The 54194-nt window shown below is 62.9% G+C and carries 42 protein-coding genes; 29 read left to right on the plus strand and 13 right to left on the minus strand.

Translation table 11 applies throughout. The annotated features are described in order from the left end of the window. The coding region (gene glnD, locus ACLBXN_RS05270; RefSeq protein WP_447611387.1) for a [protein-PII] uridylyltransferase at positions 1-1745 on the minus strand (1745 nt) is incomplete at its 3' end. A 189-nt stretch (positions 1746-1934) separates the two neighbouring features. Then, a complete protein-coding gene (gene map, locus ACLBXN_RS05275) occupies positions 1935-2747 on the minus strand; it encodes a type I methionyl aminopeptidase (protein WP_343677831.1) in 813 nt (270 codons plus the stop codon). A gap of 179 nt (positions 2748-2926) precedes the next feature. On the opposite strand from map, the gene purL reads away from it, so the two are divergent. The 9 genes from purL (at position 2927) to ACLBXN_RS05320 (ending at position 20138) form a co-directional block, all read left to right on the plus strand. Continuing rightward, positions 2927-6937: a phosphoribosylformylglycinamidine synthase gene (purL, locus tag ACLBXN_RS05280; protein ID WP_447611388.1), complete on the plus strand. Its 4011-nt coding sequence runs from the start codon at positions 2927-2929 to the stop codon at positions 6935-6937. 201 nt (positions 6938-7138) lie between these two features. After that, positions 7139-7648, plus strand: coding sequence for a sigma-70 family RNA polymerase sigma factor (locus tag ACLBXN_RS05285; protein WP_003056515.1), 510 nt, complete (start codon positions 7139-7141; stop codon positions 7646-7648). After that, complete coding sequence (locus ACLBXN_RS05290; RefSeq protein ID WP_447611389.1) at positions 7645-8697, plus strand: FecR family protein; 1053 nt, start codon at positions 7645-7647, stop codon at positions 8695-8697. The genes ACLBXN_RS05285 and ACLBXN_RS05290 overlap by 4 nt, the downstream gene beginning before the upstream one ends. Before the next feature lie 486 nt (positions 8698-9183). Then, the gene (locus ACLBXN_RS05295; protein ID WP_447611390.1) at positions 9184-11496 is read left to right on the plus strand and encodes a TonB-dependent siderophore receptor; all 2313 of its coding nucleotides are present in this window, start codon (positions 9184-9186) and stop codon (positions 11494-11496) included. 410 nt (positions 11497-11906) lie between these two features. After that, positions 11907-13286 (plus strand): SWIM zinc finger family protein, encoded by a 1380-nt coding sequence (locus ACLBXN_RS05300; protein WP_447611612.1) that lies wholly within the window; start codon positions 11907-11909, stop codon positions 13284-13286. Further along, positions 13283-15037: a DUF5691 domain-containing protein gene (locus tag ACLBXN_RS05305; RefSeq protein ID WP_447611391.1), complete on the plus strand. Its 1755-nt coding sequence runs from the start codon at positions 13283-13285 to the stop codon at positions 15035-15037. Before ACLBXN_RS05300 ends, ACLBXN_RS05305 begins: the two co-directional genes overlap by 4 nt. A gap of 37 nt (positions 15038-15074) precedes the next feature. Continuing rightward, the gene (locus tag ACLBXN_RS05310) at positions 15075-16157 is read left to right on the plus strand and encodes an ATP-binding protein (RefSeq protein WP_003069729.1); all 1083 of its coding nucleotides are present in this window, start codon (positions 15075-15077) and stop codon (positions 16155-16157) included. Positions 16158-16329: 172 nt separating this feature from the next. Next, entirely contained in the window at positions 16330-18930 is a 2601-nt protein-coding gene (locus tag ACLBXN_RS05315; RefSeq protein WP_447611392.1) for a DUF5682 family protein, read from the plus strand. Positions 18931-18932: 2 nt separating this feature from the next. Beyond that, positions 18933-20138 carry a VWA domain-containing protein gene (locus tag ACLBXN_RS05320; RefSeq protein ID WP_003056497.1) on the plus strand — a complete coding sequence of 402 codons (1206 nt, stop codon included), beginning with the start codon at positions 18933-18935 and terminating at the stop codon, positions 20136-20138. A gap of 33 nt (positions 20139-20171) precedes the next feature. Here ACLBXN_RS05320 and ACLBXN_RS05325 read toward each other — a convergent pair whose 3' ends face one another. Continuing rightward, positions 20172-20381: a hypothetical protein gene (locus ACLBXN_RS05325; RefSeq protein ID WP_087084317.1), complete on the minus strand. Its 210-nt coding sequence runs from the start codon at positions 20379-20381 to the stop codon at positions 20172-20174. A gap of 142 nt (positions 20382-20523) precedes the next feature. Here ACLBXN_RS05325 and ACLBXN_RS05330 point away from each other — a divergent pair, with 142 nt between their 5' ends. The 4 genes from ACLBXN_RS05330 to egtB all read left to right on the plus strand — a co-directional run bounded on the left by ACLBXN_RS05330 (position 20524) and on the right by egtB (position 25057). Beyond that, entirely contained in the window at positions 20524-21537 is a 1014-nt protein-coding gene (locus ACLBXN_RS05330) for a DUF808 domain-containing protein (protein WP_447611393.1), read from the plus strand. Positions 21538-21751: 214 nt separating this feature from the next. Further along, a complete protein-coding gene (locus tag ACLBXN_RS05335; protein WP_043004406.1) occupies positions 21752-22366 on the plus strand; it encodes an OmpW/AlkL family protein in 615 nt (204 codons plus the stop codon). Positions 22367-22722: 356 nt separating this feature from the next. Beyond that, positions 22723-23766: an L-histidine N(alpha)-methyltransferase gene (egtD, locus tag ACLBXN_RS05340; RefSeq protein WP_447611394.1), complete on the plus strand. Its 1044-nt coding sequence runs from the start codon at positions 22723-22725 to the stop codon at positions 23764-23766. Then, positions 23753-25057 carry an ergothioneine biosynthesis protein EgtB gene (gene egtB, locus ACLBXN_RS05345; RefSeq protein WP_447611395.1) on the plus strand — a complete coding sequence of 435 codons (1305 nt, stop codon included), beginning with the start codon at positions 23753-23755 and terminating at the stop codon, positions 25055-25057. The genes egtD and egtB overlap by 14 nt, the downstream gene beginning before the upstream one ends. A gap of 27 nt (positions 25058-25084) precedes the next feature. Here the strand turns inward: egtB and ACLBXN_RS05350 are convergent, their stop codons facing one another. Further along, the gene (locus ACLBXN_RS05350) at positions 25085-26362 is read right to left on the minus strand and encodes an O-acetylhomoserine aminocarboxypropyltransferase/cysteine synthase family protein (RefSeq protein ID WP_447611396.1); all 1278 of its coding nucleotides are present in this window, start codon (positions 26360-26362) and stop codon (positions 25085-25087) included. 189 nt (positions 26363-26551) lie between these two features. Here ACLBXN_RS05350 and ACLBXN_RS05355 point away from each other — a divergent pair, with 189 nt between their 5' ends. Next, positions 26552-27748 (plus strand): diguanylate cyclase, encoded by a 1197-nt coding sequence (locus ACLBXN_RS05355; protein WP_447611397.1) that lies wholly within the window; start codon positions 26552-26554, stop codon positions 27746-27748. 38 nt (positions 27749-27786) lie between these two features. Here the strand turns inward: ACLBXN_RS05355 and ACLBXN_RS05360 are convergent, their stop codons facing one another. The 8 genes from ACLBXN_RS05360 to ACLBXN_RS05395 form a co-directional block, all read right to left on the minus strand. Continuing rightward, positions 27787-28431: a 3'-5' exonuclease gene (locus ACLBXN_RS05360; RefSeq protein ID WP_447611398.1), complete on the minus strand. Its 645-nt coding sequence runs from the start codon at positions 28429-28431 to the stop codon at positions 27787-27789. 134 nt (positions 28432-28565) lie between these two features. Next, positions 28566-29348, minus strand: coding sequence for an enoyl-CoA hydratase/isomerase family protein (locus ACLBXN_RS05365; RefSeq protein WP_407715817.1), 783 nt, complete (start codon positions 29346-29348; stop codon positions 28566-28568). Continuing rightward, positions 29348-30904 carry an acyl-CoA synthetase gene (locus ACLBXN_RS05370; protein ID WP_447611399.1) on the minus strand — a complete coding sequence of 519 codons (1557 nt, stop codon included), beginning with the start codon at positions 30902-30904 and terminating at the stop codon, positions 29348-29350. The genes ACLBXN_RS05365 and ACLBXN_RS05370 overlap by 1 nt, the downstream gene beginning before the upstream one ends. Positions 30905-30945: 41 nt before the next feature. Beyond that, positions 30946-32103, minus strand: a complete 1158-nt coding sequence (locus ACLBXN_RS05375; protein ID WP_447611400.1) for an acyl-CoA dehydrogenase family protein — start codon at positions 32101-32103, stop codon at positions 30946-30948. A 2-nt stretch (positions 32104-32105) separates the two neighbouring features. Next, on the minus strand, positions 32106-32936 hold the full coding sequence (locus ACLBXN_RS05380; protein ID WP_447611401.1) for an SDR family NAD(P)-dependent oxidoreductase: 831 nt from the start codon (positions 32934-32936) through the stop codon (positions 32106-32108). A gap of 30 nt (positions 32937-32966) precedes the next feature. Continuing rightward, complete coding sequence (locus ACLBXN_RS05385) at positions 32967-33380, minus strand: MaoC family dehydratase (RefSeq protein WP_087084305.1); 414 nt, start codon at positions 33378-33380, stop codon at positions 32967-32969. A 12-nt stretch (positions 33381-33392) separates the two neighbouring features. Beyond that, positions 33393-33833, minus strand: a complete 441-nt coding sequence (locus ACLBXN_RS05390) for a MaoC family dehydratase N-terminal domain-containing protein (protein ID WP_447611402.1) — start codon at positions 33831-33833, stop codon at positions 33393-33395. Between the two features lie 11 nt (positions 33834-33844). After that, entirely contained in the window at positions 33845-35029 is a 1185-nt protein-coding gene (locus ACLBXN_RS05395) for a lipid-transfer protein (RefSeq protein ID WP_447611403.1), read from the minus strand. Between the two features lie 125 nt (positions 35030-35154). On the opposite strand from ACLBXN_RS05395, the gene ACLBXN_RS05400 reads away from it, so the two are divergent. The 12 genes from ACLBXN_RS05400 to ACLBXN_RS05455 all read left to right on the plus strand — a co-directional run bounded on the left by ACLBXN_RS05400 (position 35155) and on the right by ACLBXN_RS05455 (position 49598). Further along, positions 35155-36174 (plus strand): AraC family transcriptional regulator, encoded by a 1020-nt coding sequence (locus ACLBXN_RS05400; protein WP_447611404.1) that lies wholly within the window; start codon positions 35155-35157, stop codon positions 36172-36174. An 88-nt stretch (positions 36175-36262) separates the two neighbouring features. Beyond that, positions 36263-36910 (plus strand): TetR/AcrR family transcriptional regulator, encoded by a 648-nt coding sequence (locus tag ACLBXN_RS05405; protein ID WP_447611405.1) that lies wholly within the window; start codon positions 36263-36265, stop codon positions 36908-36910. After that, on the plus strand, positions 36910-37800 hold the full coding sequence (locus ACLBXN_RS05410; RefSeq protein ID WP_447611406.1) for an SDR family oxidoreductase: 891 nt from the start codon (positions 36910-36912) through the stop codon (positions 37798-37800). Before ACLBXN_RS05405 ends, ACLBXN_RS05410 begins: the two co-directional genes overlap by 1 nt. After that, positions 37797-39440 (plus strand): acyl-CoA carboxylase subunit beta, encoded by a 1644-nt coding sequence (locus ACLBXN_RS05415; RefSeq protein WP_447611407.1) that lies wholly within the window; start codon positions 37797-37799, stop codon positions 39438-39440. Before ACLBXN_RS05410 ends, ACLBXN_RS05415 begins: the two co-directional genes overlap by 4 nt. Before the next feature lie 53 nt (positions 39441-39493). Next, entirely contained in the window at positions 39494-40672 is a 1179-nt protein-coding gene (locus ACLBXN_RS05420) for an acyl-CoA dehydrogenase family protein (protein ID WP_043004419.1), read from the plus strand. Positions 40673-40682: 10 nt separating this feature from the next. After that, complete coding sequence (locus ACLBXN_RS05425; protein WP_447611408.1) at positions 40683-41516, plus strand: enoyl-CoA hydratase/isomerase family protein; 834 nt, start codon at positions 40683-40685, stop codon at positions 41514-41516. Then, complete coding sequence (locus ACLBXN_RS05430; protein ID WP_447611409.1) at positions 41513-43486, plus strand: acetyl/propionyl/methylcrotonyl-CoA carboxylase subunit alpha; 1974 nt, start codon at positions 41513-41515, stop codon at positions 43484-43486. The genes ACLBXN_RS05425 and ACLBXN_RS05430 overlap by 4 nt, the downstream gene beginning before the upstream one ends. Continuing rightward, positions 43483-44625 (plus strand): acyl-CoA dehydrogenase family protein, encoded by a 1143-nt coding sequence (locus tag ACLBXN_RS05435; protein WP_447611410.1) that lies wholly within the window; start codon positions 43483-43485, stop codon positions 44623-44625. The genes ACLBXN_RS05430 and ACLBXN_RS05435 overlap by 4 nt, the downstream gene beginning before the upstream one ends. A gap of 102 nt (positions 44626-44727) precedes the next feature. Beyond that, positions 44728-45594: a BKACE family enzyme gene (locus ACLBXN_RS05440; protein ID WP_407715826.1), complete on the plus strand. Its 867-nt coding sequence runs from the start codon at positions 44728-44730 to the stop codon at positions 45592-45594. An 18-nt stretch (positions 45595-45612) separates the two neighbouring features. Continuing rightward, positions 45613-47154: a class I adenylate-forming enzyme family protein gene (locus ACLBXN_RS05445; RefSeq protein ID WP_447611411.1), complete on the plus strand. Its 1542-nt coding sequence runs from the start codon at positions 45613-45615 to the stop codon at positions 47152-47154. Continuing rightward, positions 47151-47954, plus strand: a complete 804-nt coding sequence (locus tag ACLBXN_RS05450) for an SDR family oxidoreductase (protein ID WP_447611412.1) — start codon at positions 47151-47153, stop codon at positions 47952-47954. The genes ACLBXN_RS05445 and ACLBXN_RS05450 overlap by 4 nt, the downstream gene beginning before the upstream one ends. 63 nt (positions 47955-48017) lie before the next feature. Continuing rightward, on the plus strand, positions 48018-49598 hold the full coding sequence (locus ACLBXN_RS05455; RefSeq protein WP_447611413.1) for a class I adenylate-forming enzyme family protein: 1581 nt from the start codon (positions 48018-48020) through the stop codon (positions 49596-49598). Between the two features lie 53 nt (positions 49599-49651). Here ACLBXN_RS05455 and ACLBXN_RS05460 read toward each other — a convergent pair whose 3' ends face one another. Next, positions 49652-50440 (minus strand): SDR family oxidoreductase, encoded by a 789-nt coding sequence (locus ACLBXN_RS05460; protein ID WP_447611414.1) that lies wholly within the window; start codon positions 50438-50440, stop codon positions 49652-49654. Positions 50441-50749: 309 nt separating this feature from the next. Here ACLBXN_RS05460 and ACLBXN_RS05465 point away from each other — a divergent pair, with 309 nt between their 5' ends. From ACLBXN_RS05465 to ACLBXN_RS05475, 3 genes are read left to right on the plus strand one after another with little or no spacing between them, the layout of a single operon-like run. Continuing rightward, positions 50750-51499, plus strand: a complete 750-nt coding sequence (locus ACLBXN_RS05465) for an SDR family NAD(P)-dependent oxidoreductase (protein WP_447611415.1) — start codon at positions 50750-50752, stop codon at positions 51497-51499. 9 nt (positions 51500-51508) lie between these two features. Continuing rightward, complete coding sequence (locus tag ACLBXN_RS05470) at positions 51509-52972, plus strand: flavin-containing monooxygenase (protein ID WP_447611416.1); 1464 nt, start codon at positions 51509-51511, stop codon at positions 52970-52972. Positions 52973-53031: 59 nt separating this feature from the next. Next, positions 53032-53973 carry an alpha/beta hydrolase gene (locus ACLBXN_RS05475; protein WP_447611417.1) on the plus strand — a complete coding sequence of 314 codons (942 nt, stop codon included), beginning with the start codon at positions 53032-53034 and terminating at the stop codon, positions 53971-53973. Positions 53974-54194 lie beyond the last annotated feature (221 nt).

Below are 54194 nucleotides of genomic sequence, written 5' to 3' on the forward strand. Positions count from 1 at the left end.
AGCTTGCGCTCGTTGCCGACGCGTTCGGCAAAGGCACGAATCACGTCGGGGTCGGACAGGTCCTGCTTCTGTGCCACCTGGCTCATGGTCAGATGCTCGCGCACCAGAAACTCGACGAGCTCCGCATCGGCCTTGTCGATCTGGTGGGCGCGGCAAAAACGTTTGACTTCGACGGCACCGATCACGGAGTGATCGCCGCCTCGGCCCTTGCCGATATCGTGGAAGAGGGCGGCCAGATACAGAATCCAGGGCTTGTCCCAGCCTGCGGCGAGCTGGGAGCAGAACGGGTACTCATGGGCATGCTCGGCCATGAAGAAGCGCCGCACATTGCGCAGCACCATCAGGATATGCTGGTCCACGGTGTAGACGTGGAACAGATCGTGCTGCATCTGCCCCACGATGCGGCGGAAGGGCCAGAGATAGCGGCCCAGCACCGAGGTCTGATTCATCAGCCGGATGGCATGGGTGATGCCGCGCGGCTGCTGCAGGATCTTCATGAAGGTGGCGCGATTGACCGGGTCGCGACGGAAGGCGCTGTCCATCACATCGCGGCTGGCATACAGCGCTCTCAGGGTTCGCGTCGACAGACCCGTCAAACCCTCATGCTGCTCATACATGAGAAAGGTTTCGAGAATGGCATGCGGATCGCGCTCGTACAGATCGTCGCTGACCACCTCGATGGTGCCGGCCTTCTCGCAAAAGCGATCATTGAGCTGAATCAGCTCGTGCGAGCCGGGGTTCAGGCGCTCCTCGATGCTCATGCGCACGATCTGGCACAACTGGGTCACCGCCTTGGCCGCCCAGTAATAGTGGCGCATCAGGGTCTCGCCGGCCCGCATGGCCAGCTTGCGGCCCTCCGGCGTGGTGGACCTGTAGCCGAAGGCTTCGGCCACGGCGGTCTGCAGGTCAAAGACCAGCCGGTCCTCGTGGCGGCCGGCAGCGGCATGCAGGCGGGCACGGATCAGGCTGAGCAGGGATTCGTTGGATTCGAGCTGCTGGACCTCGAAATGGGTGATCAGGTCTTGCTCGGCCAGCTCATGCCAGCTGTTGCCGAAGCCTGCGGCCTTGGCCAGCCAGAGCATGGTGTGCAGATCGCGCAGCCCGCCGGGCGATTCCTTGCAGTTGGGCTCCAGCGAGTAGGGCGTGAAGTCGTATTTGGCGTGGCGCTGGCGCATTTCCAGCAGCTTGCCTTCGACAAAAGCCTTGGGATCGAGTTGCGCGCGGAACTGCTGCTCGAAGTCGGCAAACAAGGCCTTGCTGCCGGTGATGCGGCGTGACTCCAGCATGGCGGTCTGTACCGTCAGGTCCTGCGCAGCCTCCTGCAGGCATTCGGCAATGCTGCGCACGCTGGAGCCGATTTCCAGGCCGACATCCCAGCAACTGCTGATGAACTGCTCGATGCTGGCCGCCAGTTCCGCAGCCGGCGGTGCACTGTTTTGGGGCAGCAGCACCAGCACATCGATGTCCGAGTAGGGAAAGAGCTGGGCGCGCCCATAACCCCCCACGGCCAGCAGGGCCGCGCCTTGCGGCATCTGCGCGCGTTGCCAGAGGGTACGCAGAAGACCGTCGGCCAGTTCACTGAAATGGTGCAGCACTCCGCGCACGCTGCGTCTGCCCAGCGTGGGGTTGCGCAGCAAGTCCATCTGCCGGGCCTTGGCCTCGCGGTATTGCTCGCGCAGGCCCTGTAGCGAGGGGAGGTCGGAGACGTCGGCAGAGTTGGCGTAGGAGTGGGCAGAGGAGGTCATGCGCAGTAGAAAAAAGCGTTTCAACAGGGCAAGTGCTTGAGCGTCACCTTAACCCAACTGACTTGGGCTTGAGGCCTGTGATGGCAAAAAGATGAGCGCATGGCGCTTGCAGCACAAGGTCTACAAGCAAAAAATATGCCGCATCCGGCTTTGGCCGGTGCGGCATGCAGGTCAGCGGCAGCAGTGCGCTCAGGTGCGGATGGACGTGATGAAGTCAGGGGGAGTGGGCGAGCCCTCGGACCAGGTCAGCACGTCATAGCCGGTCTTGGTGACGGCCAGCATCAGCTCCCACTGGGCAGTCAGGCTGCGGTCCTTGGTGACGACGGTCCAGCCGTCGGGCATGGCCTTGATGTCGCGCTTGCCCAGATTCAGCATGGGCTCGATGGTGAAGACCATGCCTTCTTCCAGAACGACGCCTTCGCCGGGGCGGCCGTAGTGCAGCACCTGGGGCTCGTCGTGGAACACCTTGCCGATGCCGTGGCCGCAGTATTCACGCACCACGGACAGGTTGTTGCTCTCCGCATAGGTCTGGATGGCGTGGCCGATATCGCCCAGCGTGGCACCGGGCTTGACCTGGGCAATGCCCTTCCACATGGCCTCGAAGGTCAGCTTGGAGAGCCGCTTGGCCGCAATCGTGCCTTCGCCAATGATGAACATGCGGCTGTTGTCGCCGAACCAGCCGTCTTCGGTGATGATGGTCACGTCGACATTGACGATATCGCCCTTCTTCAAAGGCTTGTCGTTGGGGATGCCGTGGCACACGACATGGTTGACCGAGGTGCAGACATAGGCCGGGTAGGGCGTCATGCCCGGAGGCTGATAGCCCAGGCAGGCCGTCTTGGTGCCTTGCTCGGCCATGCGCTTGGCGCACAGATCGTCGATCTGCTGGGTGGTGATACCGGGCTTGATGTGGGGGGTGATGTAGTCCAGCACATCCGAAGCAAAGCGGCCTGCAATGCGCATGCGCTCGATGTCTTCGGGGGTCTTCAGTGTGATGCTCATGGCCGCAATTATCCCATTGCGCGCTTGAACATGCAGGGCTTGTGGGTGTGAGCATTCGGACTAACCCCGAGGCACGGTAAAATCCGAGGCTCACCGAATTCAGCGCTTTGGCCCGGTCCTCTCAGGCAGGGGATTGGCCAGGACGCTTTTCAACAGCCTTCACATAAACAGGCCGCCACGTGACATTGCATCTGACACAGTTTGAGGGTGGAAACGCCCTGAGCTCGTTCCGCGCCCAACAGCTTCTGACCGATCTGGTCGCCATCCACCCCAAGATCACCGGCGTATCTGCACGCTTTGTGCACCTGGTTGCCACCGAGGGCGCAGTTGCGCCCGCATTGCAAGAGCGCCTTTCGGCGCTCTTGACTTATGGAGACCCTTACACGGGCAGCGCTGAAGGCCTGGCCTTCATCGTCACCCCCCGTCTGGGCACCATCTCGCCCTGGGCTTCCAAGGCCACCGATATCGCCCGTAACTGCGGCCTGAATGTGTTCCGTGTGGAACGCATGACCGAGTATCGCGTGGACATGAAGTCCGGCCTGCTGGGCGGCAAGCCCGAGCTGTCGACAGAGCAGACCGCTCAGATCGCCGCTTTGCTGCACGACCGCATGACCGAGTCCGTGTTTGCGACACGCGCAGAGGCCGAGCAACTGTTCACCACCCTGGCGGCACAACCCATGGAGTTTGTGGATGTGCTGGGCGGTGGCCGCGCAGCGCTGGAAACCGCGAACAAGCAATGGGGTCTGGCCCTGGCCGAAGACGAGATCGAGTACCTGGTCAACGCCTTCAACGACCTCAAGCGCAATCCCACGGACGTGGAGCTGATGATGTTCGCGCAGGCCAACTCCGAACACTGCCGCCACAAGATCTTCAACGCCAAGTTCACCATCGATGGCGTGGAGCAGGAAAAGTCGCTGTTCGGCATGATCCGCAACACCGAAGCCTGCTCGCCCCAGCACACCGTGGTGGCCTATGCCGACAACGCTTCCATCATGGAAGGCCATGAAGTCGAGCGATTTGTCGCCAAGTTCGATGCCAAGGCAGACGCAATCAGCGCCCCCAGCTATCACAAGCAGGCGGCTACCAACCATGTGCTGATGAAGGTGGAAACACATAACCACCCCACGGCGATTTCGCCCTTCCCCGGCGCATCGACCGGCAACGGCGGCGAAATTCGTGACGAAGGTGCAACCGGCCGCGGCTCCAAGCCCAAGGCCGGCCTGACCGGCTTCACCGTCTCCAAGCTCTGGGGCAGCGAAGTGGGCAAGCCCGAGCACATCGCCAGCCCGCTGCAGATCATGATCGAAGGCCCTCTGGGTGGCGCGGCGTTCAACAACGAGTTCGGTCGTCCCAATCTGACAGGCTATTTCCGCGAGTACGAGCTGCAGGTCGGCGACATCACCCGCGGCTACCACAAGCCCATCATGATCGCCGGCGGCCTGGGCGTGATCGATTCCGAGCTGACCAAGAAGATCGAGTTCCCGGCGGGCACGCTGCTGATCCAGCTGGGCGGCCCCGGCATGCGCATCGGCATGGGCGGCGGTGCGGCAAGCTCCATGGCTTCGGGCACCAATGCTGCGGAACTGGACTTTGACTCGGTGCAGCGCGGCAATCCCGAGATCGAGCGCCGTGCGCAGGAAGTCATCAACCATTGCTGGCAGCAGGGTGCCGAGAATCCCATCCTGGCCATCCACGACGTGGGTGCCGGTGGTATCTCCAATGCCTTCCCCGAGCTGACCAACGATGCCGGGCGCGGTGCACGCTTTGACCTGCGAGCCGTCAAGCTCGAAGAGTCCGGCCTGTCGCCCAAGGAAATCTGGTCCAACGAATCGCAGGAGCGTTACGTACTGGCCATTGCTCCCGAATCGCTGGAGCAGTTCACGGCCTTCTGCGAGCGCGAGCGCTGCCCGTTTGCCGTCATCGGCACGGCCACCGAAGAGCGCCAGCTGGTGCTGGAGGACACGGCGGTCGAGTCCGGCGACCAGAAGTTCCCCGTGGACATGCCCATGAACGTGCTGCTGGGCAAGCCGCCCAAGGTGCACAAGGATGTGACCAGCGTGGAGCGCGAGCTGCCCGCCATGGACCTGACCGGCGTGCCGCTGGAAAAGGCCGTGATCGAAGTGCTGGCCCACCCCACGGTGGCTTCCAAGCGCTTCCTGATCACCATTGGCGACCGCGCCGTCGGTGGCCTGACCCATCGCGACCAGATGGTCGGTCCCTGGCAGGTGCCGGTGGCCGACGTGGCCGTGACCCTGGCCGACTACAAGGGCTTCAAGGGTGAAGCCATGGCCATGGGCGAGCGCACGCCGCTGGCCGCCATCGACGCGCCCGCTTCGGGCCGCATGGCCGTGGCCGAAGCCATCACCAATATGCTGGCCGCCCCCATCGAGCTGTCCAAGGTGAAGATGTCGGCCAACTGGATGGCCGCCTGCGGCGAAGCCGGTGAAGACGCTGCGCTGTACGCCACCGTCAAGGCCGTGGGCATGGAGTTGTGCCCCGCGCTGAACATCTCGATTCCCGTGGGCAAGGACTCCCTGTCCATGCGCACCCAGTGGAGCGAGAACGGCCAGACTAAGAAGGTCACCTCGCCCGTGAGCCTGATCATCACCGGCTTTGCCGCCATCGACGATGTGCGCACCACGCTCACGCCCCAGCTCGACGCCGAGGTGGAGGACAGCACCCTGGTGCTGATCGACCTGGGCCGCGGCAAGATGCGCATGGGCGGCTCCATCATCGGTCAGGTGCTTAATCAGTCGGGCAACGAAGTGCCGGATCTGGACGACCCCAAGGATCTGATCGCCATGGTGGATGCAGTGAATGCACTGCGCGCCAAGGGACTGATCCTGGCCTACCACGACAGGGGCGACGGCGGCCTGCTGGCCACGGCCGCCGAAATGGCCTTTGCCGGCCATGTGGGCGTGGCCTTGAATGTGGACATGCTGATCACCGAAGGTGATGGCATCTCCGACAGCCGCATGGACAGCGGCGAAGGCAAGAACTGGGGCAAGCAGGTCTCCGGCCGTCGCGAAGACCTGACCTTGCGCGCGCTGTTCAACGAAGAGCTGGGCGCCGTGCTGCAGATCAGGACCGAGGACCGTGCCGAAGTGCTGCAGGTGCTGCGCGAACATGGCCTGATCCAGTGCAGCCATGTCATCGGCAAGACCCGTCCTGCTTCGTCCCCTGTGGACGCCGGCAAGGGCGAGCTGCAGGTGTGGCGCGATGCGAACAAGGTGTTCGGTGCAACCCTGTCCGATCTGCACCAGGTCTGGGATGCCGTGAGCTGGAAGATCACCCAGCAACGCGACAACCCCGTGTGCGCCGACAGCGAGCATGCTGCGGCGGGCGAACCCACCGACCCCGGCATGCATGTGCATCTGACGTTCGACCCTCAGGAGAACGTGGCAGCGCCCTTTATCAACGTGGCTGCCAAGCCTCGCGTGGCGGTGCTGCGCGAGCAGGGCGTGAACTCCCATGTGGAAATGGCCTACGCCTTCACCGAAGCCGGCTTTGATGCGGTGGACGTGCACATGAGCGACCTGCAATCAGGCCGTGCGCAGCTCAAGGACTTCGCCGGTGTGGTGGCCTGTGGCGGCTTCAGCTATGGCGACACCCTGGGTGCGGGCATTGGCTGGGCACGCTCCATCACCTTCAACGACCGTCTGTCCGAGCAGTTCCAGGCCTTCTTCGGTCGCAGCGACACCTTCGGCCTGGGCGTTTGCAACGGCTGCCAGATGTTCGCCGAACTGGCCGACATCATCCCCGGTGCGCAGGATTGGCCGCGCTTCACGCAAAACCAGAGCAACCGCTTCGAGGCGCGTCTGAGCATGGTGGAAGTGCTGGAGTCGCCCAGCCTGTTCCTGCAAGGCATGGCCGGCTCCCGTCTGCCCATTGCCGTGGCGCATGGCGAGGGCTTTGCCAACTTCCAGTTCCGTGGCAATGCCCAGCAGGTGGTCAAGTCCATGCGCTATGTGGACAACCACGGCCAGCCGACCGAGCAGTATCCGTTCAACCCCAACGGCTCGGCTGGTGGCTTGACCGCAGTGACGACCGCCGATGGGCGTTTCACCGCGATGATGCCTCACCCCGAGCGCGTGTTCCGCAATGTGCAGATGAGCTGGACCTCGGGCGACAAGTCCGAATTCAGCCCCTGGATGCGCGTCTGGCGCAACGCCCGCAAGTGGCTGGGTTGATTCCCTGGCACTTCTAGTGCAATCAAAAGGCTCTGCATTCTGCAGAGCCTTTTTTCATGGAAGTTCGGTGGGGCTCCTGCGCGGCGCCGAGGCGCTGCCGGGTATGAGTGCTGGCAGGGCCTGCATCTGGATACAATCTAAATGATAATCACTATTGATTGAGTCCTTCCAAGGAATCTCGAAAGAGAGCTGAAACCCGCCATGCCAACTAGCACCAGTCCCCTGCACCAGGAGGTTGCCCGTCTCTATACCGAGCACCACGGCTGGTTGCACGGCTGGTTGCGAAGAAGACTTGGCGACGTGCATCAGGCGGGCGATCTGGCGCATGACACGTTCCTGCGCTTGCTGGCGCGTCAGGAGCCGGTATCGGCTCGCGAGCCCAAGGCCTTCCTGACCACGGTGGCGCAGCGCGTGCTCGCCAATCATTACCGTCGCCAGCAACTGGAGCGCGCCTACCTCGAGGCATTGGCTCAGTTGCCGCCGGTTCTGGCACCATCCCCCGAGGAGCGGGCTTTGCTGCTCGAGGCGCTGGACGAAATCGACCGCATGCTCGATGGCCTTGCTGTGCCGGTACGCCAGGCTTTTCTGCTGTCCCAGCTCGACGGCATGAAGCAGGCCGAGATTGCCCAGGAACTGGGGATCTCGATCACCACGGTCAAGCGCTACCTGATGCAGGCCGGCATGCGCTGCTTTGCGGCGGTAGCCGCATGAATGAGCCGCGGCTTGCCTCTGCCGAAACGGAGATCTCTGCGCAAGGCTTGCCGGCAACGGCGCCAGACGTCCCTGCAGACCTGGCCAGGCAGGCCGTCGAGTGGTGGCTTCAGTTGCAGGAGGAGCCGGACAGCGCCCTGCTGCAGTCGCAGTGGCATGCCTGGCGTGCTCAGAACCCCTTGCACGAGCAGGCCTGGCAGCGCATCCAGGCCGTACAGCAGCGCCTGCAAGGTCTGGGCGACACGCCGCTTGCGGCGCTGGCGAGGTCCGCACTGGTATCCAGGCGCGGCGGGGATCGACGTCGTGCAGTGCAGGCCCTGCTGCTGCTGGTGCTTGGCGGTGGCGCGGCCTGGCAGATGGAGGCACACCTGCCTTGGCGCAACTGGGTCGCCGATGTGCGTACGGCGCGTGGTGAGCGCCGCCGTTTGACCCTGCCAGACGGCACGCAACTGGTGCTGAACGGCGGCAGCGCGCTGGATATTGCCTATGGCGCCACCGAGCGGCTGTTATTGTTGCGGGCAGGTGATATCCATGTGGTGACTGCAGCAGATTCGCAGCAGCCAGCAAGGCCTCTGGTCGTGCAGACCGAGGCGGGCGAGATGTGGCCTTTGGGTACCCGCTTTACCGTGAATGTCGCCGAAGGACAGCGCAGTCTGGTCGCTGTCTATGAAGGGGCGGTGCGGCTGCGGCCACGGCTGCAGCCGCAGCAAGAGCGCGTGCTGCCGGCCGGGCAGCAGGCCTGGGTCGATATGCAAGGAGTGGCTGCTGCCGTGCCGGCATACGAGGAGCAGTCGGCCTGGATTGACGGCATGCTGGTGGCGCGCAATATGCGCCTGGATGCCGTGCTGCAGGCGCTGCAGCCCGCCACCACTGTTTCCCTGGTTTGTCATCCTGCGGTAGCGGGCCTCAAAGTCTCCGGTACTTACCCCCTGGATGATGTGCCGCGCATCATGGCCACGCTGGGCACCTTGCTGCAGCTGCAAGTGCGCTCCATGCGCCGCTGGTGGGGAGGGCAGGAGCTGGCCATCGGCCCCATGGGGGCACTTTAGGCTGGTTGTTGAAGCTGGCTTGCACGGATTCCTGCCTTTTCAAAATAAATAGCGACTTCCGATTGATATGCCTGTATTTCAGATTGAAAAAGCATTGAAATCTATACAGAGAAGGCGGTAGGCGCTATTTATTTTGTTCTTTCACTGCCTGGAGCATTCAATGATGGTCGGAGCCTGAGCCCCGGTCTTTCAAAATTTTTGGTTCCAAGGTGGTCTGTTTTCCCGCTTCGCGGGACATGCAGGAAGAGGGCGGTTTCGCATCGCCCGGGCTGATCTGTTTCGTTGCCGGAACGGGTTGTGTATTCCTGTTTCTTGGGGCTGCGGCCCTTGATCTCCATGGCCTTTACTACGCCAACTTCCCCGGTATCTTTTGCTTCCTTGTCCTGTGTTTCAGACGCCTCAGAGGGCGCAGGACTGGCTCCCACGGCCTCGGCTCATGCCGTCCGCCTGTTGGCATGCACTCTGGCTGCTGCAGCATGGACGGGCATGCCGTCCCTGGCCATCGCCCAGAGCGGCGTGTCTGCAGGAGTTGCAGCCGAGGCCGGTAACGATGAGGTTCGTGACTATCGCATTCCCTCAGGCTCACTGGATGAAGTGCTGAATCGCTTTGGTCGTGAATCAGGCCTGTTGCTGTCGTTCACGCAGGACCAGGTCCAGGGCTTGAGCAGCCCCGGCGTGCACGAGCGTGCCACGGCGCAGCAGGCCCTCAATCGCCTGCTCGCCGGCACCGGCCTGGTGGCTCAGCGTTCGCCGCAAGGTGCCTTACTGCTGCGCAAGATGGGGCAGCCTGTATCGGACGGTGCAACGGCGTTGTCCGAAGTGACCGTGACCTCGAAATACGATGCGGCCATGAGCGGCTATGCGGCCAACGACCGCCCGACGGCCACCAAGCTGGGCAGCACGCTGATGGAAACACCGCGCTCCGTCTCCATCGTGAGCCAGGAACAGATCAAGAACCAGGCGCCCAAGAGCATCGAGCAGGCACTGTCGTATACGGCCGGCGTCACCACGGAGGTGACGGGAGCCGACCTGCGCATGACGGGTGCCATCATTCGGGGATTCAGCGACGGCAGCTCCTACTACAAGGACGGGCTGCGCCAGTTTTCGGCCGGCACCTATGGGTCGTGGAATGATGAGATCGACGAACTCGAGAGCATCGAGGTCATCAAGGGACCGGCCTCGGTGCTCTTTGGGCAGGGGCGGCCCGGCGGCGTGATCAATGTGGTGTCCAAGAAGCCCGAAGCCGATCATGTCAACAGCGTTGGTATCTCCTACGGCCGATACCAGCGTGCCCAGCTGACGGCCGACCTGGGCGGCGCCCTGAGTGAAAGCGGTGATGTGCTTTATCGGCTCAACCTCAAGGGGCGCGACAGCAATAGTCGTACCGTGGGTTCGCGTGACGACCGCATCTCCATCGCTCCTTCGCTGCGCTGGAACCTGTCCGCCCAGACGCATCTGACTCTGCTCGGAAGCTACTCTCGCGAGCGCGGCACGCCAAAGTCCTGGTGGCCCAGCCTGTTCACCTACCCCCAGATCAAGAACCTGTCATCCAGGCTGACCGCTGGTGATCCGGCATTTGACCGTTTCGACCGCAACACCAGGTCGATAGGTTATGAGTTCGGACACCTGATGGACAGCGGCTGGCAGCTCTCCCAGAACCTGCGCTATTCCACCATCGATATCGACTACCGTCACATCTATGCCATGGACGTGCTGGCCGATGGCCACAGCATCTCGCGCGCCAATCTGGCCCAGCGCACCAAGGGCAAGACTCTGGCCATGGACAGCCGCGTGCAGAAAGACTTGCGCTGGGGTGAGTTGCAGCACCGCCTGGCTTTTGGTCTGGACCATACGCGGTACAGGGAACGTGGCGGCCTGGGTTTTGGCTGGGACGTACCCGATCTGGATCTGAATGCCCCGCTATACGGCCAGTCCATCGCCATGTCCGAGCTGGAGGACAGCCACTCCAACCTGCGCCAGACCGGCATCTACACGCTCAACCAGCTGCAGTACGGGCGCTGGATTGCCAATCTGAGTCTGCGCCACGATACGGCCCGCACCATGCAGAACAGCATCACGCAGCCGCGGATCAGCGATAGCGACACAACGGGCAGTGCCGGCCTGCTCTACCAGTTCGAAAGCGGCTGGGCACCTTATGCGAGCTATGCCACCTCGTTCGATCCGACCACCGGCCTGGCTTATGACGGTAGCGCGTTTGTCCCGCGTCGCGGCAAGCAGTACGAGGTGGGCGTGAAGTATCAGCCCGCAGGCAGCAGCACGCTGATCACCGCTTCGGTCTTCGATCTGCGTCAGAGCAATGTGATCACGCAGGACCCGGCCCATCCGCGCTTCAGCATCCAGACCGGCGAAGTGCGCTCCACCGGCCTGGAGCTGGAAGCGCGCATCGGCCTGACGCGAGAACTCAGCAGCCTGTTGAGCTACACCTGGCTGGACCCTCGGACCACGCAAAGCACCCGCGCCGCCGAAGTGGGGCGCCAGACCCTGCAGACCACGCGCCATGCGGCCAGCATCTGGCTGGACTACCGCCCGCGCGCTTTCCCCGGTCTGATGCTGGCCGGCGGTGTGCGCTACAAAGGCCGTTCGCCCTACAACGTGGCATCGGATGGCCGTCTGAACTTCAACGACGCGGTCACCGTTGCCGACCTGGCCGTGGCCTACGACACGCCCAGGTACCGCATTGCGCTGAACATCAACAACCTGTTCAACAAGACCTATTTCGCGGGCATCTTCCGTGGCGTCGACCGCGAGGCCAATCTGAGCGTCAAATACTATTGGTAAGCAAAAGTAGCAATCATGCCGTGGCCTGACTGCTGCGGAGTCGGTACTTGCATCTGCAGCAGCGTCGGCGGACTGAATGATTGCCAGTAACAGCAGCGCCGCAGCTTGGCGAAGAAGCCGGTTGATGCATGTCACCCGGCTTCTTGATGTTCTGATTTTTTGCACGTTTTCATCGGCACGGTGCCATGGCGATGATAGGCTGACGCCTTGCGCGCAACGGTTTGCGCGGTCTGTCAAACCACAGTTTTTGCCGCGCTGAAAGCACTGTTTCAGCAAAGTGCGGACGAGGTTTTCCGAGGGTAGTCTCGCACTCGTCCTTGGTGCGTAAGCGCCTCGAACTATCAAGATATTGCGTCGATTCGGGACGGGAGACATTGGTGTCGCGTGTATTAGCAACGGAAGCGGAAGTTTTGGCGCTGTCGCCGGATGCTGCGTCATCCAAGGCGGCCAAGGGACTGCAGTCCCTGAGCAAATGGCCGAACACAGGCAGCAATGATGCTGCGGTCTGGGGGGAATGCCAGGGCAGCGGCAGCAAGCCGTACCAGACTCAGGTCGATCTGAGCGGGCCGGCCTTCAAGTGCTCCTGCCCCAGCCGCAAGTTCCCCTGCAAGCACGGGCTGGCTCTGATGCTGCTGCGCGCAGGCGGCCAGGTGCCGGAGGGCGGCGAGCCCCCGGAATGGGTCAGCAACTGGCTGGGTGGTCGTCTGCAAAAAGCCGAGCAGAAAGAGGCCAAGGCGGCTGCCATTGCCGCTGCGCCAGTGGCGGATCAGGAGGCTCTGGCCAGACAGCAGGCCAAGCGCGAGGACAAGCGCTGGGACAAGGTTGCTGGCGGCATGCAGGAGCTGTCGCTATGGATGCAGGACATGGTGCGCACCGGCCTGGCCAATCAGGCCGGCGACAGTCAGACGCGCCAGCACTGGAACACCATGGCGGCACGCATGGTGGATGCCCAGGCCACCGGCATGGCCGCGCGTATCAGGGAAGCCTGGGAGCTGGTGGACAGCCACCCGAGCTGGCCGCGTGACCTGCTGGTGCAGTTGGGCCATTGGCAGCTGCTGGTGGATGCGGTGCAGCGGCGTGACTCGCTGAGCCCCGAGGTGAAGGCCGACGTCATGGCTGCCCTGGGCTGGCCCATGGACAAGGCCGAAGTACAGGCCCGTGGCGAGACCATCAGCGACGATTGGCGGGTGCTGGGTCAGCGCCTGATCGAGCGCGAGGGGCGCCTGCTGGAGCGCCGTGTCTGGTTGCAGGGCCTCAATACCGGGCGCGCGGCACTGCTGTTGGACTATGCCCAGGGCGGGCGCGGGTTCGAGACGGCCTGGGTGAGCGGTGGCGCTTACCGCACAGCCTTGAGCTTCTACCCTGGCAGGGCGAGCCTGCGGGCAGTCGCGGTCAATGGGGTTGAAGCACTCGACAGCTGCGATGCCGCAGCCCTGACGGTCAAGGCTCTGGGCGAACCGTTGCAGCAGCTGGGCGAGCGCATTGCCGCCAATGCGCTGCAGCCGGTGCAGCCGCTGTGGTGTGCGAATGCCCAGCTGCTGTATGTAGAGGGGCAATGGCTGGTGGGCTGGCCCACAGGACAGAGCCAGGCAGCGCCCGTGCCTGCGGTGATTGCCGATGACGAAGCCTGGCGGCTGCTGGCGCTGAGCGGCGGCACGCCTCTGGCCCTGTTTGGCGAGTGGGAGTCCGGGCCGCAACTGGGGCGCTGGCGCTTGCTCAGTGCCTGGCAGCAGGATGCTCACAGCCAGGCCTTGTCCCCCATCTGGCAGAACCAAGGAGAGATGCGATGAGCAGCGCCAATTTATGGGCTGCGCTGCAGCAGTCAAGTCTGGTCGGCGCGGACAGGCTGGCCGTGCCTGCGGTGTTGACCGCGCAGGTCGATGCCGCAGCCAGCCCCGGTTTGCAAGCCATGCAAACAGCCTGGCTGCAGCCGGCTGCATCAACGGCTGCACAGCTGCTCAGAGCCAGCGCCGTCGCTGCCGTCTTGGAGCGGGCGGGCTGGCAACCCGGTGCGCAGGTCAGGCTCGGTGCGCCTTTGAGCTCTCCGGCGTTGCCTGCCGACGAGTCTCGCCGCGCGCCCGAGGATGAGCGCTTGCATGGCCTGATGCGTGATGTGCTGCAGCATGGGCCCGAGAACATGCTGGCTCCCATGTTCCATGCCCTCGATCAGGCTGGACAGCGCTTGCCTTATGCGCTCCTGGTCGATGCTTTGAACGAAGGCCGCCGTTCGGTGGAGCTGCGTACCTGGCTGACGCCGGTGCTGGGCGAGCGAGGACGCTGGCTGGCCGGGCTCAACCCGCAGTGGAGCTATGCCAGCGGCGTGCAGGAGACGGCCAATGCCGAGCTGATCTGGCAGGAGGGCTCCATCGAGCAGCGCGTGGCGCTGCTGCACAGCGAACGTGAGACCGACGCCGACCAGGCGCGTGCCAGACTGGAAGCCAGCTTGAAGGAGCTCAATGCCAAGGAGCGTGCGCCCATGGTGCTGGCCCTGGGTGTGGGCTTGTCCATGGCGGACGAGCCGCTGCTGGAAAAGCTGCTGACCGATCGCAGCAAGGAGGTGCGCGAGAACGCTGCCCGTCTGCTGTCGCGTCTACCGCAAAGCGCGCACAGCCTGCGCATCCTGGGCTGGCTGCAGTCCATGCTGAGCCGCAATGCCAAGGGGGAATGGCAGATCGAGCCGCCCGAGGAGGGCAGCAAGGACTGGGAGCGCGACGGCATTGCGCTGCAGCCGCCGGCCTATATCAAGGGCGTGAAAGCCTGGTGGCTGCAGCAGATGGTGGAGCTTGCGCCCATCGATTTCTGGCTGCAGACCCTGGAGATGACGCCCGAGCAGCTCTGGGAATGGAGCCGCCGCAGCGACTGGAAGACCGCTTTGCGCCAGGGCTGGCTGGCGGCACTGCGCGATCAGCCCGATGTGCGCTGGATTGCGCTGCTGCAGACCATGGAGCGCGATTCACGAGCCCAGGCATTGCTGTCGGCCCTGCTGGACCGGCTGAGCCAGCAGGAGCGCGAGGCGCTGTGGCAGACGCAGTTGCAGCAGGCCAAGGGCAGCCTGGTAGACCGCATCAACACCATCGAGAGCAGCATGCCGGTGGTTGGCGTGTTTTCTCAATCCATGTCTGAGCCCTTGATGGACGCACTGGACAAGGCGCTGGGCGGCAAGCAGGCCACGGGCAGCTGGCATAGCTGGCAGGCCGATCAGGCCGTGCTGGCCTGCGCGCGCCGCCTGCATCCGGCCGTTCTGCCGCGCTTTGTGCGGCTCTGGCGTCAGCCTCCACAGGCTGAGGAGCTTGCCGTGCCGCAGCAGCCCGAGGCAGCAGCCCCGTCAGGACTGGCCGGGCTCTGGAAAAAGCTGGTATCCAAGGTGGCCGATGCGACGGAAGAGGTCGCCGCAGTGGCTGAGGAAAGCACTCTGACGCCCGAGAAGCAGGCGCGGCTGGAGCGCGCCCGTCTGCGCCCCTGGGATGACGAGCGCGTGCTCGAGCAACTCAACCGTATCGCCGATCTGCGCCTGGCCCTGCATGCCGCACTGGGCGCCTAAGCCTTCGAATTTTTCTGCATTCAACCCGAAAGTCATCATGAGCCAAGTACTACGTCAGCACGCCGAGGCGCAATTTGCCGAAGAACTCGATGCCCTGCAGAAGGTGGACGACCGTCCGCGCCCGCCCAACTGGAAGCTCTCGCCCTGGGCCGTGCTCCAGTATCTGATGGGTGGCAAGCTCAGCAACGGGTTTGAGCTCAGCCCCAAGTACATCGGCAATCCGCGCCTGATGGAGATTGCCGTGTCCACGCTGGCCACCGACCGTGCCTTGCTGCTGTACGGCGTGCCCGGCACGGCCAAGTCATGGGTGTCCGAGCATCTGTCTGCGGCCGTGAGCGGCGATTCGACCATGCTGATCCAGGGCACGGCCGGTACCAGCGAGGAGCAGCTGCGCTATGGCTGGAACTATGCACAGTTGCTGGCCCATGGCCCGTCCGAGAAAGCACTGATTCCCAGCCCGCTGGTCAACGCCATGAAGCTGGGCAAGATCGCGCGCATCGAGGAGCTCACACGTATTCCCGCCGATGTGCAGGACACGCTGATCACCGTGCTGTCCGAAAAGACGCTGCCCGTACCGGAGTTGTCCATGGAGTTCCAGGCCGTGCAGGGCTTTTCGGTCATTGCCACGGCCAACAACCGCGACAAAGGCGTCAACGAGTTGTCGAGCGCACTGAAGCGCCGCTTCAACACCGTGGTGCTGCCTGTGCCTGCATCGCAGGACGAGGAGGTGCAAATCGTCACCAAGCGCGTGGCCGAGCAGGGGCGGGCGCTGCAATTGCCAACCGAGCCGCCTGCGCTGCAGGAGGTGCGCCGTGTGGTGCAGATCTTCCGCGAGCTGCGCCACGGCCAGACCGAGGACGGCAAGACCGTGCGCGTGAAGTCGCCCAGCTCCACGCTGTCCACGGCGGAGGCCATCTCGGTCATCAACAGCGGCATGGCGCTGGCCGGCCATTTCGGCGATGGCGTGCTGCGCGCGGCCGATGTAGCCTCGGGCCTGCTGGGAGCCGTGATCAAGGACCCGGTGCAGGACACGGTGGTGTGGAAGGAATACCTGGAAACCGTGGTCAAGGAGCGTAGCGACTGGAAGGATCTGTACCGCGCCTGCCGCGAGCAACTGTAATTCGGCGAGCGGCTGCCACAGCCCTTGATACTTCGTTGCTTTGTCTCGCCGTAGCGCTGCTACTGTCTTCGACAAAGACGCCTCGTCTCAAGCGCGAATCTTCGATTCGCCGGGCTGTGCCAACCGCATTGAAATGCAGTCGCTCCTCAAGAATTTCTGATTGACCCAGCCCATGGCCACTTCCGCTGATTCTGTTCATTTCTTTGGCATACGCCATCACGGCCCGGGCTGCGCTCGCAGTCTGCTGCAGGCGCTTGAGGCCCTGCAGCCCGATTGCCTGCTGGTGGAAGGCCCGCCCGAGGGGGAGGCGCTGCTGCCCATGCTGCAAAGCGCCGAGCTGCGCCCGCCCGTGGCCATGCTGGTCTATATGCAGGACGAGCCCAGCCAGGCAGCGTTTTATCCGTTTGCCGAGTTTTCACCCGAATGGCAGGCATTGCAGTGGGCCAGTCGCCAGGGTGTTGCCACGCGTTTTATCGACCTGCCGCAGACCCATGGCATGGCCATCGAGTTTGCACGACGCGAAGCGCTGAAGAAGGCGGCACAGGAGGCTGAGGAGGCCGATGAAGCCGATGGGGCAGCGCAGCCAGCGGATGCCGAGGACGGAGCAAACGATGCGGGGCAGGAGCCGGATGCAGCACCGGCCGAGGCGCTTGCCGATATGCAGGATGGCGACGGGCATGAGCAGCCTCAAGAGGTCCCGGTAAGCGCTGCCCGGCATCTGCACCGCGATCCGCTGGACTGGCTGGCCCATGCCGCAGGCTTTGACGATGGCGAGAGCTGGTGGAACCGTCTGGTCGAGGAGCGCGGCGACAGCGAAGCACTGTTTGAAAGCATTGGCGAGGTGATGACGGCAGCTCGCGAAGAACTGTCCAAGGATGGCGAACATTGGCGCGGCGAGGAATACATGAAGCGCGAAGCACTGCGCGAAGCCCATATGCGCCAGTGCATTCGCGAGGCGAGCAAGGCCGGCCACCAGCGCATTGCCGTGGTCTGCGGTGCCTGGCATGTGCCGGCGCTCAGGGCCAGCGTGACGGCCAAGGCCGATAGCGCCCTGCTCAAGGGCCTGCCCAAGGCCAAGGTAATGGCGACCTGGGCCCCCTGGACTTATCGAAACCTGGCCAGCAGCAGCGGCTATGGCGCGGGTGTGACTTCTCCGGGCTGGTACCAGCATCTGTGGCAGTGCTATCAGTCGTCCTCGAATTTGGAGTCAAATCAGCCTCAAACGCTTGATGGTAGAGCGCAAGCAGCTATCAAAAATGTGGTTTCTCCGGCCACGCTGCGTACAGCTGGCTGGCTGACGCGCGTGGCCCATCTGCTGCGCGACAAGGATCTGGACTGCTCCAGCGCTCACATCATCGAGGCCACGCGGCTGTCCGAGAGTCTGGCGGCGCTGCGCGGCCAGCCCGTGCCCGGCCTGGACGAAATCAACGAGGCCATCGTCACCGTGATCTGCATGGGCGAGGACGCACCGCTCAGGTTGATCGACGAGGAACTGACCGTCGGCCATGTGCTGGGCCAGGTGCCTGCCGATGTTCCTCAGGTGCCGCTGCAGCGTGATATCGAGCAGCAGCAGAAATCGCTGCGTCTCAAGCCCGAGGCGGCAAGCAAGCTGCTGGCGCTGGATTTGCGCAAGGACACGGATCTGGCACGCAGCCATTTTCTGCACCGTCTGCGCCTGCTCGGCATTGACTGGGGCGTGCGCGCCACCGATGCCCAGCGCAACCGGGGCACCTTCCGCGAAAGCTGGCAGCTGCAGTGGGAGCCCGAGCTGGCGGTGCGCATCATCGAGGCCAGCGTGCATGGCGCGACCGTGGCCCAGGCCGCCACGGCCAGGCTGCGCTCCAGCCTGACGCCCGAGACCTCGCTGCCCGAAATCGCGCAGGCCGTCGACGATGCACTGCTGGCCGATTTGCCGCAGCTGGTCGAGGCCCTGATCGCCACTCTGGCACAGCGTGCAGCCACCACGGGCGATGTGGCCCAGCTGCTGCAGGCCTTGCCGCCGCTGGCCAATGTCTATCGCTACGGCAGCGTGCGCCAGACCGATACCGCCTTGCTGGCCGGCGTGATCGATTCGCTGGTGCTGCGCGCCGCCATCGGCCTGCCTGTGGCCTGCATGGCCATGGATGAGGAGGCTGCGGCCGCCATGAAGACCAAGGTGCTGGCGGCGCATGAGGCACTGCGGCTGCGCACCAGCAACGGCGAGGCGCAGCAGGCGGTGGATGCCTGGCGCCTGGCACTGCGCAGCCTGGCCATGGGGGATGCCGCAGCGGCACTGCTGCGCGGCATGGCCTGTCGTTTGCTGCTGGACGAGCAGTTGCTGGAAAGCGCTGAAATCGTGCGTCAGTTCAACCGCAATCTTTCGCTGGGCGCGGCGCCCATGGATGTGGCCGCCTGGCTGGACGGCTTCCTGAACCAGCAGGCGCTGGTGCTGCTGCATGACGAGTCCATCTGGGGTGCTGTCGATGCCTGGCTCAGCGGTCTGGGTGAGGTGCAGTTTGCCCAGATTCTGCCGTTGGTGCGACGCAGCTTCTCGACCTTCAGCAATCACGAGCGGCAAAGCCTAGGCGACAAGGTCAAGCGAACGCCTGTGGGGGGCGCAGCGGCACCCGATCCTGCCGTGGGCGCTGCGGACGATGCCGCGCCCTGGGATGAGGCGCGTGCCTTGCTGGCCTTGCCCGTGCTCAATGAGTTGCTGGGGTTGAATCTGCCACAGGCGCTGATGGGCCAAGCCCAGGAAGCTACCGATTTTGATGCGGCTGCGGCCAAGGTGTGACGATGAAGCAAACAGCAAATTTGGCGACCGAGCCGCAACAGGAGTCCGAAGAGCTGCAGCCCACCACGCGGCTGCAGCGCTGGCGCATGGTGCTGGGCAGCCCTGCTGACGCCAGTTGCGGCGGTGTGACGGGCCGCTTGCAGGAGATGGACCAGGCGCTGGCCGCCTTGTATGAGGAAGACAGCAAGCTGGCATCGCGCAAGGGCGGACGCGGCAACTCCTCGCCCTCGGTATCGCGCTGGCTGGGGGATATCCGCAAATACTTTCCGAGCCAGGTCGTGCAGGTCATGCAGCGCGATGCCATGGAGCGCCTGAATCTGCGCGAGCTGCTGCTGCAGCCCGAGATGCTGGAGAACGTGCAGCCCGATGTGCATCTGGTGGCGGACCTTATTTCGCTGGGCTCGGTGATTCCGCAGAACACCAAGGCCACGGCGCGGCTGGTGGTGCGAAAGGTGGTGGACGAGCTGATGAAAAAGCTCGAGGAGCCCATGCGCAGTGCCGTGGCCGGGGCGCTGGATCGCAGCCAGCGCAACCGACGCCCGCGCCATGCCGAGATCGACTGGAATCGCACCATACGCGCCAACCTGCGCCATTGGCAGCCCGAATACAAGACCATTGTTCCGGAAACACTGATTGGCTATGGGCGCAAGGCGCGCCGCCCGCAGCGCGAGGTGATCCTGTGCATTGACCAGAGCGGCTCCATGGCCAACTCGGTGGTCTATTCCAGCATCTTTGGTGCGGTGATGGCCAGTCTGCCGGCCGTGGCCACCAAGCTGGTGGTGTTTGATACGGCCGTGGTCGATCTGACGGAAAAGCTCGACGATCCCGTCGATGTGCTGTTTGGCGTGCAACTGGGCGGTGGCACAGATATCAATGGTGCAGTCGGCTATTGCCAGGGGCTGATCAGCGAGCCGCGCAACAGCATTCTGGTGCTGATCTCCGACCTCTACGAAGGCGGTGTGGAGTCGGGCCTGCTACGCCGCGCCAACGAGCTGGTGGAAGCAGGCGTGCAGTTCATCACGCTGCTGGCGCTCAGCGACGAGGGAGCTCCGGCCTATGACGCGGAACTGGCGGCCAAGCTGGCGGCACTGGGAGTGCCCTCGTTTGCCTGCACCCCCGATGCCTTTCCGCAGCTTATGGCAGCGGCCATCCGCCGCGACGATGTGGCCGCCTGGGCGGCGACGCAGGGCTTCAAGACCAGCAAATAGGAAGACTGCCGGAAGAAGACTGCTTTTTGGGGCTCAGTCCGGCAGAGCGACGCCGAGCTTGGCCAGCCTGGCGGCCATCACATCACGGCGGCGCGCGGCCTTGGCAGCGGTTTCGCTGACCGTTGCAATGGTCTTGGGGCCTTTGCCTGCAGCGGCCTTGACCAGTTCCGCCTTCTTGGCGGCCTCTGCGGCAAGTTTGCGGTAGCTGGCAATCAGTTCGGCATGGGCGATGGCTTGAGTCACAGGGTTTCCGTTCGATAAGGGCGCTCATTGTCGCTGCAAAGCCAGGGCCGTGGCGAACGCGCAGCTGATTGGCAATTTCCTGTCGCAATCGTGGCACGGTTTGCAGGCATGATGGCGATTTTGCAAACCACCGGGAGAAGCGATGGCAGGTGCCGGCCTTTTGATGTTGCTAGACGATATTGCTAGCTTGCTCGACGACGTGGCCTTGATGACCAAGACCGCGGCAGGCAAGAGCACGGCAATTCTTGACGATGTGGCTACCCAGACCAAGGTGGCGGTGCAGAAGACGGCCGGCGTGCTGGGTGACGATCTGGCACTCAATGCCGAGCAGGTCACGGGAGTGAAGGCCAACCGGGAGCTGCCCGTGGTCTGGGCGGTGGCCAAGGGCTCGCTGCTGAACAAGGCCATCCTGGTGCCTGCGGCGTTGTTGATCAGCGCCTTTGTGCCCTGGTTGATCACGCCCTTGCTGATGGTGGGGGGCGCTTTTCTGTGCTTTGAAGGCGTGGAGAAGATCCTGGAGCTGTTTCACAAGCATCAGAAGCATGATGTGCATGATGCCGTCGTCGATGCCGAGGAGGCCGTTCACAAGGGTGTGGCGCCCTCATCGGTGCGTGCCGCACGTGAAAAGCAGATGGACCCGATGGAGTATGAAAAACAGAAGGTCAAGGGCGCCGTGCGCACGGACTTCATTCTGTCGGCCGAAATCATGGCGATTGCGCTGGGCACCGTGGCGACCAAGCCCATCTGGGAGCAGGCGGCGGTGCTGATCGCCGTGGCTCTGGGCATCACCGTGTTCGTCTACGGACTGGTGGCCGGCATTGTGCGCATGGACGATGTGGGCGGCTGGCTGATGGACAGGAGTGGCAGCGTCGCCAAGGCAGCAGGCCGTGGTCTGATCGCCTTCACCCCCTGGCTGATGCGTGGGCTGTCGATTGTCGGCACTGCGGCCATGTTCCTCGTGGGTGGCAGCCTGCTGGTGCATGGCATCACGCCCGTCGAGCACTGGATACAGCAGGTGATTGCACCCATGGGCGGCGTGGCTGCAGCGCTGGGGCCTTTGCTGGTACATGTGGTGGTGGGCGCCGCGATTGGCAGTGCCGTGGTCATCTGCGTGACGCTCTGGCACAAGCTGCGTCCGGCCAGGGCCGCACATTGACAACTCCAGACTGCGGCTAGCACTGCGGGTGGCGCGGGGCTTTGCGCTGAATCAGGACATGGGGCTGGCGTGGCCGAAGGGCAACGCCGGCCTTTTTCTTTGGCATCTTGGTGTGCGGGTTGATGTGGGACAAAGCCGCAAATGAGTGGCTTTGTTTCAATCACTACCAAGGAAGGCAAACAAGCTTTCTGCCATCTCTTCAAGGAAAAAGCCCATGAAAAAGACTCTGATCGCAATCGCCGCCGTTGCCAGCGCCCTGACTGCCGGTACTGCTTTTGCACAATCCTCGTTTGACGGCACAAGCCCCTGGATGGTGCGTGCGCGTGCCGTGCATCTGGACAGCGACAACGGCGGCGCTGCCGGTGACGCAGGCGTCAGTATCAACAACAAATGGATGCCCGAGCTGGACGTGTCTTACTTCTTCACGCCCAATATCGCTGCCGAGCTGATTCTGACCTTTCCCCAAAAGCATGATGTGCGCCTGAACGGCGACAAGATCGGCACGCTCAAGCATCTGCCTCCCACCTTGCTGGCGCAGTACCACTTCACCAACTTCGGCGCCTTCAAGCCTTATGTGGGTGCAGGCGTGAACTACACACGCTTCTCGAACGTGAGCATTCTCGACGGTGCCGTGACCGTGAAGAAGAACAGCTTCGGCGGTGCGCTGCAGATCGGCTTCGACTATGCGCTGGACAAGAACTGGTCGCTGAACTTCGACGTCAAGAAGGTCTATCTGGGCACCAAGGTGACTGGTGCAGGCGTGTTCCAGGACACCAAGTTCAAGGTTGACCCATGGCTGGTGGGCGTGGGCGTGGGCTATCGTTTCTGATAGCTTACGGCAAAGAGTGTTCTCGTCGGCGGCCTTCTTCCCGCAGGCGAGGCACGCACCGCAGCTCTGTGGTGCAACGGGGTCAATGGGCCGGCATGGCCCGGGGACTCCGGAGGCTAGGGTGTATGTTTGATCGGTATTCCGCCAGCGCGGGATACCGATTTTTTTTGCCCGCACGCCTGTGCCAGTATTGGCTTTGTCAGCATTGCCGCCTGCGCATGCAGTAAAAGTAGCGCTGGCTGCAGTCCTACTTGCGCTGCTTGTCGACAGCGCTAGGCTGAGGGCTTTGAGCAGGCTTGGCAAGGATGGCGCGGGCAATGGCTGTGTCGCGCGATCAGCTCATCAGGAGAATCAGCATGCGCGCGATACCGGACAGGCAGACAGCATCCATAGAGTCTTTGTCTCGCGCAGGGCGCATTCCCCTGCCTCTGGCCCCCTTGCCGAGGCTGTCAGGGTCGGGTGCTTCGAGGCCGGCGCAATCCCCACGGGCCCAGTCCTGCGAGGAGCTGGCCCAGGGGCTGATGCAGCAGCAGGCGCAGATTTCCCCCAAGTTCCTCTATGACGCGCAGGGCTGCGCCCTGTTCGAGCAGATTACCCGGCTGCCCGAGTACTACCCGACAAGAACCGAGGCCGCCATCATGACCCGGTTCGAACCTGAAATAGCCGAGGCCATGGCGGGCTGCCAGGTGCTGATTGAGCTGGGGGCGGGCAATTGCGAAAAGGTCAGGCGTCTGTGCCGCAGCGTGGGGCCGCAGCAGTTTCTGGGAGTGGATATTGCTGTGGAGTTTCTGCAGGCCGCTGTGGCCAGGCTAGAGCAGGACTTCCCGCAACTCAGCGCGCGCGCAGTGGCGGCCGATTTCACGGGCGACTGGCATTTGCCGCCCGGCGTGCCGCAGGCACGGCGCGAGCTGTTCTATCCGGGCTCCTCGATCGGCAACTTCGATACCCAGCAGGCGCTGCATATGCTGCGCCACATGCATTCGCTGGTGGTGGGCGACGGTGGACTGCTGATCGGTATCGACCTGCCCAAGCCCGAGTCGGTGCTGGTCGCTGCTTACGACGACGAGCAGGGCGTCACGGCCGAATTCAATCTCAATGTGCTCCAGCATGTGAACCGCCTGCTGGGCAGCGATTTCGATCTTCAGGACTGGGCGCATGAGGCACGCTTCGACCGCCGGACATCGCGCATAGAGATGCATTTGCGCGCGCGCCGTCCCGTCATGGTGTGCTGGCCCCAGGGCCTGCGCCATTTCGCGCGGGGCGAGACCATCCATACCGAGAACAGCTACAAATACCCGCTGTCCGATTTCCTCGATCTGCTCGCTTGCGCGGGGTTTGTCCGGCCCAGGGTCTGGACCGATGAGCAGCAATGGTTTGCCGTGATTCATGCCCATGGCTGAGTCCTTTTCTGCGCCGCCCGTCGCCTGGGACTGGCCGGCGCTGGCGCAGCAGTTCGAACGGGTGAGAGCCTGTACGCAAAAGCTGGCAGAACCCCTGTCGGCGGAAGACGCCTGCGTGCAATCCATGCCCGATGCGAGTCCTGCCAAATGGCATCTGGCCCATACCAGCTGGTTCTTCGAGACCTTTGTACTGGCCGCGCACCAGCCCGGGCACAGGGCTTTCGACGAGAGTTTCCGCATGCTGTTCAACTCCTACTACCAGCAGGTGGGAGAACGTCATCCCAGAGCCCAGCGGGGCTTGCTGACCAGGCCGGCGCTGTCCCAGGTCATGGACTATCGCGCGGCGGTGGACGAGCAGATGCTGGCATTGCTGGCGGCCATGACAGCGCAAAGCCCGGGGACGCAGCAAGCCGTGGCCCAGCTCCTCACACTGGGCTTGCAGCACGAGCAGCAGCACCAGGAGCTGCTGCTCACCGACATCAAGCATTTGCTTTCCTGCCACCCGCTTTGGCCGGCCTATGCGTCGGATGGCCTGGCAGAGGCTGGTTCCGTGCCGGTGGCCGACGATCTGCTGTGGCAGCCGCTCGAGGCCGGCATCTACCGCATAGGCCATGAGGGCGGCGGCTTTGCGTTCGACAATGAAATGCCAAGCCACAAGGTCTATCTGCAAGCTGCGCAGCTGGCGTCCAGGCCCGTGAACAATGGCGAGTTTCTGCGCTTTGTGCTGGACGGCGGCTACCGCCAGGCTCAATGGTGGCTGGCCGAAGGCTGGGACTGGTGCCAGGCCCAGCAGCTGAGCCATCCCTGGTACTGGAGATGCATGGATGGGGCGGGCTGGCAGGAGTTCAGCCTGTATGGCGTGACGGCTCTGCATGCGCTGAGGCCTGTCTGCCATCTCTCCTACTTCGAGGCCGATGCCTATGCGCGCTGGGCCGGTGCGCGCCTGCCCACGGAGATGGAGTGGGAGGCGGCCATGGGCAGGCAGAAATGGCCTGCGTCCCGCTTCGGCGAGCCTGGCAGGCTGCACCCCGAGGTCGCAGGTACCCGCGGAGGAGCTGCAATCGGCCAAGTCTGGGAGTGGACGCAGTCGTCCTATGCGGCCTACCCGGGCTTTCGTGTGGCCGAGGGGGCTGTGGGTGAGTACAACGGCAAGTTCATGGTCAACCAGTACGTGCTGCGCGGAGGCTCCTGCCTCACGCCTGCCGGCCATGCGCGGCTGACCTATCGCAATTTCTTTCCTTCAACGGCTCGCTGGCAGATGACGGGACTGCGCCTGGCGCGCGATGTGTGAGGTCGCGCGCCAGAGTGGAAAGCCGCTTCAGACTTGTTCGAGTGCCTGGTTCAGGTCGGCCAGCAGATCGTCGATATGCTCGATACCCACGGACAGGCGCACCATGCCTTCGGTCACGCCGGCCTTGGCCAGCTCATCGGGATCCAGCTGGCGGTGGGTGGTTGAGGCGGGGTGGGTCGCCAGCGACTTGGCATCGCCGATATTGACCAGGCGCGTGAACAGCTGCAGCGCATCCAGGAAATGTGCACCGGCCACACGGCCTTCGCTGCCCTTGAGGCTGAACGACAGAATGCCGGATGCGCGGCCGCCCGACTGCTTTTGCACGATGGCGTGGTCGGGGTGATCTTTGAGTCCGGCATAACGCACCCATTCCACTTTGGGGTGTTGCTGCAGGGTTTCGGCAATCTTCTGCGTGTTTTCGCAGATGCGGTCCATGCGCAGGGCCAGGGTTTCAATGCCTTGCAGGATCTGGAAGGCGTTCTGCGGCGAGATGGCGGCGCCCATATTGCGCAGCGGCACGACGCGAGCGCGGCCGATGAAGGCGGCGGGGCCCAGCGCTTCGGTGTAGACCACGCCGTGATAGCTGACGTCGGGCTCGTTCAGGCGCTTGAAGCGCGCCTTGTGCTCGGCCCAGGGGAACTTGCCGCTGTCCACGATAGCCCCGCCCACGCTGGTGCCGTGGCCGCCCAGGTATTTGGTCAGCGAGTGCACCACGATGTCTGCGCCATGTTCGAACGGGCGCAGCAGATAGGGAGAGGGCACGGTGTTGTCTACGATAAGCGGCACGCCATGTTGGTGTGCCACATCGGCCAGAGCACGGATGTCGGTCACATTGCCAAGCGGGTTGCCGATGGATTCGATGAATACCGCCTTGGTCCTGGCGTCGATCAGCTTGCCGAAGCTGGCCGGATCGCGTGGATCGGCAAAGCGCACCTCGATGCCTTGCTGCGGAAAGGTGTGGGCAAACAGGTTGTAGGTGCCGCCATAGAGCGTGCTGGCCGACACGATGTTGTCACCCGCTTCGGCCAGAGTCTGGATCGCGGCGGTGATGGCGGCCATGCCCGATGCCAGGGCCAGTGCGGCAATGCCGCCTTCCAGGGCCGCGACGCGCTTTTCCAGCACGTCGGTGGTGGGGTTCATGATGCGCGTGTAGATATTGCCCGGGACCTTCAGATCAAACAGGTCGGCACCATGCTGGGCACTGTCAAATGCGTAGGCTACCGTCTGGTAGATGGGAACGGCCACAGCCTTGGTGGTGGGATCGGGGGAATAGCCGGCATGTACGGCCAGTGTCTCTAAGCGCATATATGTGTCTCTTTGGCAAGTTATTCGAAGGCCGCAGCCAGGGCTTTGGCATCATTGATTATGGGCAGGTCGAGGACTCAGGAGAACGACCTAATGGCTATGTGCTTATGCCGCAGTGAAAGCCGGAGATACTTCTCGCCGGAGAATGAATGACGTTGAATTCACAGTTTCCTGCGCGGAGAACCTAAATTGGGCCAGCCTGCAGATTTGTACTTTGCCTTGATCGCGCCGGCTTGCGTGATGCTGTTCGGGTTTGCCTTGCTGGCTTGCTGGTATGTGCAGCGCCGGCAGCCGCGTGCCTTGTTTCTGCTCTGGCTGGTGGGCGGCTATGTGTTGCTCGCGACGGCTCTGGCTGCGCAAAGTCTGATGAGCAATGCGCAACTGAGCCAGTTTGCCATGGCCACGGCATGTCTGTATCTGCTCGGTACTTGGTCGCTGGCGCAAGGGGTTTCCCTCAGGCTGGGGTCTGCAGGGGCGAGTGTGCCCGGCGGCATTCTGATCGCTGTCGTCGCCCTGTCCGTGCTGTTCTACTTTTCCCGGATCGAGAATAACCTGTGGGTCCGCGTGCAATGTCTGGCTCTGGCGATGGCGCTGCAGCTGACCCTGGCCATACCGGCCTTTCTCAGGGCCGATTCCTCAAAGGACTGGCTGGAGCGCGGAGTGCGCTGGGCCTATGGGCTCAATGTCTGCAATGCCTTGTTTCGGCCGGCGGCGGTCAGTCTGTTGCCTGTGCATGAAGTGCAGGAACTGACCCGGTCCGGATACTGGCTGCTCACCCAGGCCATAGCGCTTCTGTTTGCAATGTGGTTTGCCGTAGGACTGCTGGCCTGCTCGGTCAGGGATGTGATGACGACATTGCGCGAAGAGCGCAACCGGGACTCTTTGACGCGCCTGCTCAACCGTCGCGCTTTCATGGAGGCCGCAGAGTCGCGCCTGGCCGATCAGCGGCTGGTGCCCTGGGCCGTGGTCGCCGTGGACATCGATCATTTCAAGTACATCAACGACAACTGGGGCCACGCAGCTGGCGATCAGGTGCTGCAGCAGCTGGCGCAGTTGCTGACTCAGCAGGTCAGAGACTGTGACCTGGTTGCCCGCTTCGGCGGAGAGGAGTTCGTCTTGCTGCTATCGCGAGTACAACTGTTCGAAGCGCAAGCCATTGTCGAGCGTGTGCGTGAGCGCTTGCAAAGCCATGAGCTCGGAGGGTTGCCTGCGCAACTGAGGGTGACAGCCAGTTTTGGCATTGCTGCACTCAGTTCCGCGCAGGATTTCGAGCAGGCACTGGCCGAGGCCGATGCGCTGCTCTACCAGGCCAAGAAGGCGGGACGGGATTGCGTCATGAGCTCTGCGCAAGACGAGAGCCAGCCGCAATGGAGAATGATTGCCTGAATCCCGCCATCGGGCCCAGATCCCATGGCGCTTGGCCTTCAGGACCTCGGACTTCTGGGGGCGCGCCTTGGAAGGACGGGAAGGGCGCTTTCCCAGGCGGGCAGGTGCGCATAGATCACGGCCGGGGCATGGGCGTCATTGGCGGCATAGCGTCGCTGGGCTGGGCTGAGTTCGGCGGCGGCCCAGTTGGAGGTGGTGGTGCGCTTGGACTTGCGAAAGCTCTGCTGGAGTACCAGCGCTGCGGCGGCACGCACGCCCACCGATGGGCCATAGCCGAGCCGCTTGAAGCGGCTGTCCAGATCCTGAATATTGATCAGCGGCGCTCCCAGTCTGCGGGGCAGGGAGTGTTTATCGTTATCGAGCCCGAAGCCGACCTTGCAGATATGTTCTGCAGCCAGCACCATGCGCGACACTTCCAGAGCCATGGGCCTGTGCAGCTGCAGCAGCCAGGCCTGGCTGGCCGTGGCGAGCTGTACCAGATGAGGGCCGTTATCCTGCTGGCCGATATTGAAGATGGGTTTGCTTTCCGTGTCAAAGCCGAGCACAGGCTCGGCATTCATGGCCTTGAAGGCGGCTTCGAATTCGGCTTCGGACTGCGGAAGGTGGATTGCATGTTCGGGCAATTCCAGAAACGGGGGGAGCAGGGCACTTTCGTCCTTGCTAGGAGCAATCAATCGGGGCATGCCGGTGATTACACACCAGCTTGGTGCTTATCCCCAGAACATGTGGTCTGGCCTGTGGGTAAATGTCGGAATAAATGCGCAAAGCCTTGACTGGCAAGGCTTTGCCTGGTGTGCCTAAAAAATAGGCAGCCGATTCAGCGACGCTGAAACACCGGCCTGCGCTTTTGCAGGAAGGCAGTCACGCCTTCGAGACTGTTACCGGAGCGGGCGCAGGCCAGCATGGCTTCGCGCTCGGCCCCCAGTTGCTGCTGAAGATCCTGCCGATGTGCCGAATCACAGAGATTCTTGATGCCCGCCAGGGAATTGGTGGGGCCGCCGGCAAGTTCCTCGGCCAGCGCGGTTGCCGCTGCCAGCAGCTGTTCGGGCTCGTGCAGCTCATCGACCAGGCCCATGCGCAGACAGTCCTCGGCGGCTATGGCGCGGTTGCTCATCAGAATGTATTTGGCCTTGGCGGCACCTGCACGGTGGGTGAGATAGCCCGATACACCCAGATCGGGGCTCAGGCCGATGGCCGAATAGCCTCCGCGCAAGAACATGTGGCGGCTGGCCAGTACCAGGTCCGCACACAGCGCGAGCCCGATGCCGCCGCCTCCGACAGGGCCTTGAACGGCACTGATGACTGGCAACGGCAGGCTGGCCAGCTGATGCATGACAGGATTGAGTACATCCAGCATGGCACCGATCAGCGGTGCCAGCCGCTCGCGATGTTCGCCAAACTCGCTGATGTCACCTCCGACGCAGAACTGTTTGCCGCGTGCGGAAATGAGCAGGGCACCGATATCTGCGTTGCAGGCCTTCTCCACCACCGCCTTCAGGTCGTGTGCCATGGCCGTGCCGATCACGTTGCCCCGCTCGGGCTGGTTCAGAACCAGATGACCTACGCCGTTGCGAACTTCCCAGAGAACCAGATCAGACATCAGGCGACCTTTCTTTCATGATGGGCCCAGAACGGGGCCCGCAAGCTGGTCTTGAGGATCTTGCCTGCACCGGATAGCGGCATGGCCTCGACAAAGGAAACATCACGGGGACATTTGTAGCCGGCGATGCGCTCCTTGCAGAAGTGGATCAGTTCCTGGGCTTCCAGGCTCTGTCCGGGCTTAAGCACGATGAAGACATGGACCTGCTCACCCCAATGCTCATGGGGAATGCCTATGACAGCGCATGAGGCCACGGCAGGGTGGGTGGCAATGACGCTTTCCACCTCGACGCTGTAGACGTTCTCGCCACCGGTGACGATCATGTCCTTGATGCGGTCCACCACAAAGACATAGCCTTCGTCGTCCATGCGACCGCCGTCACCCGTATGCATCCAGCCATCGCGGATGGCAGCTTCGGTTTCGGCGGGCTTGTTCCAGTAGCCCAACATCACGCCGGGACCCCGAACCACGATTTCACCTACCTCGCCTCGCGGCACTTCCCGCCCCTCGGGATCGACGATACGCACCTCGGTGCAGGCCGTGGCGCGTCCGGCGCTGCGGTGACGGCCCCTGGCCCGGCCTGGTTCGCGGTGCATCTCGGGGGAAAGAATAGTGGCAATGGGGGATACCTCCGTCATACCATAGGCCTGCAAAAAGCCCACATCGGGGATGGTCCGCATGGCGCGGTCCAGCAGACCCTCGGAAATGGGAGAGGCACCATAAGTCACCTGACGCAGCGAGTTCAGATCGTATTTGTGCACATCGGGATGGTCCACCAGCATCTGAATCATGGTGGGCACCAGCAGCGTATCGGTCACACCGGTGCTGGCAATGGCCTGCAGCACCGCGATGGGGTCGAAGCGCGGCACCATGACATGGCAGCCGCCTGCGGCAAACAGGGCATTCATGAACGCACCGTCAGCCAGATGGAACATGGGGGCCGCGTGCAGACCAATGCTGCCTGCGCGCACGATCTGTGACGACACACCCGAAATGGCATTGGTATAGAGATTGCGGTGGCAGAGCATGACCCCTTTGGGGGAACCCGTGGTGCCGCCGGTATAGAAGACGCCGGCCAGGTCGTCGCCGCTGCGCATGGCGTCTTCAACCGGGCTGCTGTCTGCCACCAGCGCTTCGTAGGAAAGCATGTTCTGCGGGGCGGGACCATCGCCCAGATGGATCAGCGTCTGCAGAGAGCGGGACAGCTTGAGTATCTCGGGCATCAACGGCACGAAGCTGTCATCCACCAGCAGGAGGCGGGTGTCACAATCATCGAGGGAGTAGGCGATCTCGTTGGCGCTCCAGCGGATATTGATGGGGTTGACGGCCACGCCTGCCCAGTAGCAGGCCATGTAGTACTCCAGATACCAGTCCGAGTTGAGGCTCAGAATCCCGACCCGGTCCCCGGCCTGGGCGCCCAGCGCCTGCAGCGCACCAGCGAAGCGGGCGACCCGCTCCCCCAGCTGCGCAAAACTGCGTTTGCGACCGTTGTAGATGCTGGCTGTGGCATGGGGCGTCTGCTGCATGGCGCGACGCAAGCTTTGCGTGAGATACATGGCTGGCCTTTCTTGAAACAGAGAAAGCGATCAATGCGAGGCTATTGGGCGAAAAGGCGTCTGGCGATCAGGTCCTTCATGATTTCATTGGCGCCGCCGTAGATCTTCTGGATTCGGGCATCGGTGTACAGGCGCGCGATGGGGTATTCCTCCATATAGCCGTAGCCGCCGAACAGCTGCAGGCATTCATCCATCACCTTGCACTGCTGCTCGCTGCACCACCACTTGGCCATGTAGGCGGCCTCGTTATCCAGAGTGCCGTCGAGCAGGCGCTGTATGCAGTCGTTGACAAAGCTGCGCACCACATGGGCCGTGGTGGCGCATTCGGCCAGCTTGAAGCGCGTGTTCTGGAAGTCTGCAATCGTCTGGCCGAATGCCTGGCGTTGCTGGGTGTAGTCCACGGTCAGTGCAACAGCCATCTCGATGGCTGCAGCGGCGCTGACCCCCAGTAGCATGCGTTCATAGGGCAGTTGGCTCATCAGCTGCTTGAAGCCTTGCCCCTCGGTGCCTCCCAGCAAGTGGCTGGCGGGTATGCGCAGGTCTTCAAAGAACAGCTCGGCGGTGTCCGAAATATGCTGACCGATCTTGCCTAGCCTGCGGCCCACGCGAAAGCCGGGCAGGTTCTCCGTCTCCAGCACCACCAGCGATACGCCGCCGCTTCCGGCATCTCCGGTGCGCACGGCCACCACCAGCAAATTGGCCGTGTAGCCATTGGTGATGAAGGTCTTGGAGCCATTGATGACGTAGTGCTCGCCATCGCGCTGGGCCCGTGTGCGCATGGCCTTGAGGTCGGAGCCCACGCTGGGTTCGGTCATGGCGATGCCAGCCAGCAGTTCGCCGCTGCAGAGCCTGGGCAACCAGCGCTGCTTCTGTTCCTCGGTTCCATAGGCCAGCAGGTAGTGCGAGGCGATGGTGTGCACGCTGGTGATGGCATGTACCTCGGCCTTGGTCAGCTCTTCCTGCACCACCAACTGATAGGCTAGATTGCCGCCACCGCCTCCCCATTGCTCGTCCATCTCGGGCAGCAGAAAGCCATATGCGCCAAAGCCGCGCCAGATCTCGCGCGGCACGTAACCTTGAGCGCGCCAGGCGGGTACATGGGGTGCCAGTTCGCGCTCTATGTAGCGGCGTACCTGCTCTCTGAAAGCATCGATATCTGCATTCATCCAGGCATGTTGAAAGGGTTTGGGCAGCAGCATGTTCAGACCCCTGTCAGACCGCCGGTACACATCAAGGTCTGGCCGCTAATGTAGTCCGACTCAGGTTGGCAAAAGAGGTAGATCGCACCCGCCGCTTCGTCGGGCGTGCCGGCGCGACCCAGGGGAATCGTCTGTTCCATGGCTGCCATCAGACCGGGGTTCACGCCTACCTTGATGTCGCGGCCCTCGATGTGGGCCGTCTCGCCATTGGCGGCGGAGTTGGTTAGCCTGGTCTTGATGAGTCCGAATGCCACGCAGTTCACATTGACGTTCATGCGTCCCCACTCTTTGGCCAGCGTCATGGTCATGCCCGTGATTCCGGCCTTGGCCACAGAGTAGTTGGTCTGGCCCGCATTGCCGAAAAGGCCCGCCACCGAGGAGATATTGACCACCTTGCGCATGACGCGCTGGCCAGCTTCAAGCTCGGTCTTGGATAAGGTCCTGATAACAGGCTGGGCCGCACGCAGTATGCGAAACGGTGCCGTCAGATGGCAGTCGAGAATGGCGTACCACTGCTCGTCGCTCATCTTCTGGATGACGTTGTCCCAGGTGTAGCCGGCGTTGTTGACGATGATGTCCAGTCCCTGGTATTGCTGGACGGCGGCGCCGACAAAGCGCTCGGCAAAGTCGGTGTGGGTGACATTGCCCACGCAGGCAATGGCCTCGCCGCCCATCTCGCGTATCAAGGCCAGGGTCTCATTGGCGGGTTCCGCATCGAGGTCGTTGATGACCAGGCGTGCGCCTTCGCCGGCCAGCTTGAGGGCGATGCTGCGGCCTATGCCGCGGCCCGATCCTGAAACCAGGGCCACTTTGCCGTCGAGTTTTCTTGTCATTGCAGTCTCCTTGGACGAATCAATACGTTCTCAGGGCAGGCTGATCCAGGCATCGCCCGCGATCTTGGTCTGGCCATGCTGGTTGGTGCTTTGCACCTCGACGCGGACGCTGCGGTCTGCATCGCGTTTTTCCATAACGCGGCCCGTGCATGAGATCGCATTGGCCAGATGGGTAATGCCCTGAAAGCGCACGTCGAAGTGGCGCAGCCTGGACTGTGGGGCCCAGTTCGTCAGCAGCCGCCCCAGCCAGGCCATGCCCAGCATGCCATGGGCAAACACATCGGGCACGCCGGCCTTGCGCGCAAAGTCGGTGTCGATATGAATCGGGTTGTGGTCGCCAGAGGCTCCGGCAAACAAAGCCAGCGTGGTGCGGCTGATCGGGGGAAGGTCGAGGGCCGGCAGTGCATCTCCAACCTGGACCTTCTCGTAGCGAGGGGTGTTCACTGTCAGCCCTTTCTAGTTGCGAACCACGATGACGGAGCGCATCTCGGCCACCAACTCGTTGTTCTGATTGATGGCGCGTGATGACTTCACGACAAATTCCAGTGCACCGTTCTTCTTGCTGTAGATGTCATCGATCCTGGACTGCACTGTGATACGGTCTCCGGCGCAGGCGCTCAGGTGATAGCAAAAGCTTTGCTCGCCATGCAGGATCTTGGCGATCGGGATGCTGAGGGTTTGCAGGAGCAGGTCGGACGCACCGCTGTCCATCTCCGCCGCAAACAAAAAGGTGGGAGGCGCGGGTAGGTCTGGGTAGCCCGCTGCGCGGGCGGCTTCCAGGTCGGTATAGACGGCGCTGTTTTCACCGATGGCCTTGGCAAAGAAACGGAGGCGGGTGCGATCCAGGTCGAGCTCGGAAGAGGGCAGGGCATGCCCTATCCATTGAGTGTCAATCATTGGCCGCTCCTTCAAACGCGCTCGTAGAGGGTGACCACACAGGCGCCACCGAGGCCGAGGTTGTGCTGCAGCGCCAGGCGGGCATTGGCCACCTGGCGCTGATCGGCCCGGCCGCGTAGCTGTTGCACCAATTCTGTGCACTGGGCAAGACCGGTGGCGCCCAGCGGGTGACCCTTGGATAGCAGACCGCCCGACGGATTGGTCACAAACTTGCCGCCGTAGGTGTTGTCGCCGTCGCAGACAAATTTTTCCGCACCGCCCACAGGGCACAGGCCCAGGGCCTCGTAGGTCAGCAATTCGTTTTGTGCAAAGCAGTCGTGCAGCTCCACTACATCAACGTCCTGGGGACTGATGCCGGCCTGTTCGTAGACCTGACGCGCAGCGTCCTGAGCCATGCTGAAGCCCACCACTTCGCGCATATCGTGGGCCTCGAAGGTCTTGGGGCTGTCCGTGGTCATGGACTGGGCGCGGATGCGCACGCTGTGGTCCAGGCCATGCTTGAGCGCATAGGCTTCGGACACCAGCAGGGCCGCCGCCGCACCGCAGGTCGGTGGGCAGGCCATGAGCCGGGTCATGACGCCCGGCCACATCACGGGAGAGGCCATGACCTCCTCCTCTGACACCTCGGTGCGGAACAGGGCCAGGGGATTGCGCGCTGCATGGCGGCTGGCCTTGGCGCGGATTTTGGCAAAGGTGGAAAGCTGCGTGCCGTACTGGTCCATATGCGCCTTGCCTGCTCCGCCGAAGTAGCGCAGGGCCAGTGGCACGCCGTTGTCGCCGACCAGGGCATCGGTTTCCGCTTCGAATCGGTCAAAAGGGCTGGGCCGGTCGCTAAAGACCGAGCCCAGTGCGCCAGGGGTCATCTGCTCGAACCCCAGGGCCAGCACACAGTCGGCAGCACCGCTGGCCACGGCTTGACGTGCCAGGAACAGGGCTGTGGAGCCGGTGGAACAGTTGTTGTTGACATTGATGATGGGAATGCCGGACATGCCCACCTCATACAGCGCTCTCTGACCAGCGGTGGAGTCACCGTAGACATAGCCTGCATAGGCTTGCTGCACTGCGTCATACGCGAGGCCTGCATCTGCCAGCGCCAGGGACGTGGCACTGGAGCCCATCTGGAAGTAGGGATCACTCTTTCCGGGTTTGGCAAATGGAATCATGCCTACGCCGGCAACAAACACATCGCGACTCATTGGGGCTCCTTGGGGAAGTGGCAAACAGGTGTCGAGCAATGAGAGCCATCGTAGGAATTACCGATGCGCAAACCCATTGCCGAGCGCATCTTTCGTATGTCAAAAGACCTCAAGGTGATCTGTTCATGGCTGCTGCTTCCATCGTTCCTTTCACGATCTCCATGGCGCTGGTGCGGGGTATTGCTGCCGGGGTAAGAAGACATGGGCATGACTGCGAGGAGCTGCTACTGCGTGCCGGCATAGCCCCTCTGCTGCTGGCGCAGGACGGCGCCAGAGTCACGGCAGACCAGTATGTGGCGCTGATGTGGCGAGTGGTGGAGATGCTGGGGGATGAGGCCATGTGCCAGTTCTCCAGACCGCTCAAGCGCGGCAGTCTGGAGCTGATTGCGCGTCAGGCCCTGTCCGGGCACGGGATGGAGACAGCGTTGCAGCGCATGTGCCAGGCCCATGTGCTGCTGCAGGATCAGGTGGATGTGCAACTGGTGCGTGATGGAGCGCTGGCGGGCATTGTGCTGCGCCCGGTGGGATATGAGCCCTTGCCCAATTTCCTCTATGAGTTTTCCCTGCGCGTGCTGTGGCGGCTTACTGCCTGGCTGATGGGCGGTACGCTCAAGGTGCAGCACTTTGACTTTGCCTTCGGGCAGCCTGATTACGCCAACGACTATGGCGATACCTTTCCGGCGCCTTTGCATTTCGGTTTGCCGTTTTCGGCATTCTGGTTTGATGCGCGCAAGCTCGCCCGCGTCTGCAGTCGTGACGAGCAGGCGTTGCAGACCTTTGTGGCCAGCTGGCCGGCGGCGGCCATCATGCCGCCGCGTACCGGAGAAGGTGTGGATGCCCGCGTGCATTCTCATTTGCTGCAGTCGCGTCCGCGATGGGCGGGGCTGGAAGCCACGGCCGCCGAGCTGAACATGTCGGCCCCCACGCTGCAGCGCAAGCTGGCTGCTGCGGGCACCTCCTTTCAAGCCATCAAGGATGAGCTTCGCCGGGACATCGCGGTCTCCCGACTGGGAACCAGCAAAGTCAGCTTTACAGAGCTGGCGGTAGACCTGGGGTTTGCCGACGCAGCGGCGTTTCAGCGTGCATTCAAGGGCTGGACGGGCAGCTCGCCCGGCCTTTACCGTGCCAGGCCGGTCGAGAGCTGATTGCTTGAAAACCCTTGCGTACAAGCCCTAGTTATTTTTGCAAAGCAAATGATTGGTAAAAATAGCAAAGGCCGATATGCTGCGTCTCATGCAAACAAGTCATGAAGCAGTCATAGTAAAAAAGCGCGGTCGTGGCAGGCCTCCGAAGTCGGCCGATGAGCGCAATGAAAGCATGCGTCGTGGCGAGCTGGTGAAGGTCGCGGCGCAGCTGTTCAGGCAGCGCGGATTTCACGGCACCAGTACACGAGATATTGCTGCTGCTGCTGGCATGCAGCCAGGCTCCCTGTTCTATTTTTTCGAGAGCAAGGAGTCCATCCTGCATGCGGTCATGCGCGATGGGATGGCACAGGCTGCCGCGAGCCAGGCTGCTGCGCTCGATGGGCTGACGGCGCGTGCCAGCGGGGTGCAGCGCCTGCGGGCCCTGGTGCGCAATCACCTGCAGATCATGGTCGGTCCGGAGAGTGACTTCATTCCCGTCATGCTCTATGAATGGAGGCTGCTCAGTGATGAGCAGCGCGTGGATGTGGGAGCGCAAAAAGACGAATACGAGGCGCAGTGGATGCCCGCACTGCAAGCCCTGCACCACACGGGAAAGCTCAAAGCCAGTCCCGAGATTGCGCGCCTGTTGATCTTCGGTGCGCTGAACTGGACGGCTCAATGGTTTTCCGAAGGCCGTGGGCTGACGCTGGATGAGCTTACCGACCAGGCCCTGGCCTTATTCATTGGAGAGCGTTGATGTACCAATCCGTATTCCGTGCCGCATTGTTTGCGGGGCAGGTGGTGGTGGTGACCGGTAGCGGCTCGGGCATCGGCCGCTGCGTTGCGCACGAGCTAGCATCCCTGGGGGCCACAGTCGCCCTGGTGGGACGCAATCAGGACAAGCTGGCTGCGGTTCAAGCCGAGCTGCAGCAGGCCGGAGTACCGGAGGATAGAGTCAGCCAGCACAGAGCGGATATACGGGATGAGGCTGCCGTCAAAGCGCTGGTGGCCGAGGTTCTGGCCCGCCACGGGCGCATCGACGCCCTGGTCAATAACGCGGGTGGGCAGTACATCGCACCCCTGGCCAGCATCGGAGCCAAGGGCTGGCAGGCCGTGCTGGACACCAATCTCACCGGCGGCTTCCTCATGGCGCGTGAATGCTTTGTGCATCACATGGCAGAGCATGGCGGCTCCATCGTCAACATGGTGGCCGATATGTGGGGCTCCATGCCGGGCATGGGGCACAGCGGTGCGGCGCGAGCAGGCATGGTCAGCTTGACTGAGACGGCGGCTGCGGAATGGGCGCCCCATGGCGTGCGTGTGAATGCCATTGCACCCGGCTACATCGCCTCCAGCGGCATGGATCACTACCCACCCGAAGCGGCAGCCATGCTGCGCAAGATGCCTGCTACCGTGCCGGCGGGGCGCTTTGGCAACGAGGCCGAGGTTTCCGCCTCCATCGTGTTTTTGCTCAGTCCCGCAGCCAGTTTCATCAGCGGCACGGTTTTGCGCGTCGATGGTGCCCGTCCCCAGGTGCGCATGGGCATGGGACCGGTAGCCGCCAGTGCCGAGGTGCAGCAGCGCGGCGCAGTGCGTGCATTTGACGGCTTTTCTCTCTACCAGACTCCCAAGGTGTTTCAGTCATGAGCGTCTTTGCATCCCAATGGAATGCCGGTGGCGAGCTGGCGCAGCAGCGCCGGGCAGCCACGATGGGCCGTATCGCCGCATTGCGTGAGCTTGAGCAGCGGGCGGCTCTGGCATCGCAGCGGGCCAAGCCGCAGTTTGAAAAGCGTGGCCAGCTGCTGCCGAGAGAGAGAGTGGCGCTGCTGCTGGATGCTGGCAGGCCATGGCTGCCGCTGTGCACGCTGGCGGGCTTCATGCTGGACCAGGACGACCCGGCCAAGTCGGTTCCCGGAGGCGGAATGCTGGCGGGCATCGGTTTTGTCAGCGGTGTGCGCTGCATGGTGGTGGCCAGCGACTCGGGCATCGAGGCCGGGGCCATCCAGGAAAAAGGCCTGGACAAGATGCTGCGCGTGCAGGAGATCGCGTTGCAGAACAAGTTGCCCTTCATCCATCTGGTAGAGAGCGCGGGTGCCAATCTCATGCGCTACCGCGTCGAGGGCTTTGTGATGGGTGGTGCCTTGTTTCGCAACCTGGCGCGGTTGTCCGCGGCAGGTCTGCCGGTCATCACCGTGCAGCACGGCTCGGGAACGGCCGGCGGGGCCTATATGCCAGGATTGTCGGACGTGGTCATCATGGTGCGCGGTCGCTCGCGTGCCTTTCTGGCCGGGCCGCCCCTGCTCAAGGCGGCGACCGGCGAGATCGCGACCGAGGAAGAACTGGGCGGTGCCGAAATGCATACCAGTATCTCGGGGCTGGGCGAGTATCTGGCGGAGGACGACCGCCATGCCCTGGGCCTGGCACGCACCGTGGTGTCTCAGCTGTCTTCATGGAAGACGCCTGAAACGGTTGATGCATATACGAGTAAAGCTATTAATTCAGGAGTTTCAGAGCCTCGTTATGACGCCGATGAACTGCTGGGGTTGATGCCGGCACACCACCGCGAGCCGGTGGATATGCATGAGGTCATGGCGCGGCTGGTGGATGGCTCCGAGCTGTTGCTGTTCAAGTCCGGCTATGGAGCCGCCACGCTCTGTGCGCAGGCGCATATCGGAGGCCACGCCGTGGGCCTGATCTCCAACAACGGCCCCATCGATGTGGCAGGTGCCAGCAAGGCCGCGCACTTCATTCAATGGATGTGCCAGCTGGGCCACCCCATCATCTATCTGCAGAACACCACAGGCTATATGGTGGGCAAGGACAGCGAGCAGGCCGGCATGATCAAGCACGGCAGCAAGATGATTCAGGCCGTGACCAACGCCACCGTGCCGCAGATCACCATCCAGTGCGGCGCCAGCTTCGGTGCGGGCAACTACGGCATGTGCGGCCGAGGCTATGCGCCGCGCTTTCTTTTCAGCTGGCCCGGTGCCAAGACGGCGGTGATGGGTGGCGAGCAGGCAGCCAGCACCATGCGTCAGGTCACCGAGGCCGCCATGGCACGCAAAGGCTTGCCGATCGATGCCGAGCAGATGCAAAAGCAGTACGACCAGATCGTGGCCATGTTCGAAGCCCAGGCTGATGCGCTGGTCACCAGTGGCTTGCTGCTGGACGATGGCGTGATCGATCCGCGCGACACACGCGCAGTGCTCTCCTTCTGCCTGCAGACCTTGCACGAAGCGCAGCAGCGAACGGTGCGCCCCATGCAGTTCGGGGTCGCACGCATGTAGTGCCGCGCCTCTTTCCCCCATTTCTTCCAAACAGAACTCGACGGAGACAAGCCATGCAATGGACCCATGAACATCTGGAAGTGCGCAAGACCCTCAAGCGCTATATCGACGAGAAGATCAATCCCTATGTCGACGCATGGGAGGAAGAGGAAATCTTTCCAGCACACCAGGTCTTCAAGGGGCTGGGCGATCTGGGCCTGCTGGGCCTGACCAAGCCCGAAGCCTATGGCGGCTCGGGGCTGGACTATTCCTACAGCCTGATGATGGCCGAGACTCTGGGCCATATCCGCTGCGGCGGCGTGCCCATGGCGATTGGCGTGCAGACCGATATGTGCACGCCCGCTCTGGCACGCTTTGGCAGCGATGGATTGCGCGAGCAGTTCCTGGCTCCCGCCATCGCGGGCGAGATGGTGGGCTGCATAGGCGTGAGCGAGCCCGGCGCGGGCAGCGATGTCTCGGGCATCAAAAGCCATGCTCGCAAGGATGGCGACGACTACGTCATCAGCGGCCAGAAGATGTGGATCACCAACAGCATTCAGGCGGACTGGATGTGCATGCTGGTCAACACCAGCGAGGGACCGGTGCACAAGAACAAGAGTCTCATCATGGTGCCGCTGCGCGAGGGGCCGCGTGGCAAGCTGACCAAGGGCGTGGAAGTGGCGCAGAAGCTGCGCAAGATCGGCATGAACTCCTCGGACACGGGCCTGCTGTTCTTTGACGAGGTGCGCGTGCCGCAGCGCTATCTGGTGGGACAGGAGGGTCAGGGCTTCATCTATCAGATGCAGCAGTTCCAGGAGGAACGGCTCTGGGCCTCGGCCAGCGGCCTGCTCGCCATGGAGGACTGCATTCAGCAGACCATAGAGTGGGCACAGCAGCGACAGATGTTCGGCAGCACCCTGATCGATCAGCAATGGGTGCAGTTCAAGCTGGCCGAGCTGCAGACCGAAGTCGAGGCGCTGCGCGCCCTGACCTACCGTGCCGCACAGATGTATATGGCGGGCCAGGATGCGTTGCAGCTGGCCAGCATGGCCAAGCTGAAGTCGGGGCGGCTGACGCGCGAAGTGGCCGACACCTGTCTGCAGTTCTGGGGCGGCATGGGCTTTACCTGGGACAACCGTGTCTCGCGCCTTTACCGTGACGGGCGTCTGGGCTCGATAGGCGGCGGTGCCGACGAGGTCATGCTGGGCATCATTGGCAAGACCATGGGGCTGATCAAGCGCCAGGCACACTAAGGAGCGGCGCATGACTCAGGTGCTTGAAATTGAACGCCTGCCCTTGGGCAACGGCTTTGTGGAATGGTGGCGGCTGAACTCGCCGCAAACCCGCAATGCGCTGACCGACGAGCTGGTGCAGGCCTTGCGCGAACAGGCCACAAGAGCGCAGAAGGATGTGCAGCTGCGCGTGGTGGTGCTGTGCGGCACGGGCGGGCATTTCTGTGCCGGAGGCAGCCTGGGCGGCTTTGCCAGCAGCATAGGCTCGCCGCGGCCTGCGGGGGCGCAGGACCCGCTGGTTCAGGTCAACCGCGAGTTTGGTCAGCTGCTGCAGCAACTCGCAGAGCTGCCCCAGCTGCTGATCGCTGCCGTGCAGGGCGCGGCCATGGGCGGCGGTGTGGGGCTGGTCTGCGTGGCCGACTGGGTGGTAGCGGATCGGCAGGCCGTCTTTGCGACGCCCGAGGTAACGCTGGGCATCGTGCCCGCGCAGATTGCGCCGTTTGTGCTGCGCAGGCTGGGCGACGGCTTGGCGCGCCAATGGCTGCTGGGCGGCCAGCGCTGGACCGCAAGTCAGGCACAGCAGGCAGGCCTGGTTCAGGCCGTGATCCAGGCCACAGACGCTGTCCACTGGCAGAGCCAGCTGCAGCAGCAGCTCGAGATCTGCGCTCAGGCCGCACCGCAGGCGGTGGCCGCCACCAAAAAGCTGCTGGCAGCCATTGGGGGGCAAAGTCTGGATGCATCGCTGAACCAAGGCGCGCAGGCCTTTGCCAGTGCGCTGCGCAGCGCTGAAGCGGGGGCAGGGCTCAAGGCCTTTTCCAGCAAGCAGCCCGCTCCCTGGACCTGCAAGGCAGGAGGCACATCATGAAGCGCATTCTGATTGCCAATCGTGGCGAGATTGCGCTGCGCATCATGGCCACGGCGAGGCGCATGGGCATAGAGACCGTGGCGGTGTACTCGGATGCGGATGCGCAAAGCCTCCATGTGCAACAGTCCACGCAGGCCTATGCACTGGGCGGGCTGACATCGGCACAGAGCTATCTGGACGTGAACAAGTTGCTGGCAGCCGCCAGGGCTACAGGGGCCGATGCCGTACACCCCGGCTACGGATTTCTCAGCGAGGATGCGGGCTTTGCCCAGGCCGTTCAGCAAGCGGGCCTGATCTGGATTGGCCCGCCGCCGGCGGCGATCCGCCAGCTCGGCAGCAAGGCCGCCGCCAAGCAACTGGCCAAGGCCCATGGCGTGCCCTGTCTGCCGGGCTACGAAGGTGACGACCAGAGCGATGCGCGCTTTGCCGACGAAGCAGCCATGATTGGCTACCCTGTCATGGTCAAGGCCGTGGCCGGTGGCGGCGGGCGCGGCATGCGGCTGGTGGAAAGTGCCCAGCAGCTGCATGCCGCTCTGAACAGCGCACGTTCCGAAGCCCTGGCTGGCTTCGGCAATGGTGACTTGCTGGTGGAGCGTGCCGTCATGCACCCGCGTCATGTGGAAGTGCAGGTGTTTGCCGACGGGCACGGCCATGTGATTCATCTGGGGGAGCGCGATTGCTCGGTTCAGCGCCGTCACCAGAAGATCATCGAGGAAGCCCCCAGTCCGGCCGTCAATGCCGAGCAGCGCGAGCACATGGGCAGCTGCGCCGTGGCCCTGGCCAAGGCCGCAGGCTATGTGGGGGCAGGTACGGTGGAATTCCTGGTTGAAGGCCGGCAGTTCTATCTGATGGAGATGAATACCAGATTGCAGGTCGAGCATCCTGTGACCGAGGCATTGACGGGCCTTGATCTGGTCGAGTGGCAGATTCGCGTGGCGCGCGGCGAAGCCTTGCCGCTGACGCAGCAGCAGGTTCGGCTCGACGGCCATGCCATCGAGGTGCGACTGTGCGCCGAGGACGAGAACTTTCAGCCCCATACCGGCGTGGTGCGGCATTTCTCGGCACCCGAAGCCGCCGTCTTCAGTCGCGCGCCGCTGCGCTTTGACCACGCGTTGCACAACGGTAGCGAAGTCACTCCCTACTACGACGCCATGCTGGGCAAGCTAATCGTCCATGCGCCAACGCGCGAGCAAGCCATCGACCGGCTGATTCATGCATTGGGCAGCCTCTCGGTGCTGGGCTTGCCGACCAATCGCGCCTTTCTGATTGAGTGCCTGAACGACGAGGTGTTCAGGCGGGGCCAGGCTCTGATCTCCTATCTGGCGGGCGATGCGCCACGCTTGCAGCAGCTGCTGCGGGACAAGGAGGTCCTGGCACACCAGCACTGGGGAGCGCTGTGCGCCGTGGGCCAAAGGCCGGGGCCGCTGGCCTGCAGCTATGCCCAGTTGCGCAAGCTGCAGCATCGGGGCCGGACGCAGGAGCTGATGCTGCGGCCCGAGACCGCAGACAGCTGGCTGCTGCAGCGGCACGGCGCCGAGCCTGCGCTGCTGCAGGTCGACGCGTTGCTGGCCCATGGCTGGCGAGCGAGAGCTGCGGGCCTGAGCCAGACCGTGCAGGTCCTGGAGCTGCCCGCCGGGCAGGGCGGCTCGCGCTGGCATCTGCAGGCGGGCGACGTGGACTGGTGGGTCGAAGATGCAAGCTATGCCCCGCCGGAGAATGCGGCGGCAGCGGGCCAGACCGCAGAGCTGCGCGCCCCGTTCAACGGCCGGGTGGTCCAGCTGGACGTGCAGGACGGGCAGGTGCTGAAGGCCGGCGATGTGGTCGTGGTCATTGAGTCCATGAAGCTGGAGCACAGCCTGAGCGTGAGGGCCGATTGCCGGGTGGAGGCCGTGCTGGTCCATGCCGGCCAGCAGGTGGCGCCAGGCCAGGTGCTGCTGAAACTGCTGCCCATGCCTGGAGGATCCACATGACGGATGCCGCCGAACGCGAAATGCTCTATGACCTGGTGCGCCGCTTCGCGCGCGAGCATATCGCTCCCCATGTCACGGCCTGGGATGAGGCCGGCGAGTTCCCGCGCCAGCTCTATCGCCAGGCCGCCGAGCTGGGGCTGCTGGGCATCGGCTACCCCGAGGAGCTCGGCGGTACCGCGGCCACGCACAGCCTGCGCGCCGCCTTGTGGCTGGCACTGTGCCGCCACGGCGGCAGCGGCGGCGTGCTGGCCAGCCTGTTGTCGCACAACATTGGCCTACCGCCTGTGGTGGCTCTGGGCAGCGATGCGCTCAAGCAGCAGGTGGTGCCCGATGTGCTGGCAGGCCGCAAGATCGCGGCGCTGGCGATTACCGAGCCCGGCGGCGGATCGGATGTGGCGGCGCTGCGCACCCGGGCCAGGCGCGAGGGCGGCGAGTATGTGATCGAGGGCGAGAAGACCTTCATCACCTCGGGCATGCGTGCCGACTGGATCACGGTAGCGGTGCGCACGGGCGAGGAGAGAGGTGCTTCCGGCATCTCCCTGATCCTGGTGCCCGGCGACAGCGCGGGACTGCACCGCAGCCAACTGCACAAGATGGGCTGGCAATGCTCGGACACGGCCCATCTGTTCTTTGACGGCGTGCGCGTGCCTGCCAGTCATCTGCTCGGGGCCGAGGGCGAGGGCTTTCGCGCCATCATGCACAACTTCAACGGCGAGCGCCTGGGCATTGCCTGCGCAGCGCTGGGCTTTGCCCAGGCCTGCTATGACGAGGCGCTGGCCTGGGCGCAGCAGCGCCAGACCTTTGGCGTGACGCTCAACCAGCATCAGGTCATACGGCACAAGCTGGTGGACATGCAGCAGCGCTTGCGCAGCACCGAAGCATGGATCAATGCCGTCTGCGCACGTGCCGATGGCGGCGATAGCGGGGCGGACTGGGTGGGCGAGGTCTGCGTGCTCAAGAACCACGCCACCCAGACCATGCAGTTCTGCGCCGACACGGCGGTGCAGATTCTGGGCGGCATGGGCTTTATGCGCGGCACGCTGAGCGAGCGCATTTACCGCGAAGTCAAGGTGCTGACGATTGGCGGCGGCACCGAGGAAATCATGAAAGAGCTTGCCGCACGCCAGTGGCGTATCTAGCGCGGCTGTCGCAGCGGCAGCCGTCGTTGTCGGGAAACTTGAGCGAAATCAGCCTGAAACGCTTATTCGTAAAGCGTTGTCAGCTTCTATTTAAGGAGCGATATGTCCGATAAAGCCATTATTACCTGTTCCATTACCGGGGTGCTGACCGATCCGAATCAGCACCATGTGCCGGTGACGCCAGAGCAGCTGGCGCAGGAAGCCCGCCGAGCCTATGATGCGGGCGCCTCCGTGGTACACGTGCACTTCAGGCGCCAGGAAGAGGGCAAGGGTCATCTGCCGAGCTGGGACCCTGCAGTGGCCAGGGCCTGCGTGGATGCCATGCGTGCAGCCTGCCCCGACCTGATCATCAATCAGACCACCGGCGTGGTCGGCCCCGATTACCAGGGGCCGCTGGACTGTCTGCGTGCCACGCGTCCCGAGATGGCGGCCTGCAATGCGGGCTCGCTCAACTATCTCAAGACCCGCAGCAACGGAAGCTGGGCCTGGCCGCCCATGCTGTTCGACAATCAGCCCGCCAAGGTGCAGGACTTTCTCGATGTGATGGCCGAGACCCGCACGCTGCCCGAGTTCGAGTGCTTTGACGTGGGCATCGTGCGCTGCGTGGGCATGTATGTGGAAACCGGCATGTATCAGGGCCTGCCCGAATACAACTTCGTGATGGGTGTGGAGTCGGGCATGCCGGCCGATCCCGATCTGCTGCCCATACTGCTCAGGCTCAAGATCAAGGATGCGCCCTGGCAGACCACGCTGATCGGGCGCAGCGAGATCTGGCCCACCCATCTGCGCACGGCCGAGCTCGGCGGACATCTGCGCAGCGGGCTGGAGGACACCTTCTATCTGCCGGACGGCAGCAAGGTCGCATCCAACGCTCCGCTGATCGAGCAGCTGGCGCGCTATGCGCGTGATGTGGGGCGTGAAGTTGCCACTCCCAGGGAAGCCAGGCAGATGCTGCATCTTGCAGCCTGAATCGGGGAGAACTTGCAGATGAACGCTTGTACTGCTCCCCAGACCGTGGCCCAGGCATTGGCGCAGACCGTGGCCGCGCACCCAGACAGGACCGCCTACATCGACCAGGGGCGCAGCTACAGCTGGCAGCAGGTGGATGTGATGGCCGGCGCCTGGGCCGCCCATCTGTCCTCGCTGGGTCTGCGGCCCGGTGATCGCATCGGCATCATTCTGCCCAACGGTCTGCCCTGGGTGCTGAGCTATCTGGCTGCGGCGAAGACGGGGCTGGTCGTGGTGGGCCTCAGCGTCCGATACCGCGATGCCGAGCTGGACTTCATGCTGCAGGACAGCCAGGTCAAGGCCGTGCTTGCACCGCGCGAGTTTGCCAGCTTCGACTACCAGAACTATCTGGTGCAGGCCCGTCAGCGTCTTGCGGCGCTGGAGCATCTGCTCTGGGTGGACGAGAGCTTCGAGCAGCCGCTGCAGTCCGGTGCAAAAGTCCCGCATGAAGGCCCCGGCCCTGCACCGGATGATCTGCTGATGATCATCTACACCTCGGGCACCACGGGCAGGCCCAAGGCCGCAGGGCTGACGCATCGCTCCCAGCTGGGCTCGGCGCTGGCGCAGCATGCGCATGTGAAGGCTGCGGCGGATGATATGGTGCAACTGGCCATGCCGCTCAACCATGTGGGCGGCATTACCTGCGGGGTGCTGACCATGCTGCTGGCGGGTGGCTGTTGCGAGCTGGTGCCCATGTTCAGCCCCGAAGCCTTGCTGAGGATGGCGCAAAAGCACCGGCCGACCTGGCTGGTGGGCGTGCCCACCATGCTGACGCTGCTGCTCATGCATCCGCTTCTGGCCGAGGTGGATATGAGCCGGCTGCGCCTGATCGTGGTGGGCGGCTCGAATGTGGAGCCGGTGTTGCTGCAGCGGCTGCAGCAGCAGTTTCCTGGCGTGAGCATCATGAATCTCTACGGTCTGTCCGAGACTTCGGGGGCCATCGCGATGACGCCCTGGCAGGCAGATCAGCAAGCCCTGCTTCACAGCATAGGCAAGCCGCTGCAGGGGGCACAGCTGCGCGTGGCCGGGGTCAATGGTGAGGAGCTGCGGGCCGGAGAGGTGGGCGAGCTTTGGTTTCGCGGTGCTGGGGTGATTCCGGCCTATGTGGGGCAGCAGCAGGACGAAGAGGTATTTGCCGGCGGATGGCTGCATTCGGGTGATCTAGGGCTTGTCGATGAGCAGGGCCTGATCCACCTCAAGGGGCGACAAAAGGACATGTTCATACAGGGCGGCTTCAACGTCTATCCCAGCGAAGTGGAGGGCGTGATTGCCAGTCATGCAGGCGTGTTGATGGTTGCAGGCATCGGCGTGCCGGACCCTGTTCTGGGCGAGGTGGGACGCTACTACATCGTCACCAGGCCCGGTGCCAGCGTGAACGAGGAGGCGCTGCTCGCACATTGCCGCCAGCAGCTCGCTGACTACAAGCTGCCGCGCCAGCTGGTGTTTCGCGCCGAGTTGCCGCTGACCCCGGCAGGAAAGATCCAGAAAGCCTTGCTGCGCGCAGAGGAGTGCCGTCCATGAATGTGCAATTCGATTTTTCGGGCCGCCACGTGATGGTGTTTGGCGGCACTACCGGCATCAACCTGGGCATTGCCCAGAACTACGCGATGGCCGGGGCCAGGGTCTCGGTCGTCAGCCGCAAGCAGGCCAATGTGGATGCAGCCCTGGCGACACTGGGCGCTCAGGCCTTCGGCGTGGTGGCCGATGTGCGCGATGAGCAGGCGGTGGGCGCGGCACTGGCGCAGGCCGTGACCTGCCATGGGCCGGTCGACGTGTTGGTGTCCGGCGCGGCCGGCAACTTCCTCGCCCCTGCGGAGCAGATGTCGTCCAACGCCTTCAAGGTGGTGGTGGACATCGATCTGCTGGGCAGCTTCCATGTCGCGCGTCAGGCTCTGGCGCATCTGCGCCAACCCGGGGCGAGCCTGATCTTCATCACCGCACCGCAGTCCACCGTGCCCATGATGTACCAGGCCCATGTCTGCGCCGCCAAGGCTGGAGTGGACCATCTGGCGCGTGTGCTGGCGCTGGAGTGGGGTGCCAAGGGCATTCGTGTGAATGCCATTTCACCCGGACCCATCGAGGGCACGGAAGGCATGCGCCGCTTGGCCCCGCAAGGTGCCGAGGGGGATGCGCTGGTGCGTGCCATGGTGCCGCTGGGGCGCATGGGAACGACTGCAGATATTGCCCAACTGGCCATGTTTCTGGGCAGCGATGCGGCCAGCTATATCTCAGGTACTGTCATTGCCTGTGACGGCGGGGCGCAGGGCCAGCTCTCGCCCATGGTTGCCGCCGCTGCCATGGCAATGCCGCAGCAGGCATAGAGACACAACAAGAAAAACCGTGGGTTATGGGTTCCGGGTTGCACACTATCAAGGAGACAAACCATGATCGAGATGAGTCTGATGAAGGAGGCTCGGCGCATCCGGCGCATTGCGCTGGGTGATCTGCTCTACCGCTCGGCGCGCAAGTTCGGCAGTCGCACGGCGCTGGTCGATGGCAACGAACGCATCAGCTTTGCCGAGCTGGATGCGCGAAGTTCGCGTTTCGCGCACTATCTGCTGTCAACGCTGGGTGCGGGCAAGCAGATAGGCATGCTGTGCGCGAATTCCATAGACATGGTGGTGGCCTGCAACGCCATTCACAAAGCAGGGCAGGTGTGGGTGCCCGTCAATATCAAGCTGGAGGTATCGAGCATCGACTACATACTGCGGCATGCAGAGGTGTCGGCCGTGGTGGTCGATCAGGAGTTGCTGGCCCTGCCCGGACTGGCCGAGCTTTTGCAGCAGCTGCAACTGCCTCTCATCATCGCGCGTGTGCAAGCGCAGCAAGGGCTGCCGGGCCTGTCTCTGGCGCAGGCCGAGGCAGGGCAGGCCGACACCCTGCCCGAGGTCGATATCGACGACAACCAGGCCGCCTTGCTCATGTATACCAGCGGCACCACGGGCAATCCCAAAGGCGTGGTGCATTCCCATCTCTCGGTGTATGCGGCGGTCAGGGGCAATATCGACGAGATGAAATATGGCGAGGCCGATGTGCTCAGCGGCTGGCTTCCCCTGTTCCACTGCGCCCAGCATGCGCTGGTGCAGACCGCTCTCGCGGCAGGCGCCTGCACCGTGCTGACACGGCAGTTCGTGCCGGCCGAAGTGGGTCAGCTGGTCATCAAGGAGGGGGTGACGATTTTTGTCGGGCTGCCCCTGATGTATGCGGCGGTACTGGCCGATCCGGGATTTGCGCCCACCACCATCCGGCAATGCATCTATGCCATGGCGCCCATTCCAAAGCCCTTGATCGCCCAGATCGCGCAGCGCATGTGCCGCAATATCTCCCTGGCCACGGGGCAGACCGAGATCTATCCGGCCACCATGACTTTCTACCCGCTGCTCAATGCCGAATGCGATGCCAATTTCTGGGGGCGCTCGCTGAGCACCTGCGAGACCGCCGTCATGGATGACGGTGGCAATCTGCTAGGGCAGGGCCAGATCGGCGAGATCGTGCACCGCGGCCCCAATGCCATGCTCGGCTATTTCAAGGATCCCAAGGCGACGGCCGAGGCGCAGAAGTTCGGCTGGCACCATACCGGCGATCTGGGCATGTGGGATGGGCAGGGCCGCATGGAGTTCATCGACCGCAAGAAGGACATGATCAAGACCGGCGGTGAGAACGTCGCCAGCGTGAAGGTGGAGGCCGTGGTGCTGGCTCACCCGGAAGTGGCGGCCGCTGCCGTGTTCGGCCTGCCGCATCCCCACTGGAGCGAGGCGGTCTGTGCCTTTGTCATGCGCAAGCCGGGCACGCAAGTGGACTCGGAGTCGATTCTGGCCCATTGCCGCCATCACCTCAGCGGCTTCGAGATGCCCAAGCTGGTGCATTTCGTGGAGGCCTTTCCATCCACGGCCACCGGCAAGGTGCAGAAGAACGTGATGCGCCGCCAGTTCGAGCAACTGGCCAGGGAGCTCTGGGGCGCCTGATCTGCGGCGCTGGCGTCGCAAGAACTGGGGGCCTGCGAAAGCAGGCCCCGTTTTCATTGGGCGCTGCCAAGGACCGGGTCGGCGCGGGTTTCGATGAGCTTGTTGCGGGCTTTGAGCAGCGGGTCCAGCATCTCGGGCTGGGGCACGATCCAGTATTCGCCGCGCTCGATGGCTGCAAAGACGCGCTCTGCAAACTCCTCGGCGTCCAGGCCGTTTTCATCGAGCATATGGGTCATCATGCCGTGAAACTGCGCCGAAGCTGCATCAGGTGCTTCTCGGAAGATGGCGGTCTTGACGGGGCCAGGCGCCAGCAGCGAGACCTTGATCTGCGGATTGATGGCCGCGAGTTCGCCGGCCAGGCCTTCGGTCAGCGCGACCACCGCAAACTTGGTGGCCGAGTAGGGCGTCATCATGGCGCTGGGGAGAAAGCCGCCCACCGATGCCGTGTTGATGATGCGGGCGGGCCGCTCGGCCTTGAGCAGACGCGGCACAAAAGCGCGCAGGCCGTTGACGATGCCGTTGACATTGACCTGCCAGGCTTGCTGCCACCTGGCATCGCTGATCTCCCAGCTATTGCCGGTGCTCAGCACACCTGCGTTATTGAACAGCAGATCGACCTGACCGAAAGCGGCATAGGCCTTGTCGGCCAATGCATCCAGCGATGCCTGACTGGTGACATCGGTGACCACGGGCAATGCCTGATCTCCCAACTCCAGCACGACTTTCTCAAGACCCGCCTGGTCGCGGTCGGCAACCACGACCTGCATTCCAAGGGCGACGGCTTTTTTGGCAAGGCCTGCACCAATTCCACTGGCTGCGCCGGTGATGACAGCAACTTTCATGATTTCCTCATTGGCTAAATATGAGTGGATTAAAGCATTGCCGGCTTGCTGATATTTCCCGCGAATTCCCGCTTGACAGTTATTGGCGGTGTTTACAGTCCATATTGATTGGTTCACTAAGAACACCTGCTTGACATATAAAAAACCCGGACACAGTACGTCCAAATGGATTAATGGTTTTCACCAGGGACTGTAAACACAAACTGTTTTTGTAAAGAGGAAAATTCAGAGTGATTTGAATCTGGAAAAAACCAAGAATCTCAATCCTCATCGCCAAGTGGTGGCGGTCAGTCAGTATTGAGGCTTGAAATGAATCCATTCATCAGTGGTTTGAAAGACAAAGTGATCCTGGTTACGGGCGGTGCGTCAGGCATCGGCCTGGCCAGTGCCCACGCTCTGGCCGCAAGCGGCGCCAAGGTGGTATGTGCCGATCTGCAGCAAAGCCAGGATTTGCCGCAGGGCTGCGAATTTCGCAGGCTCGACGTGAGCAGCGAGAAGCTGACCCATGAACTGGTGACTTCCATGCTGGATCGCTACGGGCAGATTGATGGGCTGGTGACCTCGGCAGGCATCTCGCGTGTCGGCGATCTGGAGAGCATGGCGCTGCAGGAGTGGGAGCAGGTGCTGCAGGTCAATCTGACGGGGACCATGCTCAGTGCCCGTGCCGTGGCCAGCCACATGAAACAGCGAGGCCAGGGCTCCATCGTCGCCATCGCCAGCATCAACGGCATGCTGGGCAACCCGAGCAATCTGGCCTATTGCACCTCCAAGGGGGCGGTGATCCAGATGGTGCGCAGTCTGGCAGCAGAGCTCGGTCCCTGCGGTGTGCGGGTCAACAGCATCAGCCCCGGCTACATCCATACGCCGATGACCACCATGCTCGATGAGCAGCCCGTGGGCCAGGCTTTCGAGGCCATGCATTTGCTCAAGCGGGCGGGCAAGTCGCAAGAGGTCGGCAATGCCGTGGCATTTTTGCTTTCCGATATGTCTTCATTTATTACCGGGGTCAATCTCCCGGTGGATGGCGGGTTTTCCGCAGCCAAGGTCATTGCTATTTAAGGATTTCCAATGAAATATGATGTCATAGTTATTGGTTGCGGAATGTCCGGTATTCTGGCGGGTATTCATCTGAAGAATAGTGGAAAGAAATTCATTATTCTGGAAAAGGCGAAAACATTGGGCGGAACCTGGAGAGATAATACCTATCCAGGTTTGACTTGCGATGTGCCATCGCATGCTTACACCTATTCTTTCGAACCCAATCCCGAATGGTCCCGTGTGCTTCCGCCCGGAGCCGAGATTCAGCAGTATTTCGAAGGTGTGTTCCGGAAATACGGTATTGCCGATTTTTCGCAGTTCGATACCGAAGTCACGCGTGCCGAATGGACGGGCGAGGCTTGGACGCTGCAAGATCAGCATGGCAAGCAATACCAGGGCAAGGTGGTGGTTGCCGCCACAGGTGTGCTGCACCACCCCAACTATCCGCAGCTCAAGGGGCTGGAGGAGTTTGAGGGGAACACGATTCACAGTGCGCGCTGGGATCATTCGGTACCGCTGGACGGCAAGAGGATCGCCATCATCGGCACAGGATCGACGGGCGTGCAAATCGTCTCGGCACTCGCATCACGCGCCAAGGTGCGGCATTTTCAGCGCACGGCCCAATGGATCTTCCCGGTCGAGAATCCGGCTTTCAGCGAAGAGCAGCGCGCCGAATTCCGCAGCAACCGCGACCTGCTGGTTTATCTGCAGCGCGAACCCACCTATATGGCCAATGTGGAGCGTTTTACCGAAGGAGTGCTGGATCCGGATTCCGAGCAGATCCAGGAAATCCAGAAAATCTGCCAGGACAACCTCGATGCTTCGGTGGCCAATGCCGCCTTGCGGCAAAAGCTGCAGCCCCATTACCGTGCAGGTTGCAAGCGTCTGATTTACTCGCCCGACTATTACCAGGCGATCCAGCAGCCGGATTCCGAGCTGATCACTGAAGCTATCGCCCAGGTCGAGAAAAGCGGCGTGCGAACCAGCGACGGCGTGTTGCACGAGGTGGACATCATCGTGCTGGCCACGGGATTCAAGACCGACCGCTATGTGCGCCCCATGCATGTGAAAGGTCTGAACGCTGCGACGCTGGAGCAGGCCTGGAGCGATGTGCCCACGGCCTACAAGTCCATCTCGGTGCCTGGCTTTCCCAACTTCTACTTCATGAACGGGCCGACCTCTCCCGTGGGCAATTTCTCGCTGATCGATACCTCGGAAATGCAGTGGGGCTATATCTCGCAGCTGATAGAGCGCGGCGAGCAAGCCGGCGTGGCAGGGCTATCGGCCAGGCCCGAAGCGCTGGCGCAGTACGACCGTGAGCGCTTGCAGGCCGCCAAAGGCTCGGTCTTCGGCTCGGGCTGCAGCAGCTGGTACCTGGACAAGAACGGCGTGCCCAACACCTGGCCCTGGTCTCAGTCGCGCTTCAGGCAGGAAATGAGCAAGCCGGTTTGGCAGGACTACATCCATCATCAGACCGAAGAGCTGGCGGCCTGATTGCCACCTTGCGCCCGGCCAGACCCGAGCGGGCGCTCCATCAACTTCAAGGAGTCCCGATGCAGATACACCCCGAAATGGCAGCCGTGCTGGAGCAGTTCAAGGATGCTCCGTCCATGGATTTCGTGACCACTCCGGTGCCCGAAATCCGCAAGCTCATGGACCACATGGCTTTCCCGCCTGCCGACCTGCCCATGCATGAGGTGCGCGAGATCGACATTCCCGGCGGCGATGGCCAGCCGCTCAGACTGCGCCTGTACCGTCCCGGCTTCGCAGAGGCGGCACCGGTCATGGTCTATTTCCACGGCGGCGGCTGGTGCATAGGCACGCTGGACACGCATGACAATCTGTGCCGCCACTTGGCGCGCCTGAGCGGCATGAATCTGGTGTCGGTCGACTACCGCCTGGCTCCCGAGCATGTCTTCCCCGCCGCGCTGGACGACGCCTATGCCGCCACGCGCTGGGTGGCACTGCATGCGGCCGAGCTGCATTGCGATGCGCGGCAGTTGATGGTGGCGGGCGACAGCGCGGGGGGCAATCTGGCTGTTGCCACCTGCCTGCGCGCAAAAGAAGACGGCTGGAGAGGCATAGCCCGGCAACTGCTGCTCTATCCGGTCTGCGATGCGCATATGAATGCACCATCGCATGCGCTATACGGGCAGATGCCGTTTCTCACCACCGAAGCCATGGCCGCGATGTGGCACCACTATCACCCTGCCATGCCAGCGCATCCTCTGGCCTCCATCATGCAGTACCCCGATGTCGCAGGTCTGCCTGCCGCGGTGCTGGTGACGGCGGAGCTGGACATATTGCGCGACGAGGGCGAGGCTTTTGGCCAGCGTCTGCAGCAGGCCGGCGTGCCCGTTGCCTGCTTGCGCGCGCAAGGCATGTTGCATGGGTTTGCCAGTTTCAGCACCCTGGTGCCGGCGGTGGCAAGGCTGCTCGAAGAGGCTTGTGCAAAGCTGTCCGTGGTCGAAACCTTGGCGCGTGTTCGGTCCTGATTCTTGCAACTGTTAATGCATACAGTTGTGTGTGATGAAGGCCTCAGTTTTTATCCCCGCATCATGTGGACGCTCTTGTGGAAAACTATGCTTTCAAGCCCTGAAACCCGCGCCAGATGGTGCTTTGCACGGATTGCCTAAAAAATAGACGATTTGCGTGAAGGGATTAAATCAAGGGTTTTTACCAGTGGTTCTGAGTCTGTAAAAAAGCCCGCCAACCC

Source organism: Comamonas sp. C24C, assembly GCF_053345995.1.

What these genes read in the sequence shown, in the direction of transcription:
- map (WP_343677831.1), bottom strand. Translation starts at nt 2,747, where the DNA reads ATGAGCATCACACTGAAGACCCCCGAAGACATCGAGCGCATGCGCATT.
- ACLBXN_RS05285 (WP_003056515.1), top strand. Translation starts at nt 7,139, where the DNA reads ATGCCAACTAGCACCAGTCCCCTGCACCAGGAGGTTGCCCGTCTCTAT.
- ACLBXN_RS05290 (WP_447611389.1), top strand. Translation starts at nt 7,645, where the DNA reads ATGAATGAGCCGCGGCTTGCCTCTGCCGAAACGGAGATCTCTGCGCAA.
- ACLBXN_RS05295 (WP_447611390.1), top strand. Translation starts at nt 9,184, where the DNA reads ATGCCGTCCCTGGCCATCGCCCAGAGCGGCGTGTCTGCAGGAGTTGCA.
- ACLBXN_RS05305 (WP_447611391.1), top strand. Translation starts at nt 13,283, where the DNA reads ATGAGCAGCGCCAATTTATGGGCTGCGCTGCAGCAGTCAAGTCTGGTC.
- ACLBXN_RS05310 (WP_003069729.1), top strand. Translation starts at nt 15,075, where the DNA reads ATGAGCCAAGTACTACGTCAGCACGCCGAGGCGCAATTTGCCGAAGAA.
- ACLBXN_RS05315 (WP_447611392.1), top strand. Translation starts at nt 16,330, where the DNA reads ATGGCCACTTCCGCTGATTCTGTTCATTTCTTTGGCATACGCCATCAC.
- ACLBXN_RS05320 (WP_003056497.1), top strand. Translation starts at nt 18,933, where the DNA reads ATGAAGCAAACAGCAAATTTGGCGACCGAGCCGCAACAGGAGTCCGAA.
- ACLBXN_RS05330 (WP_447611393.1), top strand. Translation starts at nt 20,524, where the DNA reads ATGGCAGGTGCCGGCCTTTTGATGTTGCTAGACGATATTGCTAGCTTG.
- ACLBXN_RS05335 (WP_043004406.1), top strand. Translation starts at nt 21,752, where the DNA reads ATGAAAAAGACTCTGATCGCAATCGCCGCCGTTGCCAGCGCCCTGACT.
- egtD (WP_447611394.1), top strand. Translation starts at nt 22,723, where the DNA reads ATGCGCGCGATACCGGACAGGCAGACAGCATCCATAGAGTCTTTGTCT.
- egtB (WP_447611395.1), top strand. Translation starts at nt 23,753, where the DNA reads ATGCCCATGGCTGAGTCCTTTTCTGCGCCGCCCGTCGCCTGGGACTGG.
- ACLBXN_RS05350 (WP_447611396.1), bottom strand. Translation starts at nt 26,362, where the DNA reads ATGCGCTTAGAGACACTGGCCGTACATGCCGGCTATTCCCCCGATCCC.
- ACLBXN_RS05360 (WP_447611398.1), bottom strand. Translation starts at nt 28,431, where the DNA reads ATGCCCCGATTGATTGCTCCTAGCAAGGACGAAAGTGCCCTGCTCCCC.
- ACLBXN_RS05365 (WP_407715817.1), bottom strand. Translation starts at nt 29,348, where the DNA reads ATGTCTGATCTGGTTCTCTGGGAAGTTCGCAACGGCGTAGGTCATCTG.
- ACLBXN_RS05370 (WP_447611399.1), bottom strand. Translation starts at nt 30,904, where the DNA reads ATGTATCTCACGCAAAGCTTGCGTCGCGCCATGCAGCAGACGCCCCAT.
- ACLBXN_RS05375 (WP_447611400.1), bottom strand. Translation starts at nt 32,103, where the DNA reads ATGCTGCTGCCCAAACCCTTTCAACATGCCTGGATGAATGCAGATATC.
- ACLBXN_RS05380 (WP_447611401.1), bottom strand. Translation starts at nt 32,936, where the DNA reads ATGACAAGAAAACTCGACGGCAAAGTGGCCCTGGTTTCAGGATCGGGC.
- ACLBXN_RS05390 (WP_447611402.1), bottom strand. Translation starts at nt 33,833, where the DNA reads ATGATTGACACTCAATGGATAGGGCATGCCCTGCCCTCTTCCGAGCTC.
- ACLBXN_RS05395 (WP_447611403.1), bottom strand. Translation starts at nt 35,029, where the DNA reads ATGAGTCGCGATGTGTTTGTTGCCGGCGTAGGCATGATTCCATTTGCC.
- ACLBXN_RS05400 (WP_447611404.1), top strand. Translation starts at nt 35,155, where the DNA reads ATGGCTGCTGCTTCCATCGTTCCTTTCACGATCTCCATGGCGCTGGTG.
- ACLBXN_RS05405 (WP_447611405.1), top strand. Translation starts at nt 36,263, where the DNA reads ATGCAAACAAGTCATGAAGCAGTCATAGTAAAAAAGCGCGGTCGTGGC.
- ACLBXN_RS05410 (WP_447611406.1), top strand. Translation starts at nt 36,910, where the DNA reads ATGTACCAATCCGTATTCCGTGCCGCATTGTTTGCGGGGCAGGTGGTG.
- ACLBXN_RS05415 (WP_447611407.1), top strand. Translation starts at nt 37,797, where the DNA reads ATGAGCGTCTTTGCATCCCAATGGAATGCCGGTGGCGAGCTGGCGCAG.
- ACLBXN_RS05420 (WP_043004419.1), top strand. Translation starts at nt 39,494, where the DNA reads ATGCAATGGACCCATGAACATCTGGAAGTGCGCAAGACCCTCAAGCGC.
- ACLBXN_RS05425 (WP_447611408.1), top strand. Translation starts at nt 40,683, where the DNA reads ATGACTCAGGTGCTTGAAATTGAACGCCTGCCCTTGGGCAACGGCTTT.
- ACLBXN_RS05430 (WP_447611409.1), top strand. Translation starts at nt 41,513, where the DNA reads ATGAAGCGCATTCTGATTGCCAATCGTGGCGAGATTGCGCTGCGCATC.
- ACLBXN_RS05435 (WP_447611410.1), top strand. Translation starts at nt 43,483, where the DNA reads ATGACGGATGCCGCCGAACGCGAAATGCTCTATGACCTGGTGCGCCGC.
- ACLBXN_RS05440 (WP_407715826.1), top strand. Translation starts at nt 44,728, where the DNA reads ATGTCCGATAAAGCCATTATTACCTGTTCCATTACCGGGGTGCTGACC.
- ACLBXN_RS05445 (WP_447611411.1), top strand. Translation starts at nt 45,613, where the DNA reads ATGAACGCTTGTACTGCTCCCCAGACCGTGGCCCAGGCATTGGCGCAG.
- ACLBXN_RS05450 (WP_447611412.1), top strand. Translation starts at nt 47,151, where the DNA reads ATGAATGTGCAATTCGATTTTTCGGGCCGCCACGTGATGGTGTTTGGC.
- ACLBXN_RS05455 (WP_447611413.1), top strand. Translation starts at nt 48,018, where the DNA reads ATGATCGAGATGAGTCTGATGAAGGAGGCTCGGCGCATCCGGCGCATT.
- ACLBXN_RS05460 (WP_447611414.1), bottom strand. Translation starts at nt 50,440, where the DNA reads ATGAAAGTTGCTGTCATCACCGGCGCAGCCAGTGGAATTGGTGCAGGC.
- ACLBXN_RS05465 (WP_447611415.1), top strand. Translation starts at nt 50,750, where the DNA reads ATGAATCCATTCATCAGTGGTTTGAAAGACAAAGTGATCCTGGTTACG.
- ACLBXN_RS05470 (WP_447611416.1), top strand. Translation starts at nt 51,509, where the DNA reads ATGAAATATGATGTCATAGTTATTGGTTGCGGAATGTCCGGTATTCTG.
- ACLBXN_RS05475 (WP_447611417.1), top strand. Translation starts at nt 53,032, where the DNA reads ATGCAGATACACCCCGAAATGGCAGCCGTGCTGGAGCAGTTCAAGGAT.